Below are 55,871 nucleotides of genomic sequence, written 5' to 3'. Positions count from 1 at the left end.
GGAAATCCAACGTCGCGTCGACCTTTGCATGAAGGTGCGGCGATGAGCGTGGTCAGCAAGATCGAGTGGTGCGATCGCACGTGGTCACCGTGGGAAGGTTGCCAGAAGATTGGACCGGGCTGCGACCACTGCTACGCGGAGGCAATGAACCTCTGGCTGCGCCGCGGGGAGAACTGGGGGGCAGGCGCACCGCGTCGCACTTATGGTCTGGATCATTGGGAGAAACCGCTTCGGTGGAACTCGCGCGCGCAAGCAGCGAGTCTGCCGATCAAAGTTTTTCCGAGCGTATGCGATCCGTTCGACAACGCTGCGCCGGCCGGCGCGCGCGCCGCGTTCGGCCGACTGATCCTCAAGACTCCGTGGCTCATTTGGCTTCTCTTGACCAAGCGTATCGGTAACGCCGAGCGCATGCTGGGCGAGATGTTTCCCGAAGGTACACCGGTCAACGTATGGCTCGGTGCCACGGTCGTCAACCAGGACGAGGCAGATCGAGACATCTCGAAGCTGCTCACCATTCCGGTGCCGTTGCGATTCTTGTCGTTGGAACCACTGCTTGGTCCCATCAATCTCGAATCCGTCGCGTGGCCTGGGCTCCAAGGGCACCGCGTCGATGTGCTTCGAGGTGGGTACTGGAATCAGGCGCCTTACGCGCTCGGCGCCAAGGCGGCAGCGCTCGGCACGCCGAAAGGTGGTTTCACGAATCACTCCGACTTTCCGAGCACGATCGATTGGGTGATCACCGGTGGAGAGAGTGGCCGCGGTGCAAGGATGGCTCATCCGGCTTGGGTCCGCGCGCTTCGCGATCAATGCGCTTCTGCGGGCGTTCCGTTCCTGTTCAAGCAATGGGGCCAGTGGATGCCAGGTGTTGAAGCTACCAATGCTCAGCTCGATGCCGCTCGTTCGGGCGCGTGGGTCAAACGAACCGGCCAGATACACGAGGGCAACGATCCCACGGCGTTTAGTGAAGGCGACGCACACATGCTCAGCATTGGCAAGAAGCTCGCCGGCCGCATGCTCGACGGCGTCACGCATCACGCGTTCCCGATGCCAGGTCGCCCTACCGCATTTCTCCCGACGTCGGTTTCCACGTCCGCCGGCGGCACCTTGTCCTCTCCATGCTCAACAATCCAATGAAACAGGCCAAATTCACTTTTGCTCTGCTGATGACTACGTGTGTCGCTTGGGGATGTACCGCACAGGGAACGTCCGCGGTCTCGGCGCCCGTCGCGGCATCGAGACCCGCGACCATCGAATCAACGTCACCCGCAGCGATGCCCGCGATGGCCATCAACCCGGCCGATCCGAACGTTGATCCCGGCGTAGCCGCGCTCAAAGCGGCGCTGCATGCGCGGTACCCGTCCACACAGTTTCGCGAGGTGGCCGCCACGCCGTCGACGGGCATCTACGAAGTCGTGATGGGCAACAAGGTCGCGTACACCGACGTCACCGGTCGGTACTTCCTGTTCGGCCACCTCTTCGACATGGTAACGCAACAGGATCTCACGGTGCCCGTCGAGCAGGCTCTGCAGAAGGTTCGGTTCCCCGCCGATCGGCTGCAGGACGCATTCGTCGAGGTTCACGGCACCGGCCGCCGCAAGCTCGCGATCTTCGACGATCCCGATTGCCCGTACTGCCTGGTCTTGGAGGATGACCTGTCCAAGCTCAAGGACGTGACGATCTACCGGTTCATGTATCCACTCGAATCGATCCACCCGCGGGCGCGCGCCCATTCCATCGCGATCTGGTGCGCGGAAGACCGGCTGGCCACCTGGCGTGCATGGATGCCCCTCGCCTTGTCACGGTGGATGCGCAATCAAGGTTCATCGCCGGAGGGTGGCTCCCCGAAGACACCTGCGCCGCCGCGAGTCGAGCCGAAGCTCGTCTCGTGTGCGAACCCTATCGATGCGAACGCAGCACTGGCCGCGAGCATGGGGATTTCGGGTACGCCCGCCCTCGTGAGCGAGGACGGACGCGTACTGCCTGGCGCAGCCAGCGTCGAGGCAATCGATCAATGGCTCGGAGCAAAGTGACCATGAAGAGCAACGCCATTCTCACCGCTTTCACCGCTGCTCTTAGCCTGACCGGTTGCAGCTTCAGCGGATACGACGCGAGTTCGCAATTCGCCTGCAAGGCGCCTGAAGGTGTGCTCTGCAGCAGCATGTCCGGAATCTATGCCAACGCGATGGCGCATAACCTGCCAGACCAGCGCGTGCATACGGCCGCCGGCGCGACCACCAACATCGCGCTCGGCAGCTATACCGGGGGACCGAGTTCGATATCGAGCACATCGGGCGGAGCTGTCGGCACGAACTCGCGTGCCACCTTCGGCGTCGCTGGAATCCTCCCCAAAGCACTGGACAGCGGCGCTCCCGTTCACACAGCATCGCGCGAGATGCGGATCTGGTTCGCACCGTGGCAGGACGCGGACTCGGATTTGCACGATCAGGAGTACGTCTACCTGATCGTCGATGCCGGCCACTGGTCGATCGCGCACAACCAGCAGCGTATCCAGGCAGCGTTCCGGCCCGTGATGCCGCCGACACCTGCGCAGGATGCCGGCGGATCTGGTAGCAAGGCAGCAACTACCGCGTCCAACACCGATTCATCGTCGGCGTCGATGTCGAATGCGGACCGGGTGATGCAGGGCATTCTCACGCCGGCCGGCGCAATCGACCGGGCGGGCACGATGCCCGCTGGCGTGGATCACTGATCCGGGAGCCGTCGATGAGCACCCTGCAGACCTGGATCGATGACGCGAAATCGCTCGCGCGAACGGCCATTAGCGAAGCGATTCTCGGCACCGATGACGATCTTGGGCCTCCGGCGCCAACAGCAGCTGACCAGCGTCGGATCGACACAATCGGCCTTCATCAGCTTCTGCCATACGACCAGTATGACCCGGCCACCGCACTTTATTACAACACCGACTCGGTGGGTTTCGTGCTCGCTGTCGCACCTCAGACTGGCGCTGACACCGAACTCACCCGCAGTCTGCATGGGCTATACGACTCGGTGCCGGCCGGGTATGGCGTCCAGTGGATGCTGTTCGGCGACCCGATCATCGAAGAGTCGCTGAATGCCTACGTCGACCTTCGTCGCCAGTATGCTGAAGCGGGAACAGTTCCGTCGTTTTATCTCGAGCAGGCCGAGCGCCGCGCTGCGTCCATCCGCACCAAACTTGGTCAGCCATTGTTTCTCGGTCAGAACTACTCGATCACCGACAAGCGGCTGATGCTCTCGATCGTGCGCAAGGGCGCGTTCAATGATCTGAAGCTGCGCGAGGAAATCCAGAATCTGCGCGATGTCGTGGGCGCAACGCTGCAATCCGCCAGCCTCGCGAGCCGCACGGCCGAACCCGACGATCTGATTCGCTTTCTCTGGCCGATTCTCAACCCGGGCGCCCTCTTTGGTGACGGCGCTGACACGCTCGATCAGACCTACAGCGACGACAAGTCGATCCGGGACCAGTTGACGGTCTTCGGTCACCGCGTGCGCGTGAAAGCCAAACAACTGATGTTCGGGCTGCCGCCGGAGGAACCGGACGAACCAGACGCACGTATCGCCGTGCGCACCTTCGGCGTGCATCAGTATCCGAAAATCAAAGAGCTATGGGAGATGAACAACATCGTTGGCTCGCTCTTCAACGATGTCCATCAGTACCCCTGTCCGTATTTGATCACCCTCGGCGTGATGATTCTCGACCAAAACGCCGTCGAGACGCGTGCCGCTCTGCGCGGTGCGCGCGCGACCCAGAACGCCGAATCGAAGATCGCGAAGCTGCAGCCGGAGCTCGCGCTGCAGAACCAGGATTGGAAAGCTGTCTCAATGCAGCTGCAGCTGGGTGGTTCGATGTGCGAGCTCTATCACACGCTCACGCTGTTCGCCCCGAGCAAGAGAATCGAGCAGTGCGTGGCGGCCGCGAGAGGCATCTGGCGGGCCGAGCGCTTCAAGCTCTTCCCGATGCTCACGCAGCAGCTCACGACGTTCCTGTCGGCCATGCCCATGATGCTGACCAGCGACATGCGCGACGACCTGAAGAAGTTTCGGCTAATCACCACCAAGACCACGGTGAACGCCACCGATATGGCGCCCGTGCTCGGCGAATGGTCTGGCACGGACGGGCGTCCCAGTCTGATGTTCTTTGGTCGTCGCGGCACGCCCGCGCTCGTTGATATCTATTCGAGCGGCACGAATTACAACGGGTTCGTCGATGGCACCTCGGGTGCCGGTAAATCGGTGCTGATGAACGACATCATCGGCGCATTTCGTTCGGTCGGCGGGATCATCCGCATCTGCGATGTGGGCTATTCGTACGAGAAGCAGATCGCCATGGCGGGCGGCCAATACATCGACTTCAAGCCTGGCTCGCGAATCATTATCAACGCATTTTCGACTGCCGGCGCCGATGAGGAAAATGGTCTCGACAGCGAGGTGAAGTTCATTCGTCCGATTATCGCGCGCATGGTTTCGCCGACCGAGCCGATCACGCCTTTCGAGGGTGCGCTGCTCGACATCGCGGTACGCATCGTCTGGAAAGAGTACGCCCAAGAGGGCAATCCCACCTTGGTGCGAGACGCCCTGTTGACCCTGAAGGATCAGAACGGTCAACCTGAACGCATCGCGTATGAGCTTGCGGTGCGGCTCGAACCGTTCTGCAAGGGCGGCGTTTACGGCGACTACGTCAACGGGCGCACCAACGTTCGACTCGACAACGAAGTGGTCGGGCTCGAGCTCGAGCACCTCAACAGCGACCCACAGCTGCGCACCGTGATCATGCTCGGCCTGACCAACCAGGTCACCAATGAGATGTATCGCTTCGACCGGTCGAGACCGAAGCTCTTCCTGCAGGACGAGGGGTGGCAAATCGTTGGGGACGATCAGGAGACCGCGGACTTCATGGAAGAGGGCTACCGTCGTGCGAGAAAGTACGAGGGCAGCTTCTTCTTCGCGACGCAGGGCATCACCGATGCCGCGATGAATAAGGCGACACAGGCGGCCTTCGACAACTCGGCGTGGAAGTTCCACCTCAAGCAAAGCGACGACACGCTCAAGAAGATTGAGAAGGGTGACGTGATGGACCTCTCTCCGGGCCTGAAACGCATGCTCAAGTCGTTGCGCCCGGTGCCCGGTCGTTACAGCGAGTTCATTCTCGTGGATCCCGCCGGCGGCACTCACTTGCTGCGCCATATCCCCGATGAATTCACGCTCGCCATGGCGACCACCAAAGGGCCGGACTTCGAATTCATGGAACGTCTGCGTGCCGGCGGTACGCCCACCGAGGACGCGATCCGCGCCCTGATCCACGCCAAACGGAAGTGACCATGCGACACGACCTCGTACTCACAAGCCTTATCTCGATCGGCGCCTCATTGGTGCTGGGTTCCCCGCTCGTCTACTTCTGGACGCAACGCGAAAAGGTTGCGCCGGTGGTCGTCGTCGACGTGCAAAAGCTCATCAGCGATGAACAGGAAACCCTGTTGAAGACGTTCAACAACGGCGATCCGGTCCATATGACCGATGACGCGAAGAACAAGGCGACCCAGCATGCCGGCGACTACGCCAAGCGGCTGTCGGCGGCTCTGGACCAGCTCGGCACGCAGTGCGGGTGCGTTGTCGTCAACAAGGCCGCGGTACTCGCTGGGGATGCTCCCGATCTGACGGACCTGATCGCACGGAGGATCGCGAAATGAGCCATCGCCCATTGGAATCGCTGATTCCGGCCTCCTGTTCCCTCGCCGGATCGGCGACCCGTATCGAGCGATTTGCATCCGCCGATGCTCGCTCCTGCCGCGAATGCCCGGAGGCGACCGCTGCCGGAATCGTTGCCAATGCAACTGCGCACATCGTCTTGCATGACCAGGATCCGATCGACGTAAGGGAAACAGGCAACAACGGAGACGCCCAGTGATCGTGCTCGTCGCTCGCGCTGCGGGTCTGGCCCGCTACCGCCGGTTTGTGCGCATCGTCGCGGTGCTTTCGATCGTCGCGGCCATCACTTGGGGCCTGACGCCCTGGTACGGCTTGACCTTCAACATGTCGACGAGCCTGCCGGGGACGCTGTATTTCATCCGCAAGGGGCCATGCCATCCGCGCCTGGGCGACACGATCGCGTTTCGGTGGCACGGTGGCGCTACCTATCCCGCGGGCCTCACGTTCATCAAGCACGTCGCCGGTCTGCCCGGTGACGTCGTGCAGGTAGTCGGTCGCGACGTATGGGTCAATCAGACCTACATCGGCTACGCCAAGCCCCTCTCGCTCGCCGGCCTCGCACTCTTCCCGACCAATGCCGGTGAGATCCCGCCCGATCACTACTTTGTCGCGACACCGAACCCGAACAGCCTCGATTCGCGGTACGCGATCGCCGGCACCGTTCCTCAATCCGCGATTGTTGGGGAGGCGTATGAAGTTTTCTAACCGTTGCCGTGCGTTCGTCCACTCGCCCGTCGCTTCTACTGGAGCTCCAGATGATTATTCCGATACTTGCGATCGGCTTGTTGATCTCCGCCTGGTTGATGTGCTCAGGACTTCAGCCACTGCTCACATTTTTCACGCACGGCGAGATGTTTCAGCTACTGCAAGCGCAGGTAGCGCTCGATGGCCCGGGGAACGGCCTGATTGGCACCACGTATTACGTGCCGGCCGTCGTGACGCTTTGCTGTCTCGGTGTGGGGATTTTGGCAGCCTGGTTCATCTGCTGGGCGGCGGCAAGCGTCGTCTCTTTGCTTGCCGACTACTGGACAGAGAGATAGGCGTGGTGCAGCGCGCCGCAATCGCATGGTTTGCCGCATTGATGCTGACGGCCTCTCCCGTTGCCGCGATCGCGGACGACCTGGGTGTGGTCGGCCCGACGTACCCGATCGCTGAACACGACGCGATCGCCATGCTGAAGCAACGTCTACTCGCGCTGCGAGCCAATGGCGGGCTCGCGGCCATCGAGCGCCGGGCTCGCCAACGCGCGCTGCATGACATCACGTCCCTGCCCGCCGTGCCTGGTCTGTCCACCGTCACGGAATACGCCAGCCGGCTGATCGATCCGACCGTGACATACGCGAAGCCGGTCACCAACGATGAGGGTGCTGTCATCGTGCCCGCCGGCACGCGCATCAATCCGCTCGACATCGTGACGCTGCATGAGCGCCTGGTGTTCTTCGACGGCCGCGACGCGGCGCAAGTTAAGGCAGTGCAGGCGATGACTGCTAAGTCCGGCGAAGCGATCAAGCCGATCCTGACCGCCGGATCGTGGTTTGACCTGACGAAAGCGTGGAAGCGCCAGGTGTATTTCGACCAGCAGGGACGGCTCACACAGCGCTTTGGAATCACTCGCGTGCCGGCCGTGATCAGTCAGCGTGGCAATCAGCTGCTGCTCGAGGAAGAGCCGGCCGCGCAATTGCGTTGACGGGGCGAATCTGCGCCGCAAGAACTTTTAGCTACCACCTTATCGGATCCGCGATGAATCACATGGAACGGCTCGACATCACGGCAGGCCCAATCGCTAGCGAAGTCATCGGCAACCTCAACACGGCAAATGGCATCGTCGTGCTTCAGATTCTCAAGACGGCGGCGGAGCGGCTCGACTATCTGTTTGCGCGGCATCCGATCGCTGCCTCTCTGCCAGACACGGCTATGGAGGTGCTCGGCGAGGCGCTGGATGACATCGAAGAAGGCGTGGCTGGCCGGAAGTTGGCCGACGACCTGCTCGTTGCGCTGGCAGTCGAGGGCATTTTCATGCACATGGGGCCGTCGACAGTTGGCCTCCTTCGGGTCGAGCAATTGCGACGCGGCGCAAGGGCCGCGCAGGGCGACGGTTTTACCGCCCCGCCGCTCGACGAGGCAGAAACGACCGAACTCGAAGTCATCCAGGCTGGACCGACCGGCAGTAAGCGCGAGCCTGGCCGGATTGAGGTAGACGTCGCGAATGACCAGGTTGTCGTGGCAGCGAAAGGATCGCTAGCTACCTATAACTGGCGCGCCGGTGCTTACGACAACAGGGTCGCCCGTCTCTCCATTCAGCCCATGCGCCAGTTCGTCGGGGCGAGTCATGACGACACCTACCGAGTAGTCGCGGGTGACGTCGCTGATGTCCACCGCCCCTCTTCGATCCTCGCCGACAACCTGAGCGAGGCGGAGGCGATCGATCTCATCGAGCGGATCCACAACGGCGTGAAGGGCGCACTCGGAATTGGTGCGCCGCCGGAATGCGTGGTTCAGCTTGACGAGTCGGCTCACGTGGTCGCTTCCGTTGAACCGGCACGACGCGCCTTGATTACCACGTTGCTTGAGTCAGCAACCAATGCGGCAAGCCGTGCGGTTCGGGTAATCGTGTTCGCTCTTGCAACCGCGGCAGTGATTGGGGCAGCCGTGGTCCTCCTTCCGATCGCCTTTCGGATAGGTCATCACCTTAGCGCGTACCTGATCGAAGTCGCCTTTGACGTGTATCCGACGCTGCGGGAGCTGCTGCCATGAGCACCACCCTTCTGCTTCGACGGTGGCTCGTCTCGCTCGCCCTGTTGGCCAGCTGCTTCTCATTTTCCGCACCGGCCGATGCTGGCCAGTGTGTCGGGCGATTCGCCAATCCGATCACCGACATCTGCTGGGAGTGCGCGTTTCCGATGGCCATCGGAAGTGTGACGTTCATGAACATGGGTCAGGACGATACCTCGAACCCGGGCGGCTTCCTTTGCTTCTGCAACGGCACGTTCGGCGTGAAATTCAGCTTTTGGGAACCGATCCGACGAGTCGACGTCACTCGCTCGCCCTACTGCTTCGTGTCTCTCGGCGGGATCACGCTCAACCCCGGCATTCATGCGGCTGAAGGTGAGGTGCGCGAGCAGAAGGACGACACCAAGCAGAGCTTCTATCAGGTCCATTGGTACACGGACCCGGTCATGTACTACACCGAGATCCTGCTTGACGACCCGTGCATGGAGACCGGTAGTTTCGACGTCGCGTACATGACAGAGGTCGATCCGACCTGGAGCGACGACGACCTCACCATGCTGCTCGAACCGGAAACCTATCTGTTCGGCAGCCCGATCGCTCAAGCCGCGTGCGCCGGCGACTGCGTGCAGTCGAGCCTCGGGTTCGGCAGCAACCTGCTCTTCTGGTGCGCGGGTTGCAACGGCTCGATCTACCCGTTCAACGGCCACGTGCAGGCCCACGTGTCGGCCATTCAGGCGTCGTCGCTGCTCGTCGAACGCATGACCGCGAAGCTGCATCGGGAGGGCTTGATGTGGGGAACGACGGGCGACGGCGCCATGTGCGGCTACTACCTGCAGCCCGTGATGGACAAGACCCAATACAAGTACACGATGCTCTACCCGGTCGCGCAAACCGACCAGATCAACGGTCAGTGCTGCCAGCCGTATGGGCGAACTTCGGCCCTCTGGGGCGCCGGAAAAATGATCCCGTACACCGGCGAGGACTTCGCCTACGAGATCTTCCGCAAGCGCAACTGCTGCATGGGCGCCAACCTTGGAGCTCTCCCGCAATGAATCGGTTCATTTTCTCGTTCACGGTCGCCAGCACGTTGGGCGTCGCTGCCATTCCGGTCGCCGCGCAGACAGTGTCGAACGACGCGCTCGCTCGTGAGCAGCAACAGATCAACACGACGCGCCGGGCCACCTTTGACGCGGCCGCCAGCGGTGCCGAGCGGTACCGCTCGGCAATGCCGTCATCCAGCGCAATCGACGCCGAGATGCGCCGGATTCAGGGTGATCGCGGTCGGCAGATGGAGCGGGCAGCCGCGAAAGCCGCGCACGACGGCAACGCGTTTCCGAACCTCCCCACCCCTGCACCAGCTGCCGCTGCGGCGGATCCCCTCGCGGTCGCAAAACGGTACGAGGGCCGGGCCCAGCGCCGGGTCACGGACTCGTTCGTCGCGTTCGCCAGCTTCTCGATGCCGGCAGCGTCGCTGGTGCGCCTGGTCAAGACCATGAACCAGGCGGGCGGCACCGTGGTGTTTCGGGGTTTCAAGGGCGACTCTCTCAAATCCACGGCCGCGGAGATGCAACGGCTCGGGATCGCATCGGGTGGGATCGTCGTGAACCCGAAGGCGTTCACCCAATATCGCGTCGCACGGGTGCCGGCATATGTCGTCACCCACGGTGGAGATGCCAACACTCAGGTCGACAGCAGCGGCTGCGCTCTGCCGGCGTCGTACGTCTCGATCTCGGGTGATGTGACGCCGGCCTACGCATTGCGCCAGATCGTTGATCACAGCCCGGCCTACGCGGATATCGCCAGCCGTTATCTGCGCGCGCTCGGAGACGTGGAATGAATGCGCTGACGTCGGCGCTGCGCCGATTCACTCCCCTGGGCATCGCGACCGTGCTCGCTGCGATCGGTGTCCGCGCGGCCGCCGACAGCCCGTCTACTGCATCGGCATTTTCCAGCGGACAGTCGTTTGGCCGATCGGGGATGAACGCCGCTCACGGGAGCATCGCCGGCGGTGGCTCGAACGTGCCGAACTACACGAACCAGGACGGCCAGCTCTCGCCGCTGTATGGCGGAGGCCAAGGTAGCCTCGGGCCGGCCGGCACCGGGAAGGAAGCGGACTGTTCGACGCAGCCGGCCAATCCGAGCGCGTACTGGCGGCAGGAGTGCGACGCCGTGAACTATCTCGCGAAGAAACCCCCGAATCGCATGCCGATCACCGCGAGCGATCCGATTGTGACGGGCAGCAAGGGCACGATCAACAATCCCGGCACGACGACGAGTTCGCAGGATTGCCACAACGTGACGTCGACGGTGCCGGCGACCTACCGGAAGGAAACCTGCGAGCAGGCGGTGGGCACGCAGACCTATACCTGCAACCGCATCAACGATCCTGTCTGCAAGGAACCCTACCAGGACTGTGCGGCTGGTGGTGTGGTCGAGGGCAGCTTCAGCGGTGGCTTCGCGTCCCGTCTGGCATCGAACTCGGCGTTTTGGAACTTCGGCGCCGACACCGGCTATCACGACAACTCGGGCTACACGGGATTCACAGTCTACGGTTCGATGAGCTTCAGCGTACAGAACCTGGCTCAGGTCGGCACCGCGGTCATCAGCCAGATCACCGCGAACAATACGTTGCGAAGCGTGGATATCAATGGTGTGACCGTCTACACCGACACACGAGACGGCGGTCGCGTGCTGCAGTGCGGGCTGGCGCTGTTGCCGCCGGTCCCACCTGATACCACCGGAATGCAGTCGGCCGGCAGTCTCGCCGCCCCCGTTGCCGGTGCAGTGTTCACCTACGGGACGCTCAACAACGGGATTCGGAGCGTGTGTTCGGATAAAACCGCCTTCAAAGCGGACGGAGGTCTGACCGAATACCGCGCATTCTTCCGATTCGGTAACGAATACGAGGGAAACCCTTCGACCATCTCGCCGGGGATCGACATCCGTCAGTATCTGCACGAAGGCGTCAACACGGTAGAGATCCAGGCTGCGATTGGCGGGTACGGCTTCAACGGTGGTGGCCAGGCTCGCGTCCAGCTGACGATGAACCAAATCTGCACGGCAATCTGTACACCGAACTGGATTGACCAGTGCAGCTCATTCGAACAGCGGGCCGTGCAATGATGACTCGCCCGCTCATGATCCTCGCCCGCGCCGTCGGCTGCATTGGCTTCGCGATGACGATCGCGCTTGTCGCGACACCGGTTGCGCATGCCACACCCACCTGCCAGCGCACCGGATCAACCTGCGTCGAGCCGGCAGCTACCCGTGTCATCAACGGAATCCCGCTCTATCAGGATTGCTGGAACTACCAGGATACCTACGAATGTCAAGCGGCCTCCACCGTTAACGACTGTACGCCATTGGTGCAGCAAGGCTGCGGCGTGGTCGGCCAGCAGTGCGTGTCATACAACGATGCGTCGCCAGGCAGCTGCGACACGATGCAGTACACCTATCAGTGTCTAGATACGCCCGCGCATACGACGACCGTGACCCAATGCACCAACACGATGTGCGCGCCGGGCGCCGGTTGCTTCTCCTCGAGCAGCGGAGCGGACGGTGCGCTCGGCAAGGTCGTGACCGGCCTCGAGACCGGGCGCGAAGCGGGTGCCTACGGCGTCGGCGGGGGTAACGTGAACATCTTCAAGGGTTACGACAGCAGCTGCTCGATCAAGGTGCTGGGCGGCCTGGAAATCAAGAGTTGCTGCACCAGCAACGGTGGCGGCGCCGCGTATTCGAACAATGCGATCGGCAGCGCCGCGGTGAGCGCAGGCCTGTCGATCGCCGGTACGGGAGCCAAACAGGGCATCGCGCTTGGGTCGAAATATGTCTTCGACCAGCTTTACGAAACAGTCGACAGCTCGATCGTCAACTCCGGGCTTCTGCAGATGGGTGCCTGGGCCGATAGAGCGCTGGCCACCTCCGGAAATTTTGGGGCCTTCGGGTTTCAATTCTCGTTCTCGTTGTCGAACGGTATTTCCTTCGTCGACTTCAATCCGTACGTGTTCGGCGCCGAGATCGCCGCGCAACTTGTCCAGATGTGGCTCGCATGTACGTCTGATGAGCAGGTGCTCAGCCTCAAGCGCGGCCAGAACCTGTGCGTTCAGTACAACCAGGGCTGCTCCAAGCGCGTGCTCGGCGTGTGTGTCGAGGAGAAGAAAAGCTACTGCTGCTTCAACTCGCTGATCGCGAAGCTCGTCAACCAGCAGGGCAAGGCGCAGCTTGGCATCCCGTTTGCAGGCTGTGGTGGCCTCACTGCGGATCAACTGCAGCAGATCGACTTTTCGAAGATCGACTTTACAGAATTCGTCAATTCCATCCAGTCCAAGGCCGTCGACCAGGACGCGATTCTGCAGCGCGTACGGCAATCGATCGGCTCCGGCGGTAAGGGGGCGTTCCAATGAAACGCATTGCCTCTCTCACATGCGCCGCGATGTTGTTCGTATCCGCCCAGGCGGCGCACGCGGGCAGCTACGACGACTTCAGCGCGGTGCTCGTGGACGCGATTGATCACGGCTCGGCATTCGGCGCACTGCGTGGACCCGTCGCTAACTCCCTGATTGCCAAGCTGCGCGCAAATGGCCCGGTTTACGTCACCGCTCGCCCGATCGACGACTTGCCGCGCCCTGGTTGCAAGCGTCTCGATGTCCTGTTCGACATCCGTGGCGTGCAGACCGAGGCCGGTGAAACGAGCGGTCGTCTCGACGTGAAGATGAACTACTGCCGTGATCGCGTGCCGCCCATCGGATTGATGCCGGCCGCACCAACGCAACCCGCTGGAGAAATACGGTGATGTCGCGGCACGCATCGATCGCTCATATCCCACCCTTCGTCACGCAGGAGCTCTGACCATGTCCATCGAAAGTATGTTTCCTTCTTCGCATGTCCATTCGAACTGGCACCAGGCGCTGCTCGCTAGCCTGCCGTGCTACGTCCGTCGCCTGGTCGTGACCTGCGTGATTATGCCGGCGGCGTTGCCCGGGATTGGGCTCGCGATGCTCAATCATGGGTCGTTCACTGGCATCGCGACGACCGTGCTCGAAAAAGCAGCGGGCACGGGCACGAGTCCGGACACGATTCGCGTCGAGTCGTGCGCTGACCCGGTTGGGCAACACGCGCCCTCCCCTGTCTGCACTCAGAAGCGCACCGCAGACGTTTCCATTTCAACGCTTGCGCCTCAGCTCGGCCGCGGTCTGATCACGGTGTGGCTCTTTGTGGCGACGGTCATGCTCGTGCTGGATCTGATCTATTCGCCGTCATCGCCTCTCGCGTTGCGTCGACGCCTGGACTGGATTGGACGCCGGCGCGCTGAACAGAGCCGTGGAAACGGTGAGGGAGCGGCCAAGTGAAGCTCCAGATCGCGATCACCAGCATGCACGCGGTGCATGCATCCTCAGACAGGGTGCATTCATGATCAGATTCCGTCGAATCGACGCGGCCGCGTCGATCGTCCTTGCCGGCGCGATGCTGGTGTCGAACACCGCACGCGCAGACGGTCTGAACTACCAGTCTGCGTGGCACTGCGATGGCCAGGAGAAATTCAACTGGTACTGCGATGACGATGACAAGCCGGCGGCACCGACCGGCGCGAGTGCGATCAAGCCAGCCGATCCCGACGACTTCGATCAGATCAAGTCGGCCGACGAGATGCGTGAGGCGTTGAAGCACCGCCTCGACGTCGCCAACATGGACCCGACGCCCGAGCACATCAAGGCGTACATCAAGCTCTGGGAGTACGTGCAGCAAAAGAGCGCCGTGTTCGCTGATCAATGGCGCCGTGTCGTGTGGCAGAACCCGGCCCTCGACTACTCGCTCAAGCGGCCGACCAACAACGTCGCGGTCCATACCTACGACCAAACGCGCGACTCCGACCAGGACGCGCAGCTGCGTGCGCTCGCACAGAAGCACGGTCTGATCTTCTTCTTCCGGTCGGACTGCCCGTACTGCCATGCGATGGCCCCAACCATTGTGTTGCTGGCGAAACGTTACGGCGTTGATGTGCTGCCGGTGTCGCTCGACGGTCGCGGTATCGCTGAGTTTCCAAGCCCTACCGCCGACCACGGTCAGGCATCGGTCTGGGGCGTGAAGCAGGTGCCTGCGCTTTTCATCGCGTCGAAAGAGACCGGAGATCACGCCATGATCGGCTCGGGAACGATGTCTCTCCAGGACATCATCGATCGCATCTTCGTTCTGACTGCCTCGCAGCCAGGGGAGCTCTTCTGATGAAACCGACACGCTGGATTGCCGCGCTCACTGCTGCCGTGCTCGCCATCGCCCCGATTTATGCGCAGGCGATGTCGATGCAGCAAGTCTTCGATTCGATCAACGCAATGGGCAACGTATCGAGCCCGCGCGCGTTGCAGGGTGAGACGATGAATATGTACAGCGGCGGCAGCGTGTTCATGCGCACGCCACACAAGACCTACCAACTGGCGAGTGTCACTGCGCCGGAATGGGGTGCCGGCTGCGGTGGCATCGACCTGTTCACCGGTGGCTTCAGCTTCATCAACAAGGAGCAATTCGTCGCGCTGCTGCGCAACATCGGTTCGAATGCCCTGGGCTACGCGTTCAAGCTTGCCCTGCAGAACCTGTGCCCGACGTGTGACAACGTGATGCAGTCCTTGCAAACCATCGCACGTGACGTCAACCGCATGAATATCGATTCGTGCCAGGCTGCCGAGGGCATTGTCAATGCCGTCACGCCGGTTGCATGGAAGAAAGAGCAGGCAAATCTGGCCGACACCCTGGGTCCCTTCACGAACCTGTATTCGGATATGACCGATGCCTGGACGAATATCTCGAACAACTCGGCACAAGCGGCCCAGACGATCAACACGGCTACCGCGTCTGACGCCAACCTCGCAGCCAAGGCACCCTACGGAAATGTGACCTGGCAGGCACTGCAGCAACTGCCGGACCTGAGCATTTCCGATCGAGAGTTCTTGATGTCTTTGGTCGGTACGGTCATCTTCCCGGACCCGTCCGACTCGGGCGGCAATGAGGTGAATCCGGTCTTCCTGCCGCGCATCGGTAGCCTCACGGTGCAGGACCTGGTCGGCAATGATCCTTCGTCGAATACCGGCAATACGATCCAGGTGTACGTCTGCGACGAGAACACCAAATGCCTGAACCCGTCGGTGCAGGAGATCGGCTACACCCCTTTCCGTGCGCTCGTTCAGCAGAAGCTGCAGGTGATCACGGATGCGATCGCAGCCCGCTCGCCAATGCCCAACCCGGACGACACGTTCCGCTTCCTGAGCATGACGGACCTGCCGGTCTACAAGATGATTGCGGTCGGCACGCGGCTGAACAACTCGACGCTTGCCGATCAGCTGATGAGCACCTACCAATCGTTGATCGCAGCCAAGTACGCCGAGGCGTATATCCACGGATCTGCTGAAGACCTTCGGCGTGCGATCGCGCGCTACGGCACGGTGAAATCCAGCACGTCGCTGCTGGACCAGGCCACGAAGCTCAACACCAATATCGACACGGTCGAAGCGGAAGCACGCAGTGTCGTGATGCAGGCGTTTAGCCAGACATCGAATGCATGGCAACTGGTCGAGCAGCTCCAGTCGATCGAGCGTGCCGTGCACGCCAATGTCTCGTCGTCGCTGCGTAACTCGCTCGCGTTCGGCCAGACCTTGAATGGTGGGGGCACGCAATGAACATGGAGATAGACACCTACGGCAACGTCGATACCTTGTACTACGTGATGCAAGGCATCGCGTCGTTCATGGGCAGCGGCACGTGGACGGGCCTCATTCGCTACACGTTGCTGAGCGGTGTGGTGATCTGGACGATCGTGGCGATCGGTCGGAAGGGTTACGAGATTTTCCGATGGTTCATCGGCGCGCTCCTGATGACGCAGCTGCTGTTACTTCCCGTGGAGAACGTGTTCATCACCGACGTGAACAATGTGCAGCCGACCCGGGAGGTGGATCACGTCCCGGTCTACCTGGCGGCGGTCGCACAGAGCTTCACGCTGATTTCCCGCGTGCTGACACAGTCCTACGAGACGGTGTTCGGCGTACCGGATACGCTCACCTTGAAGAAGGGAGACGTTGGATTTGGCATTTCGGTGCTGCAAAAGGTCGATAGGGCCGAGATCACCGATCCGGGTCTGCATGCCGATCTGATCCAGTTCTTCAAGGAATGCACGGTCTACGACATTCAAGACGGCGCGATCGATCCGAAGACCATCATGAGCGGGACGGACCCGTTTAATACCGTGTTCACGTCTACCAGCCCGGCGCGGTACGTCACCACGAACACCCTCACCGCGAACCCGACGACGGACACGTGTTCGGCTATTGGCACGTTGCTGCTGATGCGCGTGCAGGACGCGGAACAAGCAGCCGAGCAGATGTACGGCAGCGAAATGTATCCGGAGATCTCCAATCCCACCATGGCGAAGGCGGAATTCGTCAACGCGATTGGTGATTCGTACGGCTTCATCCTTCAGTCGTCGCAGAACGCGTCGTCGGCGCTGCGTCAGGCGATGTTCAACAACGTGTGGCGCCAGGCAGGTGCCGAGCTGCCCGCGATGCTGAATGATCCCGCACGCGTCGCCGAGGTTAATGCGCTGATGAGTTCGGCGCAGGCGGCTGTCGCCACGAACGGTTCACTGTCCAGCATGGCAATCCTGGCGAAGAACACGCTGCCGACCGTTCGGAACTACGCCGAGGCGATCATCTACGCGGTCTTCCCGCTCGTTCTGGTGCTGTGTCTGATCAGCGGCGCGGATGCGGCGAAGCGAATTCTCGCGATGTACGCGAAATCGGTGGCGTGGATATCGATTTGGCCGTTGCTCTTTGCCGTGATCAATGGGCTATCGATGATCCACCTCAGCCATGTGATGCGCTCGATGTCGCTGCAGGCCGGCGTGCCGTTCGGGATGTCGGCGAAGTTCGGCTCGACGTTGCTCGACGAGCAGGCGCTGCTTGGATACATGGTGATCATTACCCCGCCACTGGCGTGGATGCTGATCAACTTTGCATCGACGGGTGTCGTCGGCGCCTTCTCTCAACTTAGCAGCGTGCTGACCGGCCCGGCGCAGCAAATCGGCGGCCAACAGGCGCAAGGTGACGAAAACATTGGCAATGTCCATATGGATTCGTCGTCGATCGACAACGCTTCGCGCAACGTGACGTCGGCCAACAAGTACGACAGCACGGTGCAGTCGCGCACCGGCTCGATGAACGTCGATACCGGGACTGGATCGGCCTTCACGAATTTCGCGAATGGGCTCATCGCACGAACCGACTATCAGAACAATCTGGGCGTGTCGGCTAGCTCGCAGGATTCGTTCGAGCGGTCGCTCGGCACCGATTCGTCGACGGGCGTCGCCGCAAACCGAACCAACTCCACGTTCTCGGGCCGCGAGCAGCTCGCGTCGAGCACGAACAGCGTCACGAATAGCCAAGAGCGCGGCAACACGCAACGTGCGTCGGATGATTCCAGCTCGGGAACGCGTGGGTCGTCTACCCAATCTGGTGAGCGGCGAACCGCGCATGATCAGCAGTACGCGATAGATCAGTCGCACTCTGTCGACGGAGTAACGTCGGCGGGTGCCAAAGGGTCGATCATGCTTGGAGGCGGCTTTTCCAAGTCGTTTGGTGACGATGGGTCGCCGGCCGGCAACGCAGGCGGTGGAGCGGGCGGCTCGTCTGGTGGTAACGGGCGTGGGACTTCTGGAAGTGGCCGGCCGGGCGCAAGTAATCCGGCTGTGAACTCGCCGTTGTTCAACCAGGCGGAGGAAGACAAGCTTGCAGGAAAAGCACAGTCACTTGGTAAATCGCCGCAGGAAGTGCAGGCGATTCGAGATGCCTATCGCTCGAAGGTGCGTGCTGCCGACTATGCAAATGGAGGAGGTACAGGAAAGGGGCAGTCGAGTCTGAAGCTCGGTCTCGATCTCTCTGGTGAAGGTGGATATACCAAGTCATGGCGAAATTCGGACGCACAAAAATTTGTCGATCAATACAGTAGTTTGGGTGCGTACACCGAAAGCGATCAGGTCAGCCACGAAGGGACGCAGATGCACAGCGACTCCACCGGGATGGATTCGGGCCAGCATGTTCGTCGGGACCACACTGCGTCACTGACGGACCAGGTTTCTTCTGGCTCACGTGTTGCGGCGGATCTGTCCCGAAGCGCAGATGTGCGTCAGCGTGGATCGACGCAAACGGTTTACCGCGTCGATACCTCGACCAACCTGATGACGCCGGAGAACCTGCAGGCGGTCGCAGCGCGAAACGGCATGCGGTATAGCCAGTTGATGACCCTGCCCACGCCGGAGATTGCACGGCTCGTCGCCGAAGACGGACAGATGCGTGAGCTCGTCGTACGCAATTCCACATTGCCGACCACGGCGCGCGACGGATCTGCTCTGCCCGCGAGCGGGGCCGATGTGGTTCGCCAGAACCAACGCAATCAGGCCGGTGTTGGCGCAAGCGCGCCCACCGCGTTTCAGCGTTTTGCGGGCGCTGTTGGCCCCGCGGACACGACACCCCTCGATATTGCGACGCTGATGCCCCAAGTCGTAACCGACGCGCAACAGCGGGTAGACGCCACGCGACAACGGGTCACAAACGAGTCCGCCGCGCCGATCAAACAGGTACACGATCACGTCGATCCTTCCGGGAACAACAAGCCACTCATGACGTCCGAGCGGGCACCAGGCCGCGCGCTTTCACCTGCGCCGACGTCGGCGCCAGCGTCTGACGACACGGCGCCCCTCACGGCGTGGAGAAATTCGATTCAGCCGTTCGCACCGGCTGGTGCAGCAGCATCCCCCACAGTAGTTGAAAAGTTCCTGAACCCGAATGCGACGGGAAATGGACCGACGTTGGAAGCCGCTCGCGGGGCGGGTATTGGCACGTCCTCCTCTGGCTCGCAACCGCGCCTGTCAGAGTCTGATTTCAGGATCGTGGCTTTGCCGGCGGGCAACGACCAGCTGCCTGATGGGCAAGGTGGCAGTCAGGCTGGCGGTGCTTTTGGCCGAGCCACGACGGCCTCGCCTGCAATGCGACCGACTCCTGCGACGTCCGTGAAGCGCGGCGACGGCGAGGCTATCTCGGCGCCGACGAACACAACTAGTCTGACCGGCGCCGGCACTCACAAAGCGACCCCTGTACCCGGTGAGGCGCCGGTAGTTTCGCGACCGGTATCAGCTCCCACCACCACGGTCGATGCTGGCGCGGAGCATGGGGGCGTGGCGCGTCCGATTGACTCGAATCGTGAGCAGCGGTCGGCTGGCGCTGGGACGCCCACTGCTGCCTCGCCGACCGCCATGATTAACCGAAGTGGCGGCCTCCCTTCGTCGGCTGCGGCGAATACCAACAGTCAGCGCGGGGCTGCAGGCGACAAAGCTCGCTCGGTCGCGGCCGCACCAGGCGCAATCGTGCAACCAGGTTCTGTCTCCCCTATTTCGACGACCCAAGCGGCTTCGAAGCAAGACGGAGCGGCCCGCCCCACTGTTGCGAGTCGAATCCCGCCAGTTGCGGGTTCCACCAGGTCAGTGACTGCTGCGCCGACCGCTTCCATCGAGCGTAGCGGCGGCGTTTCGGAGATGGTGCCGACAACCGGGACGGGACGCAGCGGTGCACGGATTGACAACGCGAAATCTGATCGCGCTGGGCCGAGTACGTCCACCCCCGCACGGCCAGCCGCCCCAGGGAGTTCGACGGTCGCATCAGCAATTGCAGGCGGCAGGGATTCGAGGGCGGATGGTGGCAACAGCCCGAGCGTTGTACCGCAAGGTGCGGGGGGGCAAGGCAACGCGAAGTTCGACCACGTACCGGTCAGCCAGTTGCCAGCAGTTGGAGGCGCGATGCCCGTTGCTCCCTCGCAGTACGTCGAACCATCGAACGCTGGGGCGGCATCGGCAAATGCAGCACGGGGCGAATCGGAGGTAAGCGGGCCGGCAACTTCGCCAAGTGCTCTTGCGTCGTTGAATCGGCCTGAGCGCGGGGTTGGGGAGGACGGACGTGTGGTGAAGGCGATTCCAAGTACGGATGCGGAAGGCATTAACCCCACTGACCAATGAAAAGGGGGCTTGCAGCCCCCGGAAGCTAAATCATTAATCAATGACGCCAATCGCTATGACTCATCTGATTTCGTTGGTCTCTCCAGAACCAATCGTTACAAAGATCGCTGCTTGTATTGTCGCTCGAACTAGCCTTGTTCCAGCCGTCACCGTAGTGCCCGTCAGTCATGACGAGATGGCCAAGCTTGACTGCAATGGCCAACTGGGCGAACACGCCGAAGATGCAGGAAAGGAGCGCGCCGAATGCCAAAATGGCAAAAGGCAGCTGCATTCCCGTAATGACGATGGCTGCAATCAGCAATGTAATCAGGTAGCTCCACATGATTTTTCGGTAAGCGGTCCGGCCACTTCGCGACGCAATGAACGATGTGAAAACCGAGAAAATAATTGCGGCCAATACGGCCATGAAATTCGCAAGCACATAATCCATGATGAGCGTCCCCGTACGCAATTAATGTTGACGTTACGCCTTATTTGGCGTAGTGGCAAGTTAATCGTTAATGACGTAATTCGCCGCGGCGTTAATTCGTTTACGTCTCGTATTTGCGTGATATCGACGGTGAGTCGAGTTCGCGCTGTGGCGCTCACCATTCCCGCTCTGCTTCTCGCCGCCTGCGCGGCGCCGCACACCGGTGACAGCTGCCCCGGACCCTATGCCGCTGCGGGCCAGACCTCCCACGTCGGGAGGCCTGTATGAAATTCCTTCTCTGCCTGGCGGTCGTCGCCGGTGTCGGCTATTACGTGCTGCACGACGGCTCGACGCCAGATTTGGGCAGTCTGCCGTCGTCGGTTGGTCATTTTGCGAGCGGCCTGAAGCATCCGGCGGAAAGCTCCGCACATTCGGAAAGCTCTGGCTTCGCCGACCGCGCCTCGGTGCAATTCGCCACCTCGCCCGATGGCCAGGCCGAGGCGCTCGTGCTGAGCGTGATCGACAGCGCGCAGTCGGAGCTCGACGTCGCCGCATACGAGCTCACCAATCGCCGGATCGTCACCCACCTCATTGAGCGCGCCCACGCAGGCGTGCAGGTCCGCGTCGTCCTCGACCGCTCCCAGCTCGACGGCCGCGGCTCGAAGCTCGCCGATCTCGTGGCCGCTGGCATCCCGGTGCGCATCGACATGGCCGTGCCGCTTATGCACGACAAGTTCATCGTCGCCGATGGGGATACGACGCAGACCGGGTCGATGAACTACACGCAGGCCGGCGCGTACCACAACGCCGAAAACGTCCTCGTCATCTGGCACCACGCGACGGTTGCCGCCGCAGTGCGCACTGCCTGGATGCGGCTCTGGAACGAATCCAAACCATTCCCGGCTGTTTGATCCGGGACGTACGCACGCATGCCCACTTTTTCACAGGAGAACACGATGCCTCACGTCGATTACGAAGTCGCCTGCCAAACGATCGGCCAACTGATCGCCCACCAGGTCACGGTCATCGCGGAAGAAGAGTCGCGCAGCCAGCCGGATGTTGCGCGCGTGGCTACCGCGGATGCTGAACGCAAGGTGCTGGTCGCCGCGCGCGACGCTCTGCAGCCGGACGACGACGTCGCGATTGCACATGCGCTGGCCGAGTACGGCCCGCGCGCCCGGCAGCTGAACGCCGATCGCGCCTGATACCGGAGCCCATCATGGACACAATTCCGGATGTCGTGATGCAACGCGCGTATGCGCGCGTGGAGCGGGAGGCAATCGAGGGCAGCCGCGAGCAGGCCGAACCGAAGGCGATCCTCATCGGTGGCCAGCCTGGTGCCGGTAAGACAGCCCTCGCGCGCCAGGCGATGGGGGAGCTCAAAGAACGTGGCGGTGCCGTGTTGATTGATGCGGACCGTATGAGAGAGAACCTCCCGCAGTACAGCCGGCTTCTTCGCGACGATCCGCAACACGCCGCAGACCTGACGCATGTCGACGCCGGTCGCTGGGCGGGCCGGTTGACCACGGCTGCATCCGAAGCACGCCGCGATCTTGTGGTCGACGGCACGATGCGCAATCCCGAGAGCCTTCGCAATCTCGCGCGGCGGCTCAACGAGCGCGGCTACACGCTGGAGGTTCGAGGCGTGGCCATGCCAGCCGAAGTGTCGCTTACGCGCGCGCAAATGCGAACCGAGCGGGAGATCGCCACGATGGGTGTTGGGCGCGTGGTCAATCCCGAGCAGCATGATCAGGCGTATGCCGGCATGGTGGAAACCGTCGCGTTGCTCGAGCGCGAGAAGGCGGTGGATCGAATCCTGGTCGTCGATCGGCACCACCGCGAGGTGTACCGCAACGAATTGCATCAGGGCGAGTGGCGGGAGCCGCAGGCCGCCGCGGCGTCGATCGTACGTGAGCGCGAGCGTCCGATGACGCACGACGAGCTCACCAATCACGTTCGAATGCTCGATGACATCCAGGAGGCGCGTACCTTGCGCGGCGCACCCGCCCCGGAGATCGCCGACATCGTGCAGCGTCGCGAACACGCGCTGGCAATCCAGCACGGTACTGCGCAAGTACTGACCCCTCGAGCGCCCGGCGAGGATAGCTCGTCGCCGGAACCTGGCTTGCGCGACATCCTCCGTTCGATGACGCGCGACGTGCCGAACCTCGGGGGGCACTATTCCGATCCGGTCGCCGCGGAAATCGCTGCGTCCAGGCACCTGCCGGCGCTCGAGGCCAAGTTGCGCGAACTCGGAATGTCCCGCCTGACGCCGCTGGATGCCGGCGCGTCGTCTGTGGTACTGGCGGCCGACGACAAACACGTGGTGAGGCTCGGTACCGGTGATCTTGCTGTTCGACCGAAGAATCCCGAAGTCCTGCAGCCGGTTGCGAGCGGCACGGAAGGAAATCTGCGATACGAGGTTATGCCCCGCGCGGATATGCGTGGCATTACACCCGCCGATGTCGAGCGCACGGCCGAAGCACTTCGGCAGCGCGGGTATCACTGGGGTGATCAGGGTGTCGACAATGTGGGCGTCGTGGATGGTCGTGTCGTCGTCGTGGATCCGGGCGGCATCGAACCGGCGCGCGAGCGGCAAGCGCTGGCACCTACGCACCAACCCGAGCAGGCAAAGTCGGAGGTCGAAGTCGACACGGTGCGGGCGCCGCGCCGGCACGTCGTCGACCACGCTCGCGACGCCGAGCGCGGCCGCGCCTTCGACACGCTGGGTCGGGATCAAGCGCTTGCCCTCTTCCCCGAGCTCGACGCCGCTTACCAGCATCTCGAAACGCGGACCTCGATCAGCACGGTCCCGCACAGCGAAATCGAGCGCGCCAACCTGTCCGAGCAGATTCACCGCGGCCAGTTGCCCGAGGGCGAGGTGCCGGACGACGTCTCTCGCCGGGCGATCGGCCTGGCCGGCGATCACCACAACCTGATCCTGCGCGACGCGCAGCAGCTGGAACGCCATTACCGCGGCGAGGTGCTGGCCAACTCGACGCACCACTCGCTGGTCAAGATCGGTCAGACCGTCGGCATCGTCTATCCGCGCGATCGCTTGTCCCGCGACGTCGAGGTGGGCGAGCAGGTGGCGATTCAGTATTCGCCGGATAGCGCGCTGCACCAGGTCAAGGAGCGCGATCACGAGGCCGAGCGTGCGGATCGATCGTACGACCACCAGCATGCGATCGAGCGATAGGAGCTGCCATGTTCCCATTCAACCGCCCCAAACGTCTGCGACCGGTCCCGCATTTCACGCGGCTGTATCTCGCCGAGCGCCGCCATGTTCGCCGAAGGATGTGGACCAGCCCGCGGCTGCTTCGCATCGAAGCGGACTGGGCAACGCGCTACGTCGCGCAATGGCTCGCGTTCTGCTGGCTGGCGTGGGCGCCTTCGCTGTTCCTCTGGGGGCAGTTGATCGCGAACGGATTCCACCTGGATGACCCGATCGTCGTCGTGCCGCACTCGTCGCTAGCGAAGTACGCGCTCGCCGGCATCGTCGTCTCGCTGCTCTACGTCAGATGGCGACCGTACATCAGCTATGTCGAGCTGCAAGTGAGGCGCCACATGGACGACTGGTATCGCGCTGTATGTGAAGCCGAGCGATCCGGTCGACTGTATTAGCCGAACAACGAATCACCATTTTTTGACTGTTCATCACACTGCGAGGAAGACCATGAAATTCACGAAGAACACGCTCCTGATCGTCGCGCTGTCGGCCGCCACGTTGCTCGCTGGCTGCGCCACCACTGGTAACGAGCATCTCGAATCTGCCACCCAGGCGAGCGTTCAGTCGCAGATCCAGCAGGGCAAGAGCACGAAGCAGGAAGTTCAGGATGCCTTCGGTTCGCCGAACAAAACCACGTTCACCGATTCGGGACTGGAAATCTGGACCTACGAGCTGGCGCACGCCACGCCGCACGCGATCAACTTCGTGCCGATCGTCGGCGCGTTTGCGCACGGCGCCGACGTGCGCAAGAAGACTTTGACCGTGCTTTTCGACGACAGCGGTGTCGTCAAGAAATACACCTTTGCTGAAACGACGGATGTGGCCAAGGGAGGCATCGGCCAATAAGCGCCATCACTGAATTGATCCCCGGAAGTGTGTGTACCCATTTCGCACTTCCTTTGACGCCAGCCGGCTGGCCCGGCTGGTCTTTTTTTCCCGACATCACGTATCTGCGGAGGCACCAGCAATGAATCGACATCGCGCATCTTCCATCGAGCGCCGGCGAGCGGCCGCAGCGATCGCGTGGCCCGATGGCACGCTGATCCTCACCAATCCCGATCCTGCTGCGCAACGCACGCTGAAGCGACTCGGGATCGCTTTGGCGGCCGCGGCTTGCCTGTTCGCCATCACCGGCACCGACGGTCCCCTGCAAAAGTGGGGGCGTTCGCGCGACTACCTTGACATGCGCCCCGCGATGGAGTCTGCGATGAGGGACGGGAATCGCGCTGCAGGTACCTGGCTCGCCGTTCATTTCAATCGCGACTATCCGGGTTTGCTGCAGACGGAGGCCGACGCAGGTGAGCCGACTGCGATGTACCTGGTTGCCCGCATGCAACTGCAGAAACACGCTGACGCCAAGTCTGCCGCAGGTCATGCGTCGGCTGGAGTCGATCCGGATGGTGAGAGCGGAATGCGGCTCATGCGGCGCGCCGCAGCGGCAGGTAATCAGGACGCCCTGCGCTACGTGCTCACCCATTCTGACAAATGACCAGCACGATGCAATTCGACATGCACGCAGCGCGTAAAGGAGAACTTTGTATGCGCACACTCTCCCGTCGCCATTCAGCTCATCGCCGACATGTGCGGATCATGCTCGCCGTGCTGACGGTCGGCACCTGGATGCTGATAGCACCCATTGCTTCCCTGGATGCGCTCGGCTTCTGGAACAGCGCGGAACCCTTGTTCATCGCCACGATTTTTACGGCATTCCTTTTCTTACCGGCGGTACGTTTGACGTGTACCCAGCGCGGGTCATGGAGCGCGCTACGCCGTGCGCAGCGCGGGCTGCGTGATTTTGGCATGGGCGTCGCCCTGCTTTGCATGCTGGCGATGATCGTCATCGTCTGGAACTTTGATTCGCCGCCGGCAGCGCCGCGGGCAGCCATCGCCGAAACTGCATTCGACTTGTGTTTCGACGGGATGGTAGCAGGCGCAACGCTGTCCCTCTGGAGCTTATTGGTGCTGCCGATCTTGCATGGCCTGGTCCGTGCGGAATTGGCGTGGAAGAAGCGAGGTGCGCGATGACTAACCGAACTCGGGTTGTGCTTCGTTTCGCCGTGGCCTCGTCGCTGGCGTTGCTGGCTTGCATCCTGAGCACCCTGCTCGCACGTTCCGCACACGCCCAGGAATTTCTTTCTCCGGACCAAGCGTTTCGAGTTCGTATGACCGAAGAACGCGGCGCGGTCGTCCTCCACTTCGCGATCGCAGATGGTTATCGGCTCTACGGCGATCGCTTTCGGGTCGTGAGCGATGACGGCCGGGCACGGCTCGGCGCGATCCAGCGCGGCGCAGGCAGCTTCGTCACCGATCCGAGCGCGGGGCGTTCAGTGGAGGTGTTCGAGCACGAGGTGAGGTTGCGGGTGCCGGTCAACGCACACGACATGTTCGGCCTGATCGTGATCTATCAAGGCTGTGCAATCAACCAGATTTGCTACGCGCCAATGCAGCGGACGTTTCCCGTGATTGCCGCTGCGCTGTTGGGCCAGTCGGGGACCGCTCGATGACGGCCACGTTGTCTCGGTTTGCCCGGGCGGGCGAGGCGCGCGTCCAGTACGTCTATGCGGTCTGCACGACGGACGCCAGTTCGCCGGCGCGGTTCGGATACCTCCATGCCGCGCGGCAACACGCGATCGCGCTGGGCCGCGCTCGAGATGCATCGAAATCAGCTGAGCCGGATCGCCGGTGCTGCTGAAAAAACACCCCTCTGTTCCCGGAATCTTGGCGGAGGACAGGAACAGAGGGTTCCAGGCCCTGCGCGAACGCAGGTGTAACCGTCCCGTAGACCGGGATCTCGATGTTTAGCGGGGATTGTAATGAAAATCATGAAAAGACCCACACCAACCGGACTATCGATCGCGATCGCCGCCGCGCTCGCATCGACGTCCGGCGAAGCGCTTGCGCAGACTGCTGGCAACGGTTCGCTGGAAAACGGAAATGGCGCTGTCGCGGCTGGTGACTATTCCATTGCCTTCGGGACCGGAGTCAACTCTATCGGGCAGCGGTCGCTGACCTTTGGTTATGCGTCGACTGCGGTTGGATCCGATTCGATCGTAATCGGTACGTCCAGTACCGCGCAGACGAATGGTGTCGCGATCGGGAATGCGACAGTGTCCGGCACGAATGCAACTGCGATGGGACCGGCTGCCACCGCCGCAGGTATTGGATCCGTGGCCGTCGGTGCCGGCTCGTACGCTGGAGGCTCGGGCATAGCACTGGGAGCTGGAGCGTCCGCAGCCGACAACTACTCCATCGCGATCGGCCAGAGTTCTTACGCCAGTTCTGGGGACATCGCGGTCGGAATAGGCGCCACGGCGACCGCCGCAAATTCAGTGGCCATCGGTGCGAACAGCTACGATGGCGGCCGTCAAAACGTCGTAAGCATGGGCGCCCCCGGGCACACGCGCAGCGTCATCAATGTGACGGCAGGAACGCAGGCGACTGACGCTGCAAACGCGGGCCAACTGCCCGGCACGATCAGCGGCAATGTGGTGACGATGGGGAACGTGCTGGCACCGAACTCCGTTTCGGGGACGGTTACGGTGACGAACGTTGCTGCCGGCACGCTTTCGGCCTCGAGTACGGATGCCGTGAACGGTTCGCAGCTGTTCACGATGAATCAGGCTGTTGCCAATGCGACCAATTCGGTCACAAACATGACGAACGCCCTCAAGACGGGCACTGTCGGCCTCGTGATGCAGATCGGTGGGGCGCCAGGCGTCGGCGTGATCGCGATCGCTTCACAGACCGGCGGAACATCCGTCAATTTCACAGGCACGAGCGGTGCTCGCACGCTGTCCGGCGTCGCGGCGGGCACGGCGACGACCGATGCAGTCAACGTCGGGCAGCTCAACGCGGTTTCGGGTGCGGTGGCGAATAGCGTGCAATACGACACCGCCGGCCGCACATCAGTCACGTTCGGCGGAACCGCGCCCGCAGCGCCGGTCACGCTCACGAATGTGGCAGCCGGCACACTATCGGCCTCGAGCAGCGATGCGGTGAATGGCGCGCAGCTGTTCGCGACGAATCAGGCGCTGGCGGGCACGGCATCGATGGCGAATTCCCTGTCGACAGAAGTTTCCGGCAACACAGCCAGCATCACGAGCTTGTCGACTGGTGCGGCGTCCGCGCTCGCCTCCCTTTCAACAGGGCTGGCCGGCATCGACGGGACGGTCACGAGCCTGTCCACGAGCACGGCGGCAGGTTTTGCATCGCTGTCGACGTCGACCGCTCAAATGGTCGGAAGCCTGTCAACGAGCGCGGTTAGCGCAATCACCACACTGTCGACCAGTACCGCCCAGTCGGTCACGTCCTTGTCGACGGGCCTCACGAACAACACTGCCAGTATCGCGAACTTGTCGAGCAGTACAGCGGCAGGTTTCGGTTCGCTCTCGACCGGGCTGGCCGGCGTCGAGGTGAAGGTTGCGAGTGTGTCGACGACAACGGCTGCAGGCTTCGCGTCGCTGTCGACCGGTCTCGCGAACAACACGGTGGGGATCACGAACCTGTCGAGCAGCACTGCGTCAGGTTTCGGCTCGCTCTCAACCGGCATGGCCAGCATCGATGCGACGGTCGCGAGTTTGTCCACGAACACTGCTGCAGGCTTCACGTCGCTGTCGACCGGTCTCGCGAATAACTTGGCGAGTATCACGAACCTGTCGAGCAGCACTGCGTCAGGTCTCGGTTCGCTCTCAACCGGCCTGACCGGCATCGATGCGACGGTCGCGAGCTTGTCCACGAATACGGCGGCAGGCTTCACTTCGCTGTCGACGTCGACCGCTCAAACGATCACGAGCTTGTCCACGAGTACGGTCAGCGCGATCGCGACTATGTCGACCAGCACCAACCTGGCGATCGCCTCGCTGTCCACCACGACAAGCCGGTCGATCTCGTCTCTGTCGACCAGCGTTTCCGATCACGGTACGGCACTCTCGGCACTTCAGTCGGGTCTGGTGGCTGGGACTGTCGGGCTGGTTCAGCAAATTGGTGGCGCGCGCGCCGGCACGATCACGGTTGGGGCCGGCACCGGCGGCACTGCGCTGAACGTCGCTGGCACGGCCGGCGCGCGCCAGGTCAAGGGTGTGGCTGCGGGCACTGACGCCACAGACGCGGTCAACCTGCAGCAGTTGCAGGGTGTGGCCGCACAGACCGGCGCGATCGGCTCGAGCGCGGTCGCCTACGATGATGCGTCACATACGCGCGTGACCTTTGGTGCTGCAGGGGCGCCCGTCACTCTGGCCAACCTCGCTGACGGTGCCCTGAGCGCGAGCAGCACCGACGCCGTCACCGGTCGGCAGCTCTTCGCCGCCGAGCAGGCGACGAACGCCAACGCGGGCGCGCTCACGGCCCTCTCCACTTCGACGCAGGCCGCGACGATTTCGCTCTCGACGGGCGTCGCAAGTACCGTCGGCTCGATCGCGAGTCTCTCGACCAGTACCAATGCAACTCTTTCGTCCTTGTCGACAGGCATGTCTCAAGGTTTGGTATCACTTTCGACGGGCTTGTCTGCTATTGACGTCAGTGTATCGAGTCTTGCGTCCAGCTTGGCAACCGGGACAGTAGGACTGGTTCAGCAAACTGGTGGCGCCAGCACCGGCACAATCACAGTTGGCGCTGGCACCGGCGGCACCGTGCTGAACGTCGCTGGCACGGCCGGCGTGCGCCAGGTCAGGGGTGTGGCTGCCGGCACTGACGCCACCGATGCGGTCAACCTGCAGCAGCTGCAGAGCGTGGCCGCACAGACTGGCGCGATCGGCTCAAGCGCGGTCGCCTACGATGATGCGTCGCACACTCGCGTGACGTTTGGCGCAGCAGGCGCGCCCGTCACGTTGACCAACCTCGCAGATGGTGCCCTGAGCGCGAACAGCACCGACGCCGTCACCGGTCGGCAGCTCTACGCCGCCGAGCAGGCGACGAACGTCAACATGGGCGCTATCGCAGCCCTGTCCACATCGACACAGGTGGCTTCGTCGTCGTTGTCGACGGGAATCGCCAATAACGGCGTCTCGATCGCGAGCCTCTCGACCAGCACGAACGCATCTCTTTCGTTCCTGTCGACAGGCTTGTCGTCGACCAACGTCAGCGTGTCTGCCCTTGCGTCCGGCTTGGTAGCTGGCACCGTCGGGCTGGTTCAGCAAAGTGGCGGCGCCACCACCGGCACGCTCACGATCGGCGCCGGCACCGGTGGTACCGCGCTCGACGTCGCCGGCACTGCCGGGGCACGTCAGATCAAGGGCGTGGCCGCCGGTACGGACGCTACCGACGCAGTCAACCTGCAGCAGCTGCAGGGCGTGACGGCCGCCGTGGGCGCTGTCGGCGCCGGCGCTGTCTCCTACGACGACGCGACGCATTCGCATATCACGCTCGGCGGGCGCACTGCTGGATCGCCCGTTACGCTCACGAACGTCGCCGACGCCGCATTGACGGCTACCAGCACGGACGCCGTAGCCGGCCGGCAGCTCTACGACGCCAACCAGGCGATCAGCAGCAACACTGCTTCGATCGCAACGCTGTCGACGTCGACGGGCATCGCCGTGTCGTCGCTTTCGACCAGCGTGGCTGGGAGTGGCGCGACGCTTGCCGCGCTGCAATCGGGACTGGCGGCCGGCACGATCGGCCTGTTGCAGCAAACCGACGGCATGAGCACCGGCACGCTCACAATCGGCGCCAACACCGGCGGCACCACGCTCAACGTCGCCGGCACGGCGGGCCCGCGCCAGGTCAAGGGCGTGGCGGCCGGCACCGATGCCACGGATGCGGTCAATCTGCAGCAGCTGCAGGGCGTGGTGGCTCAGGCGGGGGCGATCGGCGCGAGCGCGGTCGCTTATGACGATGCGTCGCATACGCGGGTCACGTTCGGCGTGCCCGGTGCGCCCGTCACCCTTTCCAACGTCGCCGACGCCGCCTTGACGGCGAACAGCACCGATGCAGTCTCAGGACGCCAACTGTACGCAACGAATCAGAGCGTCTCGGCGTTGGCCGGCCAGCTCGCCACGGGCACCGTCGGACTCGTCCAACAACGGGGCGGGTCGAGTGTTGGCGTCATTACGATCGGTGCCGGAACCGCCGGTAGCACCATCGACGTCAGCGGCATCGCGGGCGCTCGGCGCGTTTCCGGCGTGGCAGCCGGTGTGAACGTTACCGATGCAGTCAACGTCGGCCAGCTGAATCAGGTTATCGGAACGGTCAATACGATCGCCGGCAACGCCTTGTCCTACGACGATCCCACCAAGCTGAACGTGACGCTCGGAGGTCTCGGCGCAGGCGCTGCCGTCACCATTCACAACCTTGCGCCCGGCGCACTTTCTGCGGCCAGCGCGGATGCGGTCAACGGTGGCCAGCTTTTCGCCACGAATGCAAACGTCGCTGCGAACACCAGCGCAATCAACGCGCTGTCCTCCCGGCTCGGCGCGATCCTGCCGTCAAGGTTGAGTCAGACCCCACCCGAGCCCGGCGAGGGCAGCCTCAAATATGCGGCCTTCAACAGCACCGGGGCCGGTTCTGTCGCAACCGGGACGGACGCGATGGCGATTGGCAGCAATGCGCTTGCCATCGGCGATCGCAGCGCCGCGATCGGTCTTGGCGCATCTACGTCTGGGGCCGGTTCGATCGCCATCGGCAGTACCTCCGCAGCCACAGGTGCCAATGCGGTGGCGCTGGGTGCCGGCTCGGTGGCCGACCGCGACGACTCGGTGTCGATCGGTAATGCCACGACGGGTGTGACGCGAACCCTGACCAACGTCTCGGCCGGCACGGCGCCGACCGATGCAATCAACGTCCAGCAGCTGAACGATTCGGTGACGAGTCTGAGCAATCGCATCGAACATGACCGGCGTGACGCCAATGGCGGTATCGCCGCGGCCGTAGCGATCGCCAGTCTGCCCCAGGCGCCGGCACCCGGAAAGAGCATGGTGGCCATCGGAGGGGGGACGTACGGCGGGCAGTCCGCGATGGCGCTCGGCATTTCAAGCTATGCCGGCCGCTGGATCCTCAAGGCGAACGGCTCGACCGATACGCGCGGCACCGTGGCCGCCGGCGTCGGCGCTGGCTTCGTTTGGTAATCAAGGAGATCTGCATGGATTCGAAACACCTCTCCCGACCGGACGTGGCGACTGCGGCTGGCCTTAGCAATCCCGAAGTGCCTGTCGCTTTCGCGCGCGCCTTGCAGGCCCGCGTCCACTACGCGATGGCGATCTGCTCCACCGACGAGCGATCCGCAGAGCACGACGAACTGCTGACGCGTGCGCGCTATGGGGCACGAGATCTTGGTCGAGATCTTGTCCTGGTCGGTGCCAACGATCTCGGCTGCCCGCTGTTGCTGGCCGACGTGCCGATGTTGTGCGACGCCTTTGCGCGCGAGGTCGGACTGACGCAGCTCGAACAAGCTGATTGGGACGCACTCGATCTGCCGACACCCGACGCCTTCGTGCAAGCGTTGACTGTGGGTCAATCGGTCGACGCCAACGGCCACTTGTTCGAATTCGTCAGCGGCGATGGCCTTTGGTGCACGAACCCCTATGGACGTGACGCCTATTTCGGCAATGCCATTCCGTCGATCAGCTACGCCCGAGAGCTGTTCAGCGCGATCGCGCTCGGGACAGTCTTCAGCGATTCGCAGGCCGACTGCGACTACGACTGACCTACTCCTATCACCATACCCGGAGCTACCCCATGACCGATCAGGTATTCCGAAGTGGCAAGCCCGTGACCGCCCGCAGCATCGTGTCGGCAGCGATCGCGGGTGACATGACGGCCGATGAGGCCGTCGAGCTCGTGCAACTGCTGATCGAGGCTCGCGCGCGCGGCCTCGACGTCCACGAAGCCGTACCCCGCCGTGCGAACGCGTCCTCGCGTGGCTCGGTCAAGCGGTCGACCGCCGTTTAAACCAGGAGATTCGCCATGCAGCGCTTTGAATTGGACGGGCAGGAATACGACGCGGCCAGCAACAGCTTTTTGGCTAAACTGCCGGCCGCGCACGAGGCGAAGACACGCCCACTGTGCCTTTGCATGGCCCCGCCGATCGCAATGTACATCGCGCGCTTCGAGGGGCGATACCAGGTGAAGCGTATGCCCGGTACGGGCGCCAAGCACAAGATGGGGTGCGACTCGTACGAGATGCCACCGGGTCTGAGCGGCTACGGCGATGTCGACGGCACGGCCATCGTCGAGGATGCTGAGTCCGGCGAAGTGACGCTCAAGTTCGGTTTCGCATTGGCGAAGGGCGCGCCGCGCGAGATGCCGGAGCAGTCGGATAGCGAATCCGACAGCATCAAGGCCGACGGCAAGAAGCTGACCCTGCGCGGCCTGTTGCACTACCTCTGGGAACAGGCCGGCCTGAATCGCTGGTCGCCGGCCATGGCCGGTAAGCGGAACTGGTCGGTGGTGCGCAAATACCTGCTGTTGGCGGCCGCCGGCAAGAACGCGAAGAAGATGAGTCTCGAAGACATGCTGTACGTCCCCGAGATGTTCGTCGGCGACCAGAAAGACCTGATCGCCCAGCGCCGCACCGAGCATCTCGCCAGGATCTCGGTCTCCGAGTCGGGGAAGCCGCACTTCGTGCTGGTGATCGGTGAGCTCAAGGAAATCGCGACCGCTCGCTTTGGGTTCAAGCTGGTCATCAAGCATCTGCCCGACTATGGCCTGATGATCGACGAGAAGACTAGGAAGCGGATCGCTAAGGTCTTCGCCGCGGAGCTCGAGATCTGGGCGGCCACGGAAGGCACGCACCTCATGGTCATCGCGACCGCGAGCCTGTCAGTGGCGGGCATCGCCACCGTGCAGGAGGTGTCGATGATGTTGACCACCGATTCGTGGATCCCGTTCGAATCGCTCGCAGATAACACGTTGCTGAAGGCGTTGGCGAAGCGCCGATACCAAAAATGCCTTCGCTACAACCAGACGGCGAGGCACCCGATCGCCACCGCCTTGCTGACCGATGCCGAGCGCGGCACGGCGCTCTACGTCGTGCCGGGCGACGCCTCGTCCGGCTACCAGGCCGAACTGGAACTGCTTATCGCCGAGGCGGAGCTGGATGCGTGGATCTGGCGGCCCGCAATGGAGGCGATGCCCCCACTTCCGCTGACCGCATTTGATTCAGCGCGCAAGGCTGCAAGCCGCCTGCCGGCGCCGGAACCAACAACCCCATTCGCTTCGTTATCGGCGCCAGATGCCTCGACGGTACGGAAGTCGGGAAAGCGCCCGCAGACGGCTTCTCCGGCCCCTGCGACGGTGCCGGATTCTGCACCGCTCTTTGACGAGCCGCCGATCGCCGACGAACCACCGCCCATGCTCGACGACGAACCGCCGTACGTCGACCAGGACCGGCCTGCAAACTGGTTGTGAACGCAACAAATCGTTGGGCGTATGTGCCTTCGAGCTGCGCATTTCCGCTGGACTGGAAGCAATTGTTGGGGAATGTTGTGTATAGCTTACTACTAGGGAGGAGAGGATAGAGAGGCCGAAAAAAAACGCCCCGAGTGCAATCGGGGCGTGACCAAGATGACGTACGACAGTGACCTTCAGAGCCGCAGACATCACAAGAATGAACTCGGATTTTAGAACAGAAGCAGACACTGTCAAGAGTCATCTATGTGACCAATAATCAACGAATCAGCACATCAGATGAACGAACAGAACAAGAATGGCCGCATTGCGAGTGAGACCTTGAAAGTATCAGATGCGTCGGCGCTGCGCCGCTCCGTGACGGCGGCCGCCGACCACACGGATATCCAGAGTTGGAGAGAGTTGGGCACGGACTGAGCCCGCTCATGACGCACCCGATTCCCGGTACGTCGCCGATCCTGGCGAACACACCGCTGAATCCGACCTACTCGGCCGCCAGCGAAGACTGGATGGCTGCAGCCACGCTCGTGCGCACCCGGAGCGCGGCGCTGCCCGAGCGCGTCTGGCCGGCCGACATCCCCAGCCCGGCACCGGCTAACAGCCCCCGCCTGCTGCGCGAGCTGAAGCTGCGCCTCGGGCGCTATCTCGACACACCGCAGGCCTGGTTGCCTGCCCTGAACGCGGCCAATGGTAGCCGTCGTCAGCAGCGGAGCGAACGCCGCATTGCGTGTGTGCAGCTGGTGCGCGCGCTAATCAAATTCTGTGACGTCTCGACGTTGCGCATCGCCGTGCCGGCCCAGACCGGCTGGGTGGATTTCACATTGCCATACCTGGCCGAGCAGGCGGGCCTCTCCGTGCGCCGTGCCGAGCGCGCGCTGCGCGACCTCGTGACGGCGCGCCTGGTGAAGAGCCGGCCGCAGTGCGAGGTCGAGATCGGTGACGAAGGGCCCCGCTATCGCGGGTTGGCCGCGATTCGGTACGTCACGCCCGCGCTGTTCGAGCAATTCGGCCTGGGTAAGTGGTTGCGGCACGAGCGCACGCGTGCTCATTTGCGCGCGCAACGTCGGCGTGACGCCGCCCGCAAACTCGAGCGGAAAGTCGGCGCCGGCGCTGGCCAGCTGCTCACGCAGCTCACCGACAAGCTCGCGGCCGCCCAGGTCAAGGCCGCAGCTTGGGGCACGCTCTCCGAGGGTGATCGCCGTGCCGAGCTCGAGCGCGCGGTCATGATCCGCGCCGGCGAACTTAAAGCTACCTATCCGGGCTGGGATCGCGACCGGTGTTTCCGGGTCGCGCGTAACCAGCTCGCCCCACCCGCCTAGCAGGCGTTTTCCGCTTCCCTTCCCTTTCCATCGCTACCGCGAGGAAGGCGGTCGCATGGATTCTGGACGGTGCCGTCTGTTGTCAGCATTTTGTGACCAATTGGCGGGTTTGCAGCCCTGAGTCTCTTGAGGTGTCGCTGCGCCGCCAGCCACAGCTGTGAATAAGTGCATTTAACTGTCGGGACGGTTTGCCTTTAAGTGTCGGGACTTAGTCAGAACCTATCTCTACCTACACCCCATATCGACCCGCGGCAAGCCGCGGCGTCACGCGGGCCCTGCCCGCTTGCAAGGGAAACCCCGTCGGCCAGCACGGATGTATGCCCTACAACGACAATGGCAGTGTGCATCACTCGACTGGTGGGCGTGGGCGCAGAAAGACCCGCGGGAATTCACACGAAGAAAACCAGCTTTGCAGGAGGGGGCATTCCAAATATGCAACTAACAGTCAATCGCCTACCACCCTTCGACAACAGCCTCTGCCACTTCATGCCACCGGTCTACAGAAACCGGGCGGTCCACGACGTCAGGCATCGCCAGCGAATTTCGTCCGCCTGGCGCAATGCCGCGATACCCTATCGAAAGGTCTACGTTTATGGGAGACGACGATGTGCGTATTTCGGCAAAGATCCAAGCCAATTACCGCGAGTACGTACGGCTCTACGACGGGTGGCGCTTTGGCTGGCGGCGGCGGCCGTACCCGATCGGGATCTGCTGCGCGGTACCGAACGCGACGACGCGGTGCCGGCGCTGCCGCTGGCCTCCGAGGGAACCGAGATCGTGACCGACTATCGTGCGATGGGATTCACGCTCGGCCGGCACCCGCTGGCACGACTGCGTGATCGCCTGACGCTCGATCGCCTCCAGCCAGCCGACCAGTTGGCGACGCTGCGCAGCGGGCAACTCGCCCGCGCATGCGGACTGGTCACGGTGAGGCAGCGTCCGGGCACGGCCAACGGCGTGCTGTTCATGACGCTCGAGGACGAGACTGGCCAGGTGAACGTGATTCTCTGGCCGCAACTGCTGGAAACGTATCGGAAGGAGGCGCTCGGCGCGGCATTGCTCGCCGTCTACGGCGTGTGGCAAGCCGAGGGCAAGGTGCGGCACCTGATTGCGCGCAAGCTCGTCGACCGGACTGAGCTACTCGGGGCGCTGCCGACGTCAGCGCGCGAGTTCTGCTAGCAATGCGCCAGCGAGGTGAAACTAGCCGGACAATTAAGCGAGCGTCTCGCCGATCCTACCTGCGAGCCAAGCAGTGAACGCCGTTTTCTCGAGAACGTTCTTAAACACCCCGTCAGCCTCGACATATGACCCGACCGCCCCTCCGGATGCGGCGTACTGACGCACGAACTCGCTCCGCTCGCTCTCTGACAGGCCACGAATCGCGGTTGCGATCAGCTTCGACCTTGCATCGGCCGCCGCCTCCGCTTCGTCGATCACGGCCTTCTGCGCCCGCCGCGCGGATTCCTCAATAACCTCTACTGTCTCGATGTCCCCCCCTCCTTCGAATACCGTGCGCGCGTATCCGCCGGCGTTCTTTTTGATCTTCTTGTTCCGAATTTGCTGCTCAACATACTGAGCCGTCCTGGTCGCCCGATCTGGATCATGCTGAATCCAGTCGACGGCGAGTCGGCCCGAAATGCCAAGCTTCACGAGTCGACGATATGTCTCCGAATCGCGGATCGCTGCTTGCTCCTCGCTATCACTCTCGTCGTACATCGATCTCTGGGGATTGTCCTCGACCAGGAAACGGATTTTGGCAACGCGACGATTCTGTCGTTCGTACTCGGGTGTGATGAGGATGTTCGATACCGTGTTCACTTCCTTCACGGCCTTTTTGATCACTTCCGAATTGAAGTGCTTGAATTCATCGTACGTTGACGCTTCAGCGCCGAGAAGCTTTCGCCAAATATCGACTGATATCCAACCTGTCGACCCTGTGCGTTTGAATCGCAAGCAGTTCTCGTAGAGAGCGAGGGCATACGCGCCACTGAACTGCTTCTGGACGTTGATGTTGATGAGCAGGTAGATCTCAGGATTTGCGAGTTTGTTCGCAAGTGTGCTGCTGTACTCGTATGTGACGATCCCATTCCGAATGTTTGCCGAGCTCAGGAGCGTTGTAACGCCCCACTCCTCATCTCCTGCCGCGTGCAAGATATCGAACTCGATCGGAGTGGTGGAGATCTTCTTGAGAGCCTCTTTGAGTGCGGTCGTATTCTTGCTGTCGAACCCAAGCATCTCGCTCATGATCCCAACGGGAATCTCATGCACTGACTTCTTCAGCAAATTGTCGTAGGCGTTCAGCAAAAGGACATTCGACAACTTCCGCCCTAGCAATCCAAGGTCACCTCCGACATGCACCGTACCGACGTGCTTGCGAAGCTCGCTCGACGGCACACTGGCAATCATTGCACTACCGGATTTTTGTTTTGCTACCGCCATACGGTCCTCATAGTTTGAGGAGCATTCTAGGTCGCAAAAGTCATGTTCGCAAGTCATCAAGGATGACCTTTAAACATCCCCCACAAACCACGACCTTTCCATCGCCCCACAAACCATGACCTTTCGAGGCGCACTGACTGCGCGCCCCATAGACCATGACCTTTCGTTGATGACGATTGTCTCCCCATAGACCATGACCTTTGCTTGCCGCGAAATCTTGGCGACCTACAGGTACACCCCATAAACCCCGACCTTTCGCCCTTTCCCCTGTCACCACCGATCGTGACCTGTCATGCCGCCGGGCCAACGAGATGCATCGAGGCCCCCATAAACCATGACTTTTAAGCCTCGAGCCCATCGACGTACCGGGCGACGCCCGCCCGAACTACGCGCCGCAGCACTCGCGACTGCATCGTATATCTCCATTCCCCATAAACCACGACCTCTCGGACAAGGAATCTAGCCATGGAGGAACCTCCCCATAAACCATGACCTTCAGGGACCGAAGCCGGACAGACGGCGCCCCACAAAGGATGACCTTTCCGATGAGACTAGGTATTTTCGTTTTATTTCATGGACTTACAAGGAAGTGTATACTTACTCACGGTTCGCTTGCCCCCCACAAACCATGACCTTTAAGCCTCGACAAGCAGGTGTTGCCGTCGTACCCGGCGTACACGCCCCACAAATAACGACCTTACACCCCACAAAGTACGACCAGTCATTGACTTCCCTCGCGTGACTTCTATAAAAACTGCTTTTTAATCAATAAGTTGCGACATGCTCTTAAGACAAGATCGCGATGCCCCACAAAACATGACCTCACCCCATAAAGCATGACCCTTGCCCCCCATAAACCCTGACTTTTCGCCCCATAAAGGATGACCGATCCTCCCCAAAACCCTTACTGCATAAGGCTCTTGCGAGCCTAAAGGTTTTAAAGGGGTTGTCTTTTAAAGGCACCCACAGGTGTTGTTCCACTGTGAGATTGCCTCACCCATCGACCCTGGGACGCACCGCCCACCAGAGACAGAGACGGAAACAGAAACGTCCACCGCCGGCATCAGCCAGCGGTAGCCGCGCCTACGCTATTCTTTCGGAAACAACGCCAAGATCTTTTCGCTGATTTCCATCGCGACGTCTGGCGCTAAGCCCTTCAGCTTCAACTCGATCCGTCCATCCTCTTCAAACGATTTGAACTCGCCCTTCGCTCCACGGAAGGTTAACTGTTCGCGAGTCGACCGAGGCCGCTTCACGGTCCCTTTCGCAGCCGCTTTACGTCGAGCCGCAACATCGCGGTAGCCCATGCCACTTTTTGCGGCTTCAGAGATCAGGGCCAACGTCTCTTCCTCGCCCTTTACTTCCCAGAATTCTCGAATTGCGTTCAGCATTTTGAGAGACAGGAGCTCCGGATACTCAGCGACAGCGTGAACGACCTTGTTCGGCAATTGAGCGAGCGACATGGTCCGACTCACATGGTCTTCACCAAGGTTTAGGGCCTTGGCCAGGGCGGCCTGCGTCGGATAAATCTTCTTTCCAATCAATTCCTTCCATTTGATTGCATCATCCAACGGGCTTTGATCTCGACGCTCTACGTTCGCGGCGCGGGCTTCCTCATACAGCTCCCGGTCGCTCGCTGGCTTTGGACGAATTTCGAGCCGCAGCGTTGACAGCCCTGCTGCACGGGCCCCTCGAAGGCGAGTCTCGCCCTCAATGAGCACGACCTCTCCCTCCCCATTGGCGTACCCGATTGCCGACATACCCTGTCCCCGAGCCACCAGCGAAGCAGCCATCTCAGAGACGGCAGAAGCCGTATAAACGACTCTCGGATTGAACGGATTTGATCTAATTTTCCCGATCGGAACGTCATAGACCTGGCCAACCTCATATTTGACCGGATCTTGGCTCGAGCCAACCTCCCGCGCATTGGGCTGCTCAGTATTTATTGCCGGTGGCGCCATCCGCGGGTCGCCCACGATTGGCGCTGTCGATGCCGCGTCCTGAACAGCGGCGACTCGGTCAGTCGCCAGGGGCTTCTTCTTGAAGGTAGCCATTATTCTTCCTCACCGCCATTGATTCGCTCGAGAATTTCCCGGTAGACCGCGTCCATTTCATCAATCGCCTTCTTCGACCTGTCGCGGCCCTTCAATTCATGGACTGCCCTGCCCGTCTTTCCAGTGGCAAGCCAGGCTGCTCTTTGGGGAATTTGTGCATCGAAAAGTCGGATCTCTTCGCTCTCGAGATAGGAGCGGAGGTCGGCAGTCGCCTTAGCCCCTTCGACCGGCGAAACCCGGGTGAGGACAACGTATGCGGGGATTTCTCCGCTTTCATGCCGAGGCCCCATGTCTTTCAGGGTCGAAAAGACATTCAAGGTCGACTCAACCTCTTGTTGATCTGCACCACATGGCACAAGAACGAGATCTGACAGGAGTGCGCATTCGAGCATCGTTCGATAGTTTTGAGCGCCGATGTCCACAACAACCAGGGTGTACTTGTTTGCCAGATTTGCTAGCTCCCGAGCGGGATTTGCCGGTAGAGCTAACACTGGAATTGCTGGCGTGACACCCTCCTCATTCCGAATTCGGGACCAACTCATGGCAGATCCCTGTTTATCTGTGTCGAGAAGAACGACATCAACGCCTTCCGATGCAGCCAAGGCTGCGATGTGAGTTGCCAATCGCGTCTTAGCAACACCACCTTTTTCCGCCCCAATCGTAATGACCATTTTTCCTCCATTCGGAGAGTCGAAGTATTGACATCCGAATTGTTATTCGTCAGTCAAAACATGTCAAAACAATTAAGGAATAACTCCGCATTTTTGTGAACTTGTTGCAGCCCAGCAACGATTTCAGATTGAACGAGGAGGAACTTGGCGCGAGCCAAGTTCCCCAGGTCGATATATGGAAAATCCTTGTCGATGACTTGACTGCAGCTAGACTTGGCTCGAGCCAAGACTGCGTAATGGCGGAAAAAGCGCCTTAACGGACGTGACTGGCACCGGGGCGAATAGGGCGCTCACCAGTCAAGACTTTGAGGCGAAGTCACACAGGCTGAACCCATCTTGGCTCGAGCCAAGATTCACGCCTGACGGTGGGCGATATCGAGCTTGGGCGCTGGACGCCCTGCATTCTTAAAGCGACACAGGTAAAAGGATCGACTACTCCGACTGGGCCCACATCACCGACGCGAGCTTTAAGCCGAGAACGGATCAACATTTCTCCCGGACTTCAATCTGCTCAAGCGCACGAAATGCCGGCGCGGTCGGACTGTCCGCTAGAATCGAGTTTTCGTTCGTCGCCAACACCATGGCTTTGCCACGTACCGACTTCTTCGATCGAGTCTTGCAGGATGCATATAATCGGCTGCAGGCGTCCAACCTCGCCCGGCAGTATCTGTCAGGCGCGTTCCGGCTGGACGGCACGCTGATCAATGCAGCCACACGCATCGAGTTCGACGCGATCGAGCTCACCAGCGCCGAGTATGCGCAACTGCTGATGATCTTTACGGACGCGCGCGTCCACGAGCAGGCTCAGTACGGGGTAGGGCCCGACGAGGCGCCGCCGGGCGTGTACTTCACATCGGTCCAGCCGGCCATCCTACAGCACCCGCACAAGAACCGCGTCGGCTTGTACCAGGACGCGGACGACGGAATGTCGTTGTATCTCGGTGAGGGTGGCGATGACGCGGATGACGCCCCGGAGCCCGCGGTCGTGCAGGCGCTGCACATCGATCACGTGTTTCTGCGGCACCAGGCCCCGGACTGGCTCGGCACTGTGGCTTTTTCCCTGTGTGCGATGACCGCGCACCGCCTTGGCTACCGCCGAATCACGCTGATCGCCGGGGGAGGGGAGGGGTACGACCCGCATCTGATCGGCTATCGCTACTGGCCCAAGCTGGGCTTCGATGCGCCGCTCGAGGAGGCCGAGCAGGCACTTCCAGCCTTCACCGCCTGCCAGACCGTGCAGGATCTGCTTGAGCTCGACGATGCGTGGTGGGCTGACCACGGGTCGCAGAGACTGATGGAGTTTGATCTCAGTGCCGACAGCCGGTCGTGGGCAAAGCTGCTAGACTATCTGCTGGACAAGGAGTTGATATGAGCCACGTGACGAAACCGCTGAAGAAAACTGCGCCGACGACGGCCGCGGTGAAGGTCGTCGTGCGCGTGTCACAGCGTAAGAAGAAGCCGGCGCCGCTGACCGCGGCCGGCAAGGCGCGGTTGCGCGCGGCGGCCCGGCGGCCGAGCACGCGGATGACGCCCGAACTGCCGGAATGGCGCAAGGCGATGTAATCCAGGACGGGCCAATTGGCCCGTTTTTTTGGCATGCGGCCATACCGCTAACTCCGCTTACCGGTACGCCAAGACAGTCAACGCGGCAATGAGACCCTTTCCCAAACCCGGCTCCGACCGGGTTTTTGGGTGCCGGTCGTCTGGGCCGCGTAGGGTCGATGTCAAAATCGTACCGCTGATCAACCCCGGCCGTGGCCGGGTTCTTTGCCAACGTCATCCGTGCCGTCCCGTCTGTTCACTGGACATGCTGCTTGCAGATATATCCTTGAACAGCATGGAGCATCGCCCGTCCGTCAACGGCGAGTCCCTCTCACGGCTCGCCACGACGTTCCTGCCGCCCGGCCTGGCGGATCTTGCCGGCCGCCTCGGCGGCCGCTGCCGTGAACCCCTTCCAGGCCGCATCCAGCTCGAGCATCAAAGTGTCCGCGTCGGCCGCCAAGCGTTCCCGGTTGGCCTCGAGCCAGGTGGCCAGCGCGGTCGTGTCGGCGCGATCGTCAGCCAGGCGCCCGGGCGTGGCGAAGTGGCGGTGCAGGTCGTTGACCGACACCGCGTGGCCGAACAGCACCCGCATCAGCTGCCGCGTGGTCGTGATGGTCACATCGGGTGGGGGTGGGGCGATCGCCTGGACGAAGGCGATCACCGCGCGGGCCCGCGCGCGGCGCTTGATGCCGCTCATCAGGCCGCGCAGGTGACGGCTGCCGATCTCGGGGTGTGCGAGCATCGCCTGCACGGCCGCGTCGTGATCGGCGGGGGTGAAGTACGTCATCGTCCAACCGTACTGTATGGAGATATATCTTTATACAGCACGGATTCTTGCACGTCGAGCCGGGTGCAAAAGTGGCACATCTGATAACTCTGCTTACGAGATGCGCCTCGGAGATGATTGCGAATCGAACCAAACGTGGATATGCTGTGGCATATGCCGTTTCGTTTGAATAGGAGTCGTCCCATGCCAACACCTGACACCCGTCATGCGCGCCTGTTTCGCAATGGGCGCAGCCAGGCCGTGCGGATCCCGCGCGAGTTCGAGCTGCAGGTCTCGGAAGTCACCATCCACAGGGAAGGCCGGCGCTTGATCATTGAGCCCGTGGAGGCCGCGCCGTTGCGTGAGCTGTTCGCCCAATGGACTCCGCTGGACGAAACGTTTCCCGACATCGATAGCCTGCCGGCTGAACCGGTCGACATCGAATGACGCTGTATCTGCTCGACACCAACATCTTGTCGAACGTGATCCGCGACCCGCGCGGCGCCTGCGCCACCCGCATCGGACAAACGCCGCCCGAACAAGTGTGCACCTCGATCATCGTGGCGGCGGAGTTGCGATTTGGCGTCTGGAAGCGTGGCTCGTCCACCCTCGCGCAGCGGGTCGAGCAACTGCTGGCGAGCTTGACTGTGTTGCCGTTGCAGCCCGACGCCGACCGGTGCTACGGCCGGCTGCGGGCCGACCTCGAGAAGCAAGGCCAGCTGATCGGGGCGAACGATATGCTGATCGCCGCGCACGCGCTGGCGGTCGACGCCGTCCTGGTCACGGACAATACGGCCGAATTTACCCGTGTCGCCGGCCTGCCGGTCGAAAACTGGTTGCGGCCGGCGCGATAGCATCCACCGTGTGAACCCCAAGGAGCGCGACGATGACCCTGACAGCGAGGCAGTTCAAGGAAGGCGGGTGGGGCAGGGGCGGGGCGGCCGCGGCGCTGTTGATCGCGCTGGCGGCCGTCGACTGCGGGCTATCGGCGCTCTGGCCGGCCCGCTACGGGCTGGTTCACCCGCTGGCGGCGATCGCTGCCCTGAACATGCCGTTTCTGGCGGTGTACCTGATCCTGCGCGCGTGAGCGCTTGGGCAACCCGGCTCCGGCCGGGTTTTTTGTGCGCGCCGTCAATGCCGATAACTCTCCTTGTTGGCATGGGAGCCAAGCACGGCAAGGGTGGGCGCGAAATCGTCCTTGCTGCCGTGCCGGGCAGCGCCTATGCTGGAGGCGCGGTGGTCGCATGGGCCTCGACAGCCTGGCCGCCGGAGTAGTTGGGTTGAATGCGGGCCGCCGACATCGGAATGTGGCGGTCCGATTTTTTAGCGTGCCACCTTGCCTGCTAATTCTTATTAGCAGTCTGGCGTTTAATGGCTAGAATAGGCGTGTTTCCCTTTACCTATTTGGGGACACTCCCTTTTTAGTTCCGTTCGCCATGGTGCTACGCCGTTCTCCCTGCCTGCCCGTCCGCGTCCCCCGCCGCGATCCCTCCAGGGGCGCCCTCCGGGAGTCGCTCGACCGGCCTGCCCGCACGCGCGTCATCGGTCCGCACGGGGGAGGGCCGTCCAATGGCTAACCGGCCGCAAGCGGTCGCGGTGCCGCCGCCGGCGACCTATACGCGCACCGACTTCGCCGCGCTGCGCGCGCGCATCCAGGGCATCTCGGCCGCGACCATCGCGCGGCGTTTTTACGACGTCGAGGACAGTGCGGTGCTGGCCGAGGCCGACGCGGTCGAGCGGCATCTGGCCACGATGCGCGACGCGTTGGTGCGCCTGGCGCTGCTCAACGGATCCGCGGCGCTGGCCGAGCACCTGCGCGCGTCGATGCGGCAGCACGGCGAGGCGAAACTCACCGCCTTGACGCTGCGCATGGTCGAGGACGCGGCCAAGCTCGCCGCAGCCGCGCCCGCAGCCGATCATGCACTCGCGCTGTGGTTTCGGCCTCTCGTGGCGCAGCGCCTCACCGGGGAGGGGATCGCGACACTTGGCGAGTTGATCGCGTATTGCAACCGGCACGGCGGAAGCTGGTGGCGCTCGATTCCCCGCATCGGCCCGCTGCGCGCGAAAACCCTGGTGGCGTGGCTGCGCCGGCACGAGGCGACGCTCGGCGTGCGGGTGGACGCCGACGTCGATGCCGCGCCGCTCACTCCCACCCCCGACCGCGCGATCGTGGTCGGTCCGGGTACGGACGGGCTTGCGCCGCTCGAGCGGCTTGCAGCGCCGGTCGAACTGTCGGGGGCTGGCGGCACGAACCGCGCGGTCGGGTTCCCGTTCATTCGCGCCGAGCACGACCTGGCTGCGCTGCACGCGTGGCTCATGCGCTATCGCGACCGGCCCGCGACGCTGCGTGCGTACACGCGCGAGATCGAGCGCTTCGTGCTCTGGGCACTGAAAGTGCGCGGCGTTGCGGTGTCGTCGCTACGCGTCGAGGACTGCGACGCCTACAAGGCATTTCTGCGGCAGCCGAGCGCGGACTTCTGCGGCCCGAAGCGGCCTCGCGTGAGCGGCCGCTGGCGGCCGTTTACCGGTTCGCTGTCGGCCGACAGCCAGGCCTATGCCGTCCGCACGCTGCGCATGGCATTCGACTGGCTGGTCAAGGTGCGCTATCTGGCCGGCAACCCATTCAGCGCCGTCACGCTGCCGGCCACGCTCACGCGCGAGTGGTCGCTGCAGGTCGAGCGGGCGCTGGCGCCGGAGGTGTTGCGCACGCTGCGCGAGACGCTCGACGCGCACTGCGCGCGACTGGATGACGACGCGGCGCAGTGGCGCATCGCGCGCGCGGCGATCGGGCTGATGGTCGATTCGGGTCTGCGTCGCGCCGAAGCGGCCAGCGCTCGGCGCAGCGGCTTAAAACGCGTCGACGGCATCAAGGGGCAATCGGTGTGGGCGCTCACGCTGGTCGGCAAGCGCAGCAAGGTGCGCACGGTGCCCGTCAGCCCGGCGACGCTCGAGGCGCTGCGTGCGCACTGGGCGGATCGCGGACTCGCGTTGGAGGGGAGGGGCGTGAGCAATGCTCGTGATGCGACGACGAGCGATCCGCCGCTGATCGCGCCGCTGGCGATTCCCGGCACCGCAGCGGCCCAGGCGCGGCACGGCGAGGGCCCGGTCGCCGAGGGCGGTCCCGACGTCGGTTCGTATACGCCCGATGCGCTCGGCCGCCTGGTGCGCACCGCGCTCAGCCGCCTGCAGGGCGAGTTGCAGCGGTGGGGGGCATTGTCGCTGTGGGATGCGGCGCAACTGCAAAGAGCCAGTGCGCATGCGCTGCGCCATACGTTCGGCACCGACGCGACCGCGCGCGGCGTGCCGATCGACGTGGTGCAGCAAATCCTCGGCCACGCGTCGCTCGCCACCACCTCGATCTACGTGAAGGCGCAGCAGCAGCGCGTGCTCGAAGCGGCCCTCGATTATTATCAGCAGCAGGCGCAGGCGGTCCCCGCCGAATCGGCGGGGGCGTTCGCGCCGCAGTGGATCCGTGACGACGAACAGGGCGACGCCTTCAGTGCGCGCGATGATGACGAGGTGGCCGGGATGCGGACCGCACCGATCAAGCTCACGCTGCGCGTTGAGAACGTCGCGCCAGACGGGCGGGGGCGGGCGCGCACGATTCGCGCGCTTGAGCGCGGCATTCTGGCCGATCACGCGGCCGAGCATCTCGCGCCCGGCGTGTACGCGCTCAAGGTGCTGCACGAAGGCGAGGCGGCACTCGACGTTGTGCTCGACGATCTGTTCGACGAGATCCGCGACGAAGCGCATCTTCACCATTGCGTGGCCGAGATCGATGCGCAATGGGTTGGCACGGATCGCACCTGGACCTATCGGGTGCCAGCCGCTCAGGGAGGCAATGCGGTGATTCCGTTTCCGGGCGGGGCGGGAAGTTCGGCGTTGGCAGCAGGAAATAACGTAGAGACGGCGCCCGGTCCACGCGTGATGCGGCTGCGGGTCAGTCTGCAGGACGTGATGCCGGAAATCTGGCGTCGCCTCGAGGTGCCTGCTGACATGTCGTTGGCCGAGCTGCACGACGTGATCCAGGCGGCCATGGGCTGGCACAACCGGCATCGCTACGGGTTCGAGTTTGCGGGTCCGGTTGGGGCGCTGAATCCGTTGGCGAGCGTCGCCGCCGACTTGCGGCTCGAGGAGGTGGCGGCGATCAGTGCGGCGCTGACCTACACGTACGATCTCGACGACGACTGGCGGCATGCGGTCACGATCGAGGCGGTCGGGCCAGCGGCTGCGGGCACGTGCTATCCGCGGTGCGTCGCCGGCGCCGGGGCGTGTCCGCCCGAGGACTGCAGCGGCCCTGCAGGTTACGCGCAGCTCGTGCGCACACTCGCCGGCCGGATGACCGACACCAAACGCGAGCTGTTGGCGTGGCTCGGCGAGCCGTTCGATCCGGACGGGTTTCGATTATCCGAGGCCAATGCGCGGCTTGCTGTGTTCTGACGTCTAGGCGGCAGGTCAGGGCAGCTTTGCCCGACAATCGAGCCCCCCACGCCGACGGGCCGGTGGATCCGGCCGGCGCGATAGCATCCACCGTGTGAACCCAAAGGAGCTCGACGATGACCCTGACGGCTGTGCAGTTCAAGGAAGGCGAGTGGGGCAGGGGCCTGGCGGCCGCGGTGCTGTTGATCGCGCTGGTGGCAGTCGACCGCGGCTCTGGCCGGCCAGCTACGGGCTGGTTCACCCGCTGGCGGCGATCGCCGCCCTGAATATGCCGTTGCTGGTGGTGTACCTGATCCTGCGCGCGTTAGCGCTGGGGCAACCCGGCTACGGCCGGGTTTTTCTGGAGCGGCGGCAATGCCGATAACTCCTCTTATTGGCACGCCGGACAGTACAGCTGCCGTCACTTGACGATCTTTGACTGGCAGACCAATCGTCGGTCTATTAGACTGAGGATTGATCTCCTCGCGCGTTCATCCCGGACGTGTTTGGATTTGGATATCCCGGCGGCGCCGGAATATTTTTTTGCCGGTATCGATCGTCACCGACGATCAATGCAGATCCGTCGGCACGTAGCCGACGCCGAATTGCGTGGCCAACTGAGCGAGCCGCCGATCGCGCGTCCAGAGCGATGTGTTCGGCGTGAGCAGCGTTGACGCCAGCAGCGTGCAATCCACCGCATCGCAGCCGCGCGTACAGTTGCTCCCGCTCGATCCAGTCCGCGACCTCGGCCGGCGTCGCGAGTCGCGTCTGACGCAGCAACGCGAGATCCCCCAAGGTCCGGGCTCGCGGTTCAGGCGGCGTCCCGCAGGTCAGCTCGAGCAGCACCAGCGGATGCGTGATTACGCCGTCGACGCGCAGCAGCTGCACCAGGGCGGGCAGGGGACGCCGAAAATGCTCGACCCACACCGAGGTATCAACCAGGACGTTCATCGGGCGTCGGCCGCCGGCGCGCGCCGCGGCACGTCCGGCATGTCAGGCACCCGCCCGCCTAACGCAGCGAGGCGCGCGCCGGCCTGGACACGCACGAACGTTTCCAGCGCCGCGCGGAACAGGTCAGCCGGCGCCATGCCCGGCTCAGCGAGTTCGAGCGCGCGAGTGTAAAGGGTGTCGTCGACAGTCACGGTGGTGCGCATGATGGCTCCTTAGATGCGGCTTGGCATCAATCAAAGGCGCTCATTGTTTCGACTCTTATTTGTTATTAGTCGCTAATGCTTATTAGCGGCGAGGCATTTGCTGCCATAAAATCCACCTAACCCCAGAAAATCTCCATTCCACCTTTGAAATGTAGTCGCAACGTGGCTACGTTGGTCGTATTCCACTCAAGGAGTTCGTCATGACTACCGATACCTATGTGCGCGCCCGCATCGACGCGGACACCAAACGCGAAGCCGCGGCCGCCCTCGAGCGCATGGGCCTGTCCGTGTCCGACGCGATCCGCTTGTTGATGCGCCGCGTCGCCGACGAGCACCGTCTGCCGTTCGACGTGCTGGTGCCGAACGCCGAAACGCGCGCGGCAATCGCCGAGCTCGATGCCGGCCAGGGCAAGGAGCTGATGAAGGATCTGCATGCGGACGATTGATCGTAGCAACGCGTTCAAGCGTGACTACCGGCGCGTGGCCGTCGGCCGGCATCGCGCGTCGCGCGTCGCTCGACACATTGCTGGCCACCGTGCTACCGCCGCTCGCAACCGATGCGGCGCTACCCGCGAAGTACCGCGATCACGCGTTGATCGGCGAATGGCAGGGGTGTCGCGACTGTCATTTGAAGCCGGACCTGGTGCTGATCTACCGCAAACCCGATCCGTCGACCTTGCAACTGGTACGGCTCGGCTCACACTGCGAGCTGGGGCTGTAATCGCACCTCAACATCGTTCAAAGGATCACCATGTCGGAAGTCAACCGCTTTCATGAGGGCTCGTCGATCGAGGTGCCCAATGCACTGACGGCCGAGACGTTGCGCCGCAGTGAAGCCGGCGAAGCGCTGCATGCCGCCCACGACGCCGATGACCTGTTCAGGCAGCTCGGGATTTGATGCGCACCTACGCCTACCTACGCCGATCTGTTCCGCGAATAACGAGGTGTCGATGACGACGCTTGAACCGTCTACCCCCGAGCCGTCCACGCGCACGCCCTCGCACGCAGCCGTGCTCGAGGGGTTGCGTCACGCGCGCACGCGCCAAGTCATGCGCTATCGCCACACGCCGGTGTTCGATGCGCTGGTCGAGTTGAATTTCATCGTCTGGGTGCGGCAGCCGATCCGGCTATCGCAACAGGTATCGGAACGGTCCCGGCATGTTCCCGCGCCGATAGAAGTCGCCGAATTGACGGCACTCGGGTACGCAGCGCTAGACTGGCTCATGACGCTCGAGGCGAATGCTCGCTGGGAGACCTTGCGGGCCCGGCCGTACGGTACACACGCCCACCCGGGGACATCGTGAGCGCGCCCGCCGAACAACTGACGTTGCCGCCACCGCGCACGTACACACGCAGCGATTTCGCGGCACTACGCGCGTGGGTGCAGCGCGTGCCGGTACCGGCCATCGCCCGGCTCTATTACGACGCGGACACTTACGACGTAGACACGACGCCCTACGAGGATGATCCGGCCGCGCTTGAGCGCCACCTCAAAACGATGCGCGACGACCTGGTGCACTTCGCACTGCTGACCGGCTCGTCAGCGCTAGCCGAACACCTGAAAACCTCCATCCGTCAGCACGGCAGCGCGCGCTTGACGGCCGTGTCGCTCAAGATGGTCGAGGCCGGCGGCCAAACTCGCCGCGGCCGCGCCGACGCCGACGCACGCGGTCGGCCTGTGGTTTCGGCCCCCGATCGCGCGACGACTGGCGGGCGAGGGGATCGCCACGCTCGGCGAGCTGATCGCGTTCTGCAACCGCCGAGGCCGTCGCTGGTGGCGTCGCGTGCCACGCATCGGCGCCGGGCGCGCGCGTGCTGGTCGCGTGGTGTCGCGCGCACGGCGGACACGCTCGGCGCGACGATCGCCGCCGACGTCGACGCGAGTGAACCCTTCGACCGCGCGACACCGGCGGAGGCGATCGCGCTGGCGCCGGCCGACGGCGGCCGCACGCTCGAGCGGCTCGCGGTCCCGCACGCGCTGTCGGGCGCGACCGGCGCCAACCGCGCGCCGGGCCTGTGCTACCTACATGCGAACCACGATCTCGACGCGCTGCGCGCGTACCTGGCATGCTATGCCGATCAGCCGGCGACGCTGCGGGCTTACAGTAAGCGGCTCGGCCCGACCGTTTCCCCGTTCGCGCGCGCGTGAGGCATGATGGTGATGGCGTGGTGGAGTCCGTGTCGATCGCGGGCGATCGTGTCCATGATCGGCGATCGTGGGCACGATCCATCTAAATCTATCCAGATCTACCCGGTTGAGAGTGTGGGCGGGGTGACGGGTTTCAGTCTGTCAGCCACGTTCTAGGGCAACAATTCGTCGATGCGAGAGATCTTGTGATCAGCGATGTGGGTCAGGACGTATTCCAGGTAGGCACGCGGGTTGATCCCGTTGAACTTGCACGTCCCGATCATGCTATACATCGCGGCGGCCCGCTCGCCCCCACTGTCGGAGCCGACGAACAGATAATTTTTGCGTCCGAGCGCGACACAGCGCAAGGCGTTTTCGGCGAGTACGTTGCTGATCTCGGCCCGACCGTCCTCGCAGTAGAACGAGAGGGCTGCCCAGTGATTCAGCGAGTAGTTGATCGCCTTGGCGAGCGCGGACTTCGTCGACAACGTCGCGAGTTTCGCCCTGATCGTCGTTTCGAACTTCACGAGCAACGGCTTGCTCTTCTCCCGCCGTACCCGCAGACGCTCGTCAGGCGCGTTGCCTCGGATGTCGGCTTCTATGCTGTAGAGCTCGCCGATCATCTCGAGCAGTTGCTGGGTATCCGAAGTCGGCGTGCGCGCGTGTACATCGTATATGTACCTCCTCGCGTGATCCCAGCATGCCACTTCGTGGATCTCGCCGCTCGCGTACAGTTGATCGAACCCGGAGGAAGCATCGGCCGGCACTATGCCATGGAATGCGGCGAGCCGAGTTTGAGGGTGGACGCCTTTGCGATCCGAGGAGAAGTCGAACCATACCGCAGCAGGCTCAGCCGAACCCGAGCGACGATCGTCGCGCACGTAGACCCAGAAGCGGCCGGTCATCGTCTTACCGTTGCCTGGCGCGAGCACCGCGACCGGCGTGTCGTCAACGTGCACCTTTCCGGGAATCAGCGCGTAGCGCTGGATCGCTTCAACGAGCGGCACACAGAGTTCGGCAATCTGCCCGAGCCAGCGGCCCATGCTGCCACGATCCAGCGTCACGCCGTCGCGTGCCGCAATCTCCGATTGGCGATACAGCGGCTGATGATCAGCGAACTTCGATACCGCAATATCGGCCAGCAAGCTCGGATGTGCGATGCTGTGCTCGATCGGCAGGCTAGGCATCGCGGACTGTTCGATGTGGTGGCAATCAGGGCAACACAGCTTGTGGCGGATCGTGCGGATCACTTTGAAGGCGGCCGCCACGCGGGCGAGCTATTCGGATACGTCCTCGCCGAGCCACTGCATCGCAGTCGCGCATATGGGGCAAGCCGAATCTGGTGTGAGTTCGATCTCGTCGCGCGGCAAGTGCGGCGGCAGTGGTTCTCGTGTGGGCCCTCGATTGGGTGGCCCCTTCGACGCTTTGTCTCGTTGTCCTCGCGCCTCTGCCGCCCCTTGGCCGGCCGTCAGGTCTTCCAGCAGCGCCTCGAGTTTATCGATCTGCCGGGCCAGTTTGTCGGACTTGCTCCCGAAGTACATCCGTTTGAGCTTGTCGATCTGTGCTTTCAGGCGCTCGATCTCGTCGTCGCGGGCGACGATCTCCCGCACCATGTTCGCGATCGATACCTGCTGCTCAAGCACCAGAGCCTGGAGCTCAGCGACGGTGGCAGGAAGCGGCGCATGCTTGGACATGCACTACATGTTTACGAGCCTTCGATGCGGTTTACAACATCGACAGAGCGGCGGTACGTCGTGGCTGTCGCCAGTCAATGCCCTCCGAGCAGCATCGACAGCTGGGCGCTCGTCAGATGGATCTTTCCATCGTCGGCCTGCGGCCAGATAAAACGGCCTCGCTCCAATCGTTTTGCGAGCAACCAGAGTCCGTCATCGGTCGCCCAAAGCAGCTTCACGAGATCGCCGCAGCGGCCGCGGAAGATAAACACATGACCGCCCAGCGGATTCTCTTCGAGCGCTGTCTGCACCTTCGCGGCCAGCCCCTGGAACCCGCAGCGCATGTCGGTCACGCCGGCCGCCAGCCAGATGCGCGTGCCTGCCGGCAGCGCGATCACTTCAGGCATTCCTGCAGGAACGCTTCGGTACGCTCGGCAGACAGGCCGCGAATCTTCACGCGCCGCTTGCCAATCTCCACCTCGATCTCGCACACGGGCATCGGCATCGGTACGCTCGTCATCGCTTCCGACGCCACTGTCAGCTCCGGCGCCCGCGGTACCAATTCCGTGTCGATCACGTCGACGCTCAGCAGTTCCGTGCTTGGCACGCTCGGCGCAACACCGAGTGCAGGGACGACCAGCTTGCCTTCACGATATTGCTTACGCCATCCGAATATCACATTGGCGTTGATGTCGTGCCGTCGCGCAACAACCGACACTGATATGCCGGGCTCCAGCGTCTCTCTGATCACCTGCTGCTTGAATTCTCGCGCGTACGTGCGATGGGGATGGGCGCGCCCCGCTGCGTTCGACATGACTGACTGGCCCCGTCAATCTAAACGCGCCCATCATGCGTTGGAAAAATCAGCACGGGGAAACGGTCGGCCCAAGCCGCTTACGGCTTACACGCGCGAACTCGAACGGCTGCTGCTGTGGGCCATCACCGTGCGCGGCACCGCGCTCTCGTCGCTGACGGTCGAGGATGGCGATGCGTACAAGGCGTTCCTGCGCGCCCCGTCCGATGCGTTCGTCGGGCCGCCGGCGTCGCGCGCGTCCGGGCGCTGGCGGCCGTTCGCGCCCGGTGGCCTGTCGCTCAACAGCCAGCGCTACGCGCTCCGCGCGATTTGCGGCGCGTTCGACTGGCAGGTCGACGTGCGGTATTTGGCCGGCAATCCGTGGCGCGCGGTGCGCGATCCGAAGCCGGTACAGCGCGTCAGCCGCATGCAGATCGACCGCGCATTGCCGGCGACGCTATGGGACAAAGTGCGCGCTGCGCTCGACCAGCACTGCGAGCGCTACGGCCAGGCCGCGCCACGCTGGCGGGTGGCCCGCGCGCTGCTGCTGTTGATGGGCGACAGCGGCCTGCGCATCTCGGAAGCGGTCGCGGCCACGCGCGACCAGTTGCAGCAGCTGCCGGCCAGCTGGCAGCTGACGGTGGTGGGCAAGGGCAGCAAGGCGCGCGTGACGCCGGTCAGCGATGCGTGCGCGGCCGCGCACTGGCGCGATCGCGATGCCGATTTCCAGGCCGGAACCGAATCGAACGGGAAAGCAAGAACAGCGCTCATCGCGCCGCTCACGATGCCGGCCACGCCGGCCGCGCGCGCCAAGGCCGCACGGCTGGCCGCGGGCGCCCCCCCCACGAAATCGGCGGTTACGCAGTGCGGCAGGCCCGTGGCCTGGTGGCTTGGGCGCTCGCGCAGCTGCGCGACGCGTGGCCGGCGACGCTGCCGGAGCTTTCCGAAGCCGAACGCCAGCAGCTCGCGCGCACCTCGCCGCATGCGCTGCGCCATACGTTCGGCACCCAGACGGTCGCCGCGGGCGTGCCACTCGACGTCGCGCAGCGCGTGCTCGGGCACGCGTCGTTGCAAACCACCACTGTCTACGTGACGGCCGAGCAGCGGCGGTATTTTGGGGTGCGACATGAAGTCGATTGAAGAATTGCCTTGCCTACCAAGCATCGTGGTCACAAGGTCCGCTGTTCCGGCAGCGGTAGCCTACTGACCCAGGCGGGAAGGGTAACTTTCTGGTCTGATGCGGTCGGGACAATGTAGCGCAGACTGCGCGTCACCTGATAATGCTCACCGGCGAATCGCTCCGAAAAGCATCCCCGAAACCCAACGTGCTGGAGACGAACTCGACCAGAACTGACAACGAAATCTACAATCGACACCGCGCAACGCCCAATCCCGCTGAAGCGGTCACTTTCCCGAAATCGGCGGTCACGTTCGCTGAAATACGCATCTTGAAGGTCCGACTACTTCCCGGCTGCGCCTGTTCTTTACGGCGATCATTGACACCTGTAATCGATCCATGAAACACATTCCGCTCTTGCTCACTGCCCTGCGCGCGGCGCTTGCGCCGGTGCTCCTCTTACTCGCGGTGTTCGCACCGAACAATAGCGCGTTCGCACTTTGTCTGGTAGCAGCGTTCCTATCGGACGTATTCGATGGCGTTATCGCCCGTCGCCTTGGGGTCGCAACGCCAAACCTGAGACGCCTCGACAGCATTTCCGACTCTTTGTTCTACATCGCAGCCACATTCGCAGTCTGGTACCTTCACCCATATGCTGTAATCGATCGTTGGGTGCCTCTGGCACTGCTCGTGGCGCTCGAACTGTGCCGTTACGCTTTTGATTTCATCAAATTCAAACGAGAAGCGAGCTACCATATGTGGTCATCAAAGCTCTGGGGCATCGCGTTGTTCGCTGGCTTTTTCTCACTGCTCGCGCTCGGCTCGAACAATGTCCTTGTTGACGTCGCAATCTACTTGGGAATAATCGCTGACATTGAAGGCTTGGCGATCTCAGTAATTTTGCGCCAATGGAAAAGCGACGTCCCAAGCTTTGTCCATGCGTTTCAGCTACGGGCCAGTGGCCGAACCTGATCCGGGGCTAGTGTCCTGTTCCGTTGTTTACTGGACTATGTTCGCGTAGCATGTTGACGTCAACGGAACGGGAGACGTCAACATGGCGATGGGACGACCGAAGGCGGCACTGGTGCTGAGCGAAGACGAGCGTTCGCAACTGATATCGATAGCGCGTTCTCGCTCGATTTCGGCTGCGCTGGTCTCGCGGGCGCGCATCGTGCTGGCGGCGGCTGACGGCGAGCCCAACAGCGCGATCGCGCAGCGCCTGCAACTCACGCGTGACCCTGCCTCGTTTTCACGTACAGCATGTCATGCAGCAGCGCGTAGGGTTTCGTATTCGACGGGAGTGCAGTAGTCGATCGACGTGTGCATGCGCTGTCG

55 protein-coding genes and 5 pseudogenes (1 of these 60 running past the window's edge) are annotated in these 55,871 nt (G+C 62.8%); 50 read left to right on the top strand and 10 right to left on the bottom strand.

Annotation, left to right across the window (positions count from 1 at the left end; translation table 11 throughout):
- The 20 genes from HWX39_RS33925 to HWX39_RS33830 form a co-directional block, all read left to right on the top strand.
- Positions 1 to 46 carry the 3' end of a hypothetical protein gene (locus HWX39_RS33925; RefSeq protein WP_175971916.1) on the top strand. The gene continues 308 nt to the left of window position 1, outside the view, so the window shows 46 of its 354 coding nt (coding positions 309-354); its start codon lies off the left edge, out of view; the stop codon is at positions 44 to 46.
- Complete coding sequence (locus HWX39_RS33920; RefSeq protein WP_175971915.1) at positions 43 to 1,134, top strand: DUF5131 family protein; 1,092 nt, start codon at positions 43 to 45, stop codon at positions 1,132 to 1,134. Before HWX39_RS33925 ends, HWX39_RS33920 begins: the two co-directional genes overlap by 4 nt.
- Positions 1,135 to 1,280: 146 nt before the next feature.
- Positions 1,281 to 2,030 (top strand): DsbC family protein, encoded by a 750-nt coding sequence (locus HWX39_RS33915; protein ID WP_244135149.1) that lies wholly within the window; start codon positions 1,281 to 1,283, stop codon positions 2,028 to 2,030.
- Between the two features lie 2 nt (positions 2,031 to 2,032).
- Positions 2,033 to 2,710 carry a type IV conjugative transfer system lipoprotein TraV gene (gene traV / locus HWX39_RS33910; protein ID WP_175971914.1) on the top strand — a complete coding sequence of 226 codons (678 nt, stop codon included), beginning with the start codon at positions 2,033 to 2,035 and terminating at the stop codon, positions 2,708 to 2,710.
- Between the two features lie 14 nt (positions 2,711 to 2,724).
- Complete coding sequence (gene traC, locus HWX39_RS33905) at positions 2,725 to 5,319, top strand: type IV secretion system protein TraC (RefSeq protein WP_175971913.1); 2,595 nt, start codon at positions 2,725 to 2,727, stop codon at positions 5,317 to 5,319.
- A gap of 2 nt (positions 5,320 to 5,321) precedes the next feature.
- Entirely contained in the window at positions 5,322 to 5,690 is a 369-nt protein-coding gene (locus HWX39_RS33900) for a TrbI F-type domain-containing protein (RefSeq protein WP_175971912.1), read from the top strand.
- Entirely contained in the window at positions 5,687 to 5,908 is a 222-nt protein-coding gene (locus tag HWX39_RS33895; RefSeq protein ID WP_175971911.1) for a hypothetical protein, read from the top strand. Before HWX39_RS33900 ends, HWX39_RS33895 begins: the two co-directional genes overlap by 4 nt.
- On the top strand, positions 5,905 to 6,414 hold the full coding sequence (locus HWX39_RS33890) for a S26 family signal peptidase (RefSeq protein ID WP_175971910.1): 510 nt from the start codon (positions 5,905 to 5,907) through the stop codon (positions 6,412 to 6,414). The genes HWX39_RS33895 and HWX39_RS33890 overlap by 4 nt, the downstream gene beginning before the upstream one ends.
- Before the next feature lie 50 nt (positions 6,415 to 6,464).
- Positions 6,465 to 6,749, top strand: coding sequence for a hypothetical protein (locus HWX39_RS33885; protein WP_175971909.1), 285 nt, complete (start codon positions 6,465 to 6,467; stop codon positions 6,747 to 6,749).
- A 20-nt stretch (positions 6,750 to 6,769) separates the two neighbouring features.
- A complete protein-coding gene (gene traW / locus HWX39_RS33880; RefSeq protein ID WP_279613122.1) occupies positions 6,770 to 7,396 on the top strand; it encodes a type-F conjugative transfer system protein TraW in 627 nt (208 codons plus the stop codon).
- Positions 7,397 to 7,449: 53 nt separating this feature from the next.
- Positions 7,450 to 8,463: a hypothetical protein gene (locus HWX39_RS33875; RefSeq protein WP_175971908.1), complete on the top strand. Its 1,014-nt coding sequence runs from the start codon at positions 7,450 to 7,452 to the stop codon at positions 8,461 to 8,463.
- Complete coding sequence (traU, locus tag HWX39_RS33870) at positions 8,460 to 9,491, top strand: conjugal transfer pilus assembly protein TraU (RefSeq protein ID WP_175971907.1); 1,032 nt, start codon at positions 8,460 to 8,462, stop codon at positions 9,489 to 9,491. The genes HWX39_RS33875 and traU overlap by 4 nt, the downstream gene beginning before the upstream one ends.
- Positions 9,488 to 10,276 (top strand): type-F conjugative transfer system pilin assembly protein TrbC, encoded by a 789-nt coding sequence (gene trbC, locus HWX39_RS33865; RefSeq protein ID WP_175971906.1) that lies wholly within the window; start codon positions 9,488 to 9,490, stop codon positions 10,274 to 10,276. The genes traU and trbC overlap by 4 nt, the downstream gene beginning before the upstream one ends.
- On the top strand, positions 10,273 to 11,562 hold the full coding sequence (locus HWX39_RS33860; protein ID WP_175971905.1) for a hypothetical protein: 1,290 nt from the start codon (positions 10,273 to 10,275) through the stop codon (positions 11,560 to 11,562). The genes trbC and HWX39_RS33860 overlap by 4 nt, the downstream gene beginning before the upstream one ends.
- Positions 11,563 to 11,576: 14 nt before the next feature.
- Positions 11,577 to 12,842, top strand: a complete 1,266-nt coding sequence (gene traN, locus HWX39_RS33855; RefSeq protein WP_244135148.1) for a conjugal transfer protein TraN — start codon at positions 11,577 to 11,579, stop codon at positions 12,840 to 12,842.
- A complete protein-coding gene (locus tag HWX39_RS33850) occupies positions 12,839 to 13,231 on the top strand; it encodes a hypothetical protein (RefSeq protein WP_175971904.1) in 393 nt (130 codons plus the stop codon). Before traN ends, HWX39_RS33850 begins: the two co-directional genes overlap by 4 nt.
- 58 nt (positions 13,232 to 13,289) lie before the next feature.
- Entirely contained in the window at positions 13,290 to 13,787 is a 498-nt protein-coding gene (locus HWX39_RS33845; protein WP_175971903.1) for a hypothetical protein, read from the top strand.
- 61 nt (positions 13,788 to 13,848) lie between these two features.
- Positions 13,849 to 14,661, top strand: a complete 813-nt coding sequence (locus tag HWX39_RS33840; RefSeq protein WP_175971902.1) for a conjugal transfer protein TraF — start codon at positions 13,849 to 13,851, stop codon at positions 14,659 to 14,661.
- On the top strand, positions 14,661 to 16,106 hold the full coding sequence (locus HWX39_RS33835; protein WP_175971901.1) for a conjugal transfer protein TraH: 1,446 nt from the start codon (positions 14,661 to 14,663) through the stop codon (positions 16,104 to 16,106). The genes HWX39_RS33840 and HWX39_RS33835 overlap by 1 nt, the downstream gene beginning before the upstream one ends.
- A 2-nt stretch (positions 16,107 to 16,108) precedes the next feature.
- Positions 16,109 to 20,485 (top strand): conjugal transfer protein TraG N-terminal domain-containing protein, encoded by a 4,377-nt coding sequence (locus HWX39_RS33830; protein ID WP_244135147.1) that lies wholly within the window; start codon positions 16,109 to 16,111, stop codon positions 20,483 to 20,485.
- Positions 20,486 to 20,522: 37 nt separating this feature from the next.
- On the opposite strand, the gene HWX39_RS33825 is transcribed toward HWX39_RS33830, so the two are convergent.
- Positions 20,523 to 20,915, bottom strand: a complete 393-nt coding sequence (locus HWX39_RS33825; protein ID WP_175971900.1) for a hypothetical protein — start codon at positions 20,913 to 20,915, stop codon at positions 20,523 to 20,525.
- 263 nt (positions 20,916 to 21,178) lie between these two features.
- Between HWX39_RS33825 and HWX39_RS33820 the strand changes: the two genes are divergently transcribed.
- The 15 genes and pseudogenes from HWX39_RS33820 to HWX39_RS36710 form a co-directional block, all read left to right on the top strand.
- A complete protein-coding gene (locus HWX39_RS33820) occupies positions 21,179 to 21,805 on the top strand; it encodes a phospholipase D family protein (RefSeq protein ID WP_175971899.1) in 627 nt (208 codons plus the stop codon).
- A gap of 45 nt (positions 21,806 to 21,850) precedes the next feature.
- Entirely contained in the window at positions 21,851 to 22,099 is a 249-nt protein-coding gene (locus tag HWX39_RS33815) for a hypothetical protein (RefSeq protein WP_175971898.1), read from the top strand.
- 14 nt (positions 22,100 to 22,113) lie between these two features.
- Positions 22,114 to 24,093 carry a zeta toxin family protein gene (locus HWX39_RS33810; RefSeq protein ID WP_175971897.1) on the top strand — a complete coding sequence of 660 codons (1,980 nt, stop codon included), beginning with the start codon at positions 22,114 to 22,116 and terminating at the stop codon, positions 24,091 to 24,093.
- A gap of 8 nt (positions 24,094 to 24,101) precedes the next feature.
- Positions 24,102 to 24,518, top strand: coding sequence for a hypothetical protein (locus HWX39_RS33805; RefSeq protein WP_175971896.1), 417 nt, complete (start codon positions 24,102 to 24,104; stop codon positions 24,516 to 24,518).
- A 52-nt stretch (positions 24,519 to 24,570) separates the two neighbouring features.
- Positions 24,571 to 24,969, top strand: a complete 399-nt coding sequence (gene bamE, locus HWX39_RS33800) for an outer membrane protein assembly factor BamE (RefSeq protein ID WP_124619279.1) — start codon at positions 24,571 to 24,573, stop codon at positions 24,967 to 24,969.
- Positions 24,970 to 25,090: 121 nt separating this feature from the next.
- Positions 25,091 to 25,612, top strand: coding sequence for a hypothetical protein (locus HWX39_RS33795; RefSeq protein ID WP_175971895.1), 522 nt, complete (start codon positions 25,091 to 25,093; stop codon positions 25,610 to 25,612).
- Between the two features lie 50 nt (positions 25,613 to 25,662).
- Entirely contained in the window at positions 25,663 to 26,148 is a 486-nt protein-coding gene (locus HWX39_RS33790; protein WP_175971894.1) for a hypothetical protein, read from the top strand.
- Positions 26,145 to 26,627 carry a protein-disulfide reductase DsbD N-terminal domain-containing protein gene (locus tag HWX39_RS33785; protein ID WP_175971893.1) on the top strand — a complete coding sequence of 161 codons (483 nt, stop codon included), beginning with the start codon at positions 26,145 to 26,147 and terminating at the stop codon, positions 26,625 to 26,627. Before HWX39_RS33790 ends, HWX39_RS33785 begins: the two co-directional genes overlap by 4 nt.
- 309 nt (positions 26,628 to 26,936) lie before the next feature.
- A complete protein-coding gene (locus tag HWX39_RS33780) occupies positions 26,937 to 32,180 on the top strand; it encodes a YadA-like family protein (RefSeq protein ID WP_244135146.1) in 5,244 nt (1,747 codons plus the stop codon).
- 14 nt (positions 32,181 to 32,194) lie between these two features.
- On the top strand, positions 32,195 to 32,758 hold the full coding sequence (locus HWX39_RS33775; protein ID WP_175971892.1) for a hypothetical protein: 564 nt from the start codon (positions 32,195 to 32,197) through the stop codon (positions 32,756 to 32,758).
- A gap of 32 nt (positions 32,759 to 32,790) precedes the next feature.
- Positions 32,791 to 33,003, top strand: coding sequence for a hypothetical protein (locus tag HWX39_RS33770; RefSeq protein WP_175971891.1), 213 nt, complete (start codon positions 32,791 to 32,793; stop codon positions 33,001 to 33,003).
- Positions 33,004 to 33,018: 15 nt separating this feature from the next.
- A complete protein-coding gene (locus tag HWX39_RS33765) occupies positions 33,019 to 34,461 on the top strand; it encodes a DUF1173 domain-containing protein (protein WP_175971890.1) in 1,443 nt (480 codons plus the stop codon).
- A 279-nt stretch (positions 34,462 to 34,740) separates the two neighbouring features.
- Positions 34,741 to 34,878 (top strand): hypothetical protein, encoded by a 138-nt coding sequence (locus tag HWX39_RS33760; RefSeq protein ID WP_175971889.1) that lies wholly within the window; start codon positions 34,741 to 34,743, stop codon positions 34,876 to 34,878.
- Positions 34,879 to 34,886: 8 nt separating this feature from the next.
- Positions 34,887 to 35,780, top strand: a complete 894-nt coding sequence (locus HWX39_RS33755; RefSeq protein WP_175971888.1) for a Crp/Fnr family transcriptional regulator — start codon at positions 34,887 to 34,889, stop codon at positions 35,778 to 35,780.
- A gap of 660 nt (positions 35,781 to 36,440) precedes the next feature.
- Positions 36,441 to 36,959: pseudogene (locus HWX39_RS36710) on the top strand (OB-fold nucleic acid binding domain-containing protein); the annotation flags it as partial.
- 33 nt (positions 36,960 to 36,992) lie between these two features.
- On the opposite strand, the gene HWX39_RS33745 reads toward HWX39_RS36710, so the two are convergent.
- The 3 genes from HWX39_RS33745 to HWX39_RS33735 all read right to left on the bottom strand — a co-directional run bounded on the left by HWX39_RS33745 (position 36,993) and on the right by HWX39_RS33735 (position 40,944).
- Positions 36,993 to 38,186 (bottom strand): replication initiation protein, encoded by a 1,194-nt coding sequence (locus HWX39_RS33745; protein ID WP_244135152.1) that lies wholly within the window; start codon positions 38,184 to 38,186, stop codon positions 36,993 to 36,995.
- A gap of 1,121 nt (positions 38,187 to 39,307) precedes the next feature.
- Positions 39,308 to 40,273, bottom strand: coding sequence for a ParB/RepB/Spo0J family partition protein (locus tag HWX39_RS33740; protein WP_175971886.1), 966 nt, complete (start codon positions 40,271 to 40,273; stop codon positions 39,308 to 39,310).
- The gene (locus HWX39_RS33735) at positions 40,273 to 40,944 is read right to left on the bottom strand and encodes an AAA family ATPase (RefSeq protein WP_175971885.1); all 672 of its coding nucleotides are present in this window, start codon (positions 40,942 to 40,944) and stop codon (positions 40,273 to 40,275) included. Before HWX39_RS33735 ends, HWX39_RS33740 begins: the two co-directional genes overlap by 1 nt.
- A 580-nt stretch (positions 40,945 to 41,524) precedes the next feature.
- Here HWX39_RS33735 and HWX39_RS33730 point away from each other — a divergent pair.
- A complete protein-coding gene (locus HWX39_RS33730) occupies positions 41,525 to 42,316 on the top strand; it encodes a hypothetical protein (protein ID WP_175971884.1) in 792 nt (263 codons plus the stop codon).
- A complete protein-coding gene (locus HWX39_RS33725) occupies positions 42,313 to 42,507 on the top strand; it encodes a hypothetical protein (protein WP_175971883.1) in 195 nt (64 codons plus the stop codon). Before HWX39_RS33730 ends, HWX39_RS33725 begins: the two co-directional genes overlap by 4 nt.
- 310 nt (positions 42,508 to 42,817) lie before the next feature.
- Here HWX39_RS33725 and HWX39_RS33720 read toward each other — a convergent pair whose 3' ends face one another.
- Positions 42,818 to 43,273, bottom strand: coding sequence for a hypothetical protein (locus HWX39_RS33720; RefSeq protein ID WP_175971882.1), 456 nt, complete (start codon positions 43,271 to 43,273; stop codon positions 42,818 to 42,820).
- A gap of 183 nt (positions 43,274 to 43,456) precedes the next feature.
- Here HWX39_RS33720 and HWX39_RS33715 point away from each other — a divergent pair, with 183 nt between their 5' ends.
- From HWX39_RS33715 to HWX39_RS36515, 5 genes are all read left to right on the top strand, one after another.
- Entirely contained in the window at positions 43,457 to 43,699 is a 243-nt protein-coding gene (locus HWX39_RS33715) for an AbrB/MazE/SpoVT family DNA-binding domain-containing protein (RefSeq protein WP_175971881.1), read from the top strand.
- Positions 43,696 to 44,106, top strand: coding sequence for a type II toxin-antitoxin system VapC family toxin (locus tag HWX39_RS33710; RefSeq protein WP_175971880.1), 411 nt, complete (start codon positions 43,696 to 43,698; stop codon positions 44,104 to 44,106). The genes HWX39_RS33715 and HWX39_RS33710 overlap by 4 nt, the downstream gene beginning before the upstream one ends.
- 32 nt (positions 44,107 to 44,138) lie before the next feature.
- Positions 44,139 to 44,339 (top strand): hypothetical protein, encoded by a 201-nt coding sequence (locus HWX39_RS33705; RefSeq protein WP_175971879.1) that lies wholly within the window; start codon positions 44,139 to 44,141, stop codon positions 44,337 to 44,339.
- A 482-nt stretch (positions 44,340 to 44,821) separates the two neighbouring features.
- Entirely contained in the window at positions 44,822 to 47,692 is a 2,871-nt protein-coding gene (locus HWX39_RS36870) for a phage integrase family protein (RefSeq protein ID WP_347879614.1), read from the top strand.
- A 116-nt stretch (positions 47,693 to 47,808) separates the two neighbouring features.
- Entirely contained in the window at positions 47,809 to 47,958 is a 150-nt protein-coding gene (locus HWX39_RS36515) for a hypothetical protein (protein ID WP_244135145.1), read from the top strand.
- Positions 47,959 to 48,240: 282 nt separating this feature from the next.
- Here HWX39_RS36515 and HWX39_RS33685 read toward each other — a convergent pair.
- Positions 48,241 to 48,622 (bottom strand): annotated as a pseudogene (locus HWX39_RS33685) (PIN domain-containing protein).
- Entirely contained in the window at positions 48,619 to 48,825 is a 207-nt protein-coding gene (locus tag HWX39_RS33680) for a type II toxin-antitoxin system VapB family antitoxin (protein ID WP_175971878.1), read from the bottom strand. Before HWX39_RS33680 ends, HWX39_RS33685 begins: the two are co-directional and overlap by 4 nt.
- 200 nt (positions 48,826 to 49,025) lie before the next feature.
- Here HWX39_RS33680 and HWX39_RS33675 point away from each other — a divergent pair, with 200 nt between their 5' ends.
- From HWX39_RS33675 to HWX39_RS36510, 5 genes and pseudogenes are all read left to right on the top strand, one after another.
- Complete coding sequence (locus HWX39_RS33675; RefSeq protein WP_175971877.1) at positions 49,026 to 49,271, top strand: type II toxin-antitoxin system RelB/DinJ family antitoxin; 246 nt, start codon at positions 49,026 to 49,028, stop codon at positions 49,269 to 49,271.
- A pseudogene (locus tag HWX39_RS33670) lies at positions 49,258 to 49,546 on the top strand (type II toxin-antitoxin system YafQ family toxin). The gene HWX39_RS33675 and the pseudogene HWX39_RS33670 overlap by 14 nt, the downstream one beginning before the upstream one ends.
- A gap of 30 nt (positions 49,547 to 49,576) precedes the next feature.
- Complete coding sequence (locus HWX39_RS33665) at positions 49,577 to 49,723, top strand: hypothetical protein (protein ID WP_175971876.1); 147 nt, start codon at positions 49,577 to 49,579, stop codon at positions 49,721 to 49,723.
- A gap of 52 nt (positions 49,724 to 49,775) precedes the next feature.
- On the top strand, positions 49,776 to 50,129 hold the full coding sequence (locus tag HWX39_RS33660) for a hypothetical protein (RefSeq protein ID WP_175971875.1): 354 nt from the start codon (positions 49,776 to 49,778) through the stop codon (positions 50,127 to 50,129).
- Positions 50,130 to 50,501: 372 nt separating this feature from the next.
- Complete coding sequence (locus HWX39_RS36510; RefSeq protein WP_347879615.1) at positions 50,502 to 50,981, top strand: phage integrase family protein; 480 nt, start codon at positions 50,502 to 50,504, stop codon at positions 50,979 to 50,981.
- A gap of 145 nt (positions 50,982 to 51,126) precedes the next feature.
- On the opposite strand, the pseudogene HWX39_RS33650 reads toward HWX39_RS36510, so the two are convergent.
- The 3 genes and pseudogenes from HWX39_RS33650 to HWX39_RS33640 form a co-directional block, all read right to left on the bottom strand.
- Positions 51,127 to 52,647, bottom strand: a pseudogene (locus tag HWX39_RS33650) (IS66 family transposase).
- A 74-nt stretch (positions 52,648 to 52,721) separates the two neighbouring features.
- Positions 52,722 to 53,024, bottom strand: coding sequence for an IS66 family insertion sequence element accessory protein TnpB (tnpB, locus tag HWX39_RS33645; RefSeq protein ID WP_347879613.1), 303 nt, complete (start codon positions 53,022 to 53,024; stop codon positions 52,722 to 52,724).
- Positions 53,021 to 53,377, bottom strand: coding sequence for a transposase (locus tag HWX39_RS33640; RefSeq protein ID WP_175971874.1), 357 nt, complete (start codon positions 53,375 to 53,377; stop codon positions 53,021 to 53,023). Before HWX39_RS33640 ends, tnpB begins: the two co-directional genes overlap by 4 nt.
- Before the next feature lie 501 nt (positions 53,378 to 53,878).
- On the opposite strand from HWX39_RS33640, the gene HWX39_RS36505 reads away from it, so the two are divergent.
- The 3 genes and pseudogenes from HWX39_RS36505 to HWX39_RS33625 form a co-directional block, all read left to right on the top strand.
- Complete coding sequence (locus tag HWX39_RS36505) at positions 53,879 to 54,559, top strand: site-specific integrase (RefSeq protein ID WP_244135144.1); 681 nt, start codon at positions 53,879 to 53,881, stop codon at positions 54,557 to 54,559.
- 376 nt (positions 54,560 to 54,935) lie between these two features.
- The gene (locus tag HWX39_RS33630) at positions 54,936 to 55,508 is read left to right on the top strand and encodes a CDP-alcohol phosphatidyltransferase family protein (protein WP_175971873.1); all 573 of its coding nucleotides are present in this window, start codon (positions 54,936 to 54,938) and stop codon (positions 55,506 to 55,508) included.
- 82 nt (positions 55,509 to 55,590) lie between these two features.
- A pseudogene (locus HWX39_RS33625) lies at positions 55,591 to 55,770 on the top strand (IS630 family transposase); the annotation flags it as partial.
- Between the last annotated feature and the right edge of the window lie 101 nt (positions 55,771 to 55,871).

Source organism: Burkholderia sp. BCC0322 (assembly GCF_902833045.1).
Lineage (GTDB): Bacteria > Pseudomonadota > Gammaproteobacteria > Burkholderiales > Burkholderiaceae > Burkholderia.
Note: the sequence above shows the minus strand (reverse complement) of the source record. Positions and strands in the feature narration are given on the sequence as shown.

What these genes read in the sequence shown, in the direction of transcription:
- HWX39_RS33920 (WP_175971915.1), top strand. Translation starts at nt 43, where the DNA reads ATGAGCGTGGTCAGCAAGATCGAGTGGTGCGATCGCACGTGGTCACCG.
- HWX39_RS33915 (WP_244135149.1), top strand. Translation starts at nt 1,281, where the DNA reads ATGGCCATCAACCCGGCCGATCCGAACGTTGATCCCGGCGTAGCCGCG.
- traV (WP_175971914.1), top strand. Translation starts at nt 2,033, where the DNA reads ATGAAGAGCAACGCCATTCTCACCGCTTTCACCGCTGCTCTTAGCCTG.
- traC (WP_175971913.1), top strand. Translation starts at nt 2,725, where the DNA reads ATGAGCACCCTGCAGACCTGGATCGATGACGCGAAATCGCTCGCGCGA.
- HWX39_RS33900 (WP_175971912.1), top strand. Translation starts at nt 5,322, where the DNA reads ATGCGACACGACCTCGTACTCACAAGCCTTATCTCGATCGGCGCCTCA.
- HWX39_RS33895 (WP_175971911.1), top strand. Translation starts at nt 5,687, where the DNA reads ATGAGCCATCGCCCATTGGAATCGCTGATTCCGGCCTCCTGTTCCCTC.
- HWX39_RS33885 (WP_175971909.1), top strand. Translation starts at nt 6,465, where the DNA reads ATGATTATTCCGATACTTGCGATCGGCTTGTTGATCTCCGCCTGGTTG.
- HWX39_RS33875 (WP_175971908.1), top strand. Translation starts at nt 7,450, where the DNA reads ATGAATCACATGGAACGGCTCGACATCACGGCAGGCCCAATCGCTAGC.
- traU (WP_175971907.1), top strand. Translation starts at nt 8,460, where the DNA reads ATGAGCACCACCCTTCTGCTTCGACGGTGGCTCGTCTCGCTCGCCCTG.
- trbC (WP_175971906.1), top strand. Translation starts at nt 9,488, where the DNA reads ATGAATCGGTTCATTTTCTCGTTCACGGTCGCCAGCACGTTGGGCGTC.
- HWX39_RS33860 (WP_175971905.1), top strand. Translation starts at nt 10,273, where the DNA reads ATGAATGCGCTGACGTCGGCGCTGCGCCGATTCACTCCCCTGGGCATC.
- traN (WP_244135148.1), top strand. Translation starts at nt 11,577, where the DNA reads ATGATCCTCGCCCGCGCCGTCGGCTGCATTGGCTTCGCGATGACGATC.
- HWX39_RS33850 (WP_175971904.1), top strand. Translation starts at nt 12,839, where the DNA reads ATGAAACGCATTGCCTCTCTCACATGCGCCGCGATGTTGTTCGTATCC.
- HWX39_RS33845 (WP_175971903.1), top strand. Translation starts at nt 13,290, where the DNA reads ATGTCCATCGAAAGTATGTTTCCTTCTTCGCATGTCCATTCGAACTGG.
- HWX39_RS33840 (WP_175971902.1), top strand. Translation starts at nt 13,849, where the DNA reads ATGATCAGATTCCGTCGAATCGACGCGGCCGCGTCGATCGTCCTTGCC.
- HWX39_RS33835 (WP_175971901.1), top strand. Translation starts at nt 14,661, where the DNA reads ATGAAACCGACACGCTGGATTGCCGCGCTCACTGCTGCCGTGCTCGCC.
- HWX39_RS33830 (WP_244135147.1), top strand. Translation starts at nt 16,109, where the DNA reads ATGGAGATAGACACCTACGGCAACGTCGATACCTTGTACTACGTGATG.
- HWX39_RS33825 (WP_175971900.1), bottom strand. Translation starts at nt 20,915, where the DNA reads ATGGATTATGTGCTTGCGAATTTCATGGCCGTATTGGCCGCAATTATT.
- HWX39_RS33820 (WP_175971899.1), top strand. Translation starts at nt 21,179, where the DNA reads ATGAAATTCCTTCTCTGCCTGGCGGTCGTCGCCGGTGTCGGCTATTAC.
- HWX39_RS33815 (WP_175971898.1), top strand. Translation starts at nt 21,851, where the DNA reads ATGCCTCACGTCGATTACGAAGTCGCCTGCCAAACGATCGGCCAACTG.
- HWX39_RS33810 (WP_175971897.1), top strand. Translation starts at nt 22,114, where the DNA reads ATGGACACAATTCCGGATGTCGTGATGCAACGCGCGTATGCGCGCGTG.
- HWX39_RS33805 (WP_175971896.1), top strand. Translation starts at nt 24,102, where the DNA reads ATGTTCCCATTCAACCGCCCCAAACGTCTGCGACCGGTCCCGCATTTC.
- bamE (WP_124619279.1), top strand. Translation starts at nt 24,571, where the DNA reads ATGAAATTCACGAAGAACACGCTCCTGATCGTCGCGCTGTCGGCCGCC.
- HWX39_RS33795 (WP_175971895.1), top strand. Translation starts at nt 25,091, where the DNA reads ATGAATCGACATCGCGCATCTTCCATCGAGCGCCGGCGAGCGGCCGCA.
- HWX39_RS33790 (WP_175971894.1), top strand. Translation starts at nt 25,663, where the DNA reads ATGCGCACACTCTCCCGTCGCCATTCAGCTCATCGCCGACATGTGCGG.
- HWX39_RS33785 (WP_175971893.1), top strand. Translation starts at nt 26,145, where the DNA reads ATGACTAACCGAACTCGGGTTGTGCTTCGTTTCGCCGTGGCCTCGTCG.
- HWX39_RS33780 (WP_244135146.1), top strand. Translation starts at nt 26,937, where the DNA reads ATGAAAATCATGAAAAGACCCACACCAACCGGACTATCGATCGCGATC.
- HWX39_RS33775 (WP_175971892.1), top strand. Translation starts at nt 32,195, where the DNA reads ATGGATTCGAAACACCTCTCCCGACCGGACGTGGCGACTGCGGCTGGC.
- HWX39_RS33770 (WP_175971891.1), top strand. Translation starts at nt 32,791, where the DNA reads ATGACCGATCAGGTATTCCGAAGTGGCAAGCCCGTGACCGCCCGCAGC.
- HWX39_RS33765 (WP_175971890.1), top strand. Translation starts at nt 33,019, where the DNA reads ATGCAGCGCTTTGAATTGGACGGGCAGGAATACGACGCGGCCAGCAAC.
- HWX39_RS33760 (WP_175971889.1), top strand. Translation starts at nt 34,741, where the DNA reads ATGAACGAACAGAACAAGAATGGCCGCATTGCGAGTGAGACCTTGAAA.
- HWX39_RS33755 (WP_175971888.1), top strand. Translation starts at nt 34,887, where the DNA reads ATGACGCACCCGATTCCCGGTACGTCGCCGATCCTGGCGAACACACCG.
- HWX39_RS33745 (WP_244135152.1), bottom strand. Translation starts at nt 38,186, where the DNA reads ATGATTGCCAGTGTGCCGTCGAGCGAGCTTCGCAAGCACGTCGGTACG.
- HWX39_RS33740 (WP_175971886.1), bottom strand. Translation starts at nt 40,273, where the DNA reads ATGGCTACCTTCAAGAAGAAGCCCCTGGCGACTGACCGAGTCGCCGCT.
- HWX39_RS33735 (WP_175971885.1), bottom strand. Translation starts at nt 40,944, where the DNA reads ATGGTCATTACGATTGGGGCGGAAAAAGGTGGTGTTGCTAAGACGCGA.
- HWX39_RS33730 (WP_175971884.1), top strand. Translation starts at nt 41,525, where the DNA reads ATGGCTTTGCCACGTACCGACTTCTTCGATCGAGTCTTGCAGGATGCA.
- HWX39_RS33725 (WP_175971883.1), top strand. Translation starts at nt 42,313, where the DNA reads ATGAGCCACGTGACGAAACCGCTGAAGAAAACTGCGCCGACGACGGCC.
- HWX39_RS33720 (WP_175971882.1), bottom strand. Translation starts at nt 43,273, where the DNA reads ATGACGTACTTCACCCCCGCCGATCACGACGCGGCCGTGCAGGCGATG.
- HWX39_RS33715 (WP_175971881.1), top strand. Translation starts at nt 43,457, where the DNA reads ATGCCAACACCTGACACCCGTCATGCGCGCCTGTTTCGCAATGGGCGC.
- HWX39_RS33710 (WP_175971880.1), top strand. Translation starts at nt 43,696, where the DNA reads ATGACGCTGTATCTGCTCGACACCAACATCTTGTCGAACGTGATCCGC.
- HWX39_RS33705 (WP_175971879.1), top strand. Translation starts at nt 44,139, where the DNA reads ATGACCCTGACAGCGAGGCAGTTCAAGGAAGGCGGGTGGGGCAGGGGC.
- HWX39_RS36870 (WP_347879614.1), top strand. Translation starts at nt 44,822, where the DNA reads ATGGCTAACCGGCCGCAAGCGGTCGCGGTGCCGCCGCCGGCGACCTAT.
- HWX39_RS36515 (WP_244135145.1), top strand. Translation starts at nt 47,809, where the DNA reads ATGACCCTGACGGCTGTGCAGTTCAAGGAAGGCGAGTGGGGCAGGGGC.
- HWX39_RS33680 (WP_175971878.1), bottom strand. Translation starts at nt 48,825, where the DNA reads ATGCGCACCACCGTGACTGTCGACGACACCCTTTACACTCGCGCGCTC.
- HWX39_RS33675 (WP_175971877.1), top strand. Translation starts at nt 49,026, where the DNA reads ATGACTACCGATACCTATGTGCGCGCCCGCATCGACGCGGACACCAAA.
- HWX39_RS33665 (WP_175971876.1), top strand. Translation starts at nt 49,577, where the DNA reads ATGTCGGAAGTCAACCGCTTTCATGAGGGCTCGTCGATCGAGGTGCCC.
- HWX39_RS33660 (WP_175971875.1), top strand. Translation starts at nt 49,776, where the DNA reads ATGACGACGCTTGAACCGTCTACCCCCGAGCCGTCCACGCGCACGCCC.
- HWX39_RS36505 (WP_244135144.1), top strand. Translation starts at nt 53,879, where the DNA reads ATGGGACAAAGTGCGCGCTGCGCTCGACCAGCACTGCGAGCGCTACGG.
- HWX39_RS33630 (WP_175971873.1), top strand. Translation starts at nt 54,936, where the DNA reads ATGAAACACATTCCGCTCTTGCTCACTGCCCTGCGCGCGGCGCTTGCG.